57 protein-coding genes and 1 tRNA gene (2 of these 58 only partly in view) are annotated in these 55,256 nt (G+C 57.8%); 29 read left to right on the forward strand and 29 right to left on the reverse strand.

Annotated features, from left to right (window positions below; all coding sequences use genetic code 11):
• From ABUK73_RS16755 to ABUK73_RS16765, 3 genes are all read left to right on the forward strand, one after another.
• On the forward strand, positions 1-949 hold the 3' portion of the coding sequence (locus ABUK73_RS16755) for an ABC transporter ATP-binding protein (RefSeq protein WP_353578263.1). The gene continues 701 nt to the left of window position 1, outside the view; the window shows 949 of its 1,650 coding nt (coding positions 702-1,650); its start codon lies off the left edge, out of view; it ends in the stop codon at positions 947-949.
• A 194-nt stretch (positions 950-1,143) separates the two neighbouring features.
• Entirely contained in the window at positions 1,144-2,505 is a 1,362-nt protein-coding gene (locus ABUK73_RS16760) for a glutamine synthetase family protein (RefSeq protein ID WP_162727661.1), read from the forward strand.
• A 1-nt stretch (position 2,506) separates the two neighbouring features.
• Positions 2,507-3,808, forward strand: coding sequence for an NAD(P)/FAD-dependent oxidoreductase (locus ABUK73_RS16765; RefSeq protein WP_353578264.1), 1,302 nt, complete (start codon positions 2,507-2,509; stop codon positions 3,806-3,808).
• Here the strand turns inward: ABUK73_RS16765 and ABUK73_RS16770 are convergent.
• From ABUK73_RS16770 to rirA, 7 genes are all read right to left on the reverse strand, one after another.
• Positions 3,805-4,287 carry a gluconokinase gene (locus ABUK73_RS16770; RefSeq protein ID WP_353578310.1) on the reverse strand — a complete coding sequence of 161 codons (483 nt, stop codon included), beginning with the start codon at positions 4,285-4,287 and terminating at the stop codon, positions 3,805-3,807. The two genes, ABUK73_RS16765 and ABUK73_RS16770, sit on opposite strands and share 4 nt — an antisense overlap.
• Positions 4,288-4,389: 102 nt before the next feature.
• Positions 4,390-5,130, reverse strand: a complete 741-nt coding sequence (locus ABUK73_RS16775; protein ID WP_111840080.1) for an ABC transporter permease — start codon at positions 5,128-5,130, stop codon at positions 4,390-4,392.
• Complete coding sequence (locus ABUK73_RS16780; RefSeq protein WP_353578265.1) at positions 5,127-6,065, reverse strand: ABC transporter ATP-binding protein; 939 nt, start codon at positions 6,063-6,065, stop codon at positions 5,127-5,129. Before ABUK73_RS16780 ends, ABUK73_RS16775 begins: the two co-directional genes overlap by 4 nt.
• Complete coding sequence (locus ABUK73_RS16785; RefSeq protein WP_353578311.1) at positions 6,062-7,222, reverse strand: ABC transporter permease; 1,161 nt, start codon at positions 7,220-7,222, stop codon at positions 6,062-6,064. The genes ABUK73_RS16780 and ABUK73_RS16785 overlap by 4 nt, the downstream gene beginning before the upstream one ends.
• A 39-nt stretch (positions 7,223-7,261) precedes the next feature.
• Positions 7,262-8,173, reverse strand: a complete 912-nt coding sequence (gene osmF / locus ABUK73_RS16790; RefSeq protein ID WP_353578266.1) for a glycine betaine ABC transporter substrate-binding protein OsmF — start codon at positions 8,171-8,173, stop codon at positions 7,262-7,264.
• Between the two features lie 148 nt (positions 8,174-8,321).
• Entirely contained in the window at positions 8,322-9,359 is a 1,038-nt protein-coding gene (locus tag ABUK73_RS16795; RefSeq protein WP_353578267.1) for an AbrB family transcriptional regulator, read from the reverse strand.
• Between the two features lie 141 nt (positions 9,360-9,500).
• Entirely contained in the window at positions 9,501-9,986 is a 486-nt protein-coding gene (gene rirA / locus ABUK73_RS16800; RefSeq protein WP_113086304.1) for an iron-responsive transcriptional regulator RirA, read from the reverse strand.
• Positions 9,987-10,161: 175 nt separating this feature from the next.
• On the opposite strand from rirA, the gene ABUK73_RS16805 reads away from it, so the two are divergent.
• Positions 10,162-11,211, forward strand: a complete 1,050-nt coding sequence (locus tag ABUK73_RS16805; RefSeq protein WP_353578268.1) for a Fe(3+) ABC transporter substrate-binding protein — start codon at positions 10,162-10,164, stop codon at positions 11,209-11,211.
• A gap of 60 nt (positions 11,212-11,271) precedes the next feature.
• On the opposite strand, the gene irrA is transcribed toward ABUK73_RS16805, so the two are convergent.
• Complete coding sequence (gene irrA, locus ABUK73_RS16810) at positions 11,272-11,691, reverse strand: iron response transcriptional regulator IrrA (protein ID WP_353578269.1); 420 nt, start codon at positions 11,689-11,691, stop codon at positions 11,272-11,274.
• A gap of 304 nt (positions 11,692-11,995) precedes the next feature.
• On the opposite strand from irrA, the gene fabA reads away from it, so the two are divergent.
• The 3 genes from fabA to fabI all read left to right on the forward strand — a co-directional run bounded on the left by fabA (position 11,996) and on the right by fabI (position 14,623).
• On the forward strand, positions 11,996-12,511 hold the full coding sequence (gene fabA, locus ABUK73_RS16815; RefSeq protein WP_113086307.1) for a 3-hydroxyacyl-[acyl-carrier-protein] dehydratase FabA: 516 nt from the start codon (positions 11,996-11,998) through the stop codon (positions 12,509-12,511).
• 75 nt (positions 12,512-12,586) lie between these two features.
• Positions 12,587-13,810 (forward strand): beta-ketoacyl-ACP synthase I, encoded by a 1,224-nt coding sequence (fabB, locus tag ABUK73_RS16820; RefSeq protein WP_353578270.1) that lies wholly within the window; start codon positions 12,587-12,589, stop codon positions 13,808-13,810.
• A 6-nt stretch (positions 13,811-13,816) separates the two neighbouring features.
• A complete protein-coding gene (gene fabI / locus ABUK73_RS16825; protein ID WP_062451527.1) occupies positions 13,817-14,623 on the forward strand; it encodes an enoyl-ACP reductase FabI in 807 nt (268 codons plus the stop codon).
• Positions 14,624-14,687: 64 nt separating this feature from the next.
• Here the strand turns inward: fabI and ABUK73_RS16830 are convergent, their stop codons facing one another.
• Both ABUK73_RS16830 and ABUK73_RS16835 read right to left on the reverse strand, forming a co-directional pair.
• Positions 14,688-15,554, reverse strand: coding sequence for an amidohydrolase family protein (locus ABUK73_RS16830; protein ID WP_353578271.1), 867 nt, complete (start codon positions 15,552-15,554; stop codon positions 14,688-14,690).
• A 92-nt stretch (positions 15,555-15,646) separates the two neighbouring features.
• Entirely contained in the window at positions 15,647-16,408 is a 762-nt protein-coding gene (locus tag ABUK73_RS16835) for a FadR/GntR family transcriptional regulator (protein ID WP_353578272.1), read from the reverse strand.
• A 284-nt stretch (positions 16,409-16,692) separates the two neighbouring features.
• Here ABUK73_RS16835 and ABUK73_RS16840 point away from each other — a divergent pair, with 284 nt between their 5' ends.
• Positions 16,693-17,277, forward strand: coding sequence for a TadE/TadG family type IV pilus assembly protein (locus tag ABUK73_RS16840; RefSeq protein WP_353578273.1), 585 nt, complete (start codon positions 16,693-16,695; stop codon positions 17,275-17,277).
• Positions 17,278-17,285: 8 nt separating this feature from the next.
• The gene (locus ABUK73_RS16845) at positions 17,286-17,867 is read left to right on the forward strand and encodes a TadE/TadG family type IV pilus assembly protein (RefSeq protein ID WP_353578274.1); all 582 of its coding nucleotides are present in this window, start codon (positions 17,286-17,288) and stop codon (positions 17,865-17,867) included.
• Between the two features lie 75 nt (positions 17,868-17,942).
• Here ABUK73_RS16845 and ABUK73_RS16850 read toward each other — a convergent pair whose 3' ends face one another.
• Positions 17,943-19,268 carry an MFS transporter gene (locus ABUK73_RS16850; RefSeq protein ID WP_353578275.1) on the reverse strand — a complete coding sequence of 442 codons (1,326 nt, stop codon included), beginning with the start codon at positions 19,266-19,268 and terminating at the stop codon, positions 17,943-17,945.
• Between the two features lie 315 nt (positions 19,269-19,583).
• Here ABUK73_RS16850 and cyoA point away from each other — a divergent pair, with 315 nt between their 5' ends.
• The 8 genes from cyoA to upp all read left to right on the forward strand — a co-directional run bounded on the left by cyoA (position 19,584) and on the right by upp (position 27,801).
• Entirely contained in the window at positions 19,584-20,672 is a 1,089-nt protein-coding gene (gene cyoA / locus ABUK73_RS16855) for a ubiquinol oxidase subunit II (protein ID WP_353578276.1), read from the forward strand.
• A 141-nt stretch (positions 20,673-20,813) separates the two neighbouring features.
• Positions 20,814-22,817: a cytochrome o ubiquinol oxidase subunit I gene (cyoB, locus tag ABUK73_RS16860; RefSeq protein WP_353578277.1), complete on the forward strand. Its 2,004-nt coding sequence runs from the start codon at positions 20,814-20,816 to the stop codon at positions 22,815-22,817.
• Positions 22,818-22,821: 4 nt separating this feature from the next.
• Complete coding sequence (cyoC, locus tag ABUK73_RS16865) at positions 22,822-23,448, forward strand: cytochrome o ubiquinol oxidase subunit III (protein ID WP_353578278.1); 627 nt, start codon at positions 22,822-22,824, stop codon at positions 23,446-23,448.
• Complete coding sequence (cyoD, locus tag ABUK73_RS16870) at positions 23,448-23,864, forward strand: cytochrome o ubiquinol oxidase subunit IV (RefSeq protein WP_353578279.1); 417 nt, start codon at positions 23,448-23,450, stop codon at positions 23,862-23,864. Before cyoC ends, cyoD begins: the two co-directional genes overlap by 1 nt.
• Positions 23,865-23,987: 123 nt before the next feature.
• Positions 23,988-24,779 (forward strand): SURF1 family protein, encoded by a 792-nt coding sequence (locus ABUK73_RS16875; RefSeq protein ID WP_353578280.1) that lies wholly within the window; start codon positions 23,988-23,990, stop codon positions 24,777-24,779.
• Between the two features lie 84 nt (positions 24,780-24,863).
• On the forward strand, positions 24,864-26,084 hold the full coding sequence (locus tag ABUK73_RS16880) for a phosphopentomutase (RefSeq protein ID WP_353578281.1): 1,221 nt from the start codon (positions 24,864-24,866) through the stop codon (positions 26,082-26,084).
• Entirely contained in the window at positions 26,081-27,070 is a 990-nt protein-coding gene (locus ABUK73_RS16885; RefSeq protein ID WP_353578282.1) for an adenosine deaminase, read from the forward strand. Before ABUK73_RS16880 ends, ABUK73_RS16885 begins: the two co-directional genes overlap by 4 nt.
• Before the next feature lie 101 nt (positions 27,071-27,171).
• On the forward strand, positions 27,172-27,801 hold the full coding sequence (gene upp, locus ABUK73_RS16890) for a uracil phosphoribosyltransferase (RefSeq protein ID WP_077102204.1): 630 nt from the start codon (positions 27,172-27,174) through the stop codon (positions 27,799-27,801).
• Between the two features lie 58 nt (positions 27,802-27,859).
• Here the strand turns inward: upp and ABUK73_RS16895 are convergent, their stop codons facing one another.
• Positions 27,860-29,356, reverse strand: a complete 1,497-nt coding sequence (locus ABUK73_RS16895) for a CoA-acylating methylmalonate-semialdehyde dehydrogenase (protein WP_353578283.1) — start codon at positions 29,354-29,356, stop codon at positions 27,860-27,862.
• A gap of 129 nt (positions 29,357-29,485) precedes the next feature.
• Here ABUK73_RS16895 and ABUK73_RS16900 point away from each other — a divergent pair, with 129 nt between their 5' ends.
• The 3 genes from ABUK73_RS16900 (at position 29,486) to ABUK73_RS16910 (ending at position 31,767) form a co-directional block, all read left to right on the forward strand.
• Entirely contained in the window at positions 29,486-29,800 is a 315-nt protein-coding gene (locus tag ABUK73_RS16900) for a putative quinol monooxygenase (protein ID WP_353578284.1), read from the forward strand.
• The gene (locus tag ABUK73_RS16905) at positions 29,797-30,678 is read left to right on the forward strand and encodes a LysR family transcriptional regulator (protein ID WP_353578285.1); all 882 of its coding nucleotides are present in this window, start codon (positions 29,797-29,799) and stop codon (positions 30,676-30,678) included. Before ABUK73_RS16900 ends, ABUK73_RS16905 begins: the two co-directional genes overlap by 4 nt.
• 159 nt (positions 30,679-30,837) lie before the next feature.
• On the forward strand, positions 30,838-31,767 hold the full coding sequence (locus tag ABUK73_RS16910) for a DMT family transporter (protein WP_353578286.1): 930 nt from the start codon (positions 30,838-30,840) through the stop codon (positions 31,765-31,767).
• A gap of 9 nt (positions 31,768-31,776) precedes the next feature.
• On the opposite strand, the gene kduD is transcribed toward ABUK73_RS16910, so the two are convergent.
• Positions 31,777-32,535 (reverse strand): 2-dehydro-3-deoxy-D-gluconate 5-dehydrogenase KduD, encoded by a 759-nt coding sequence (gene kduD, locus ABUK73_RS16915; protein ID WP_353578287.1) that lies wholly within the window; start codon positions 32,533-32,535, stop codon positions 31,777-31,779.
• A gap of 96 nt (positions 32,536-32,631) precedes the next feature.
• On the opposite strand from kduD, the gene ABUK73_RS16920 reads away from it, so the two are divergent.
• Positions 32,632-32,790 carry a hypothetical protein gene (locus ABUK73_RS16920; protein WP_353578288.1) on the forward strand — a complete coding sequence of 53 codons (159 nt, stop codon included), beginning with the start codon at positions 32,632-32,634 and terminating at the stop codon, positions 32,788-32,790.
• 181 nt (positions 32,791-32,971) lie between these two features.
• Positions 32,972-34,078 (forward strand): DUF475 domain-containing protein, encoded by a 1,107-nt coding sequence (locus ABUK73_RS16925; protein ID WP_113086326.1) that lies wholly within the window; start codon positions 32,972-32,974, stop codon positions 34,076-34,078.
• Positions 34,079-34,140: 62 nt separating this feature from the next.
• On the opposite strand, the gene ABUK73_RS16930 is transcribed toward ABUK73_RS16925, so the two are convergent.
• Complete coding sequence (locus ABUK73_RS16930; RefSeq protein WP_353578289.1) at positions 34,141-34,401, reverse strand: hypothetical protein; 261 nt, start codon at positions 34,399-34,401, stop codon at positions 34,141-34,143.
• A gap of 18 nt (positions 34,402-34,419) precedes the next feature.
• Between ABUK73_RS16930 and ABUK73_RS16935 the strand changes: the two genes are divergently transcribed.
• The 4 genes from ABUK73_RS16935 (at position 34,420) to pncB (ending at position 37,607) form a co-directional block, all read left to right on the forward strand.
• Positions 34,420-34,764: a MarR family transcriptional regulator gene (locus ABUK73_RS16935; protein ID WP_113086413.1), complete on the forward strand. Its 345-nt coding sequence runs from the start codon at positions 34,420-34,422 to the stop codon at positions 34,762-34,764.
• 68 nt (positions 34,765-34,832) lie between these two features.
• Positions 34,833-35,693, forward strand: coding sequence for a C40 family peptidase (locus tag ABUK73_RS16940; RefSeq protein WP_353578290.1), 861 nt, complete (start codon positions 34,833-34,835; stop codon positions 35,691-35,693).
• Between the two features lie 90 nt (positions 35,694-35,783).
• Positions 35,784-36,143, forward strand: a complete 360-nt coding sequence (locus ABUK73_RS16945; RefSeq protein WP_353578291.1) for a hypothetical protein — start codon at positions 35,784-35,786, stop codon at positions 36,141-36,143.
• 159 nt (positions 36,144-36,302) lie between these two features.
• Complete coding sequence (pncB, locus tag ABUK73_RS16950) at positions 36,303-37,607, forward strand: nicotinate phosphoribosyltransferase (RefSeq protein WP_353578292.1); 1,305 nt, start codon at positions 36,303-36,305, stop codon at positions 37,605-37,607.
• Positions 37,608-37,623: 16 nt separating this feature from the next.
• Here pncB and ABUK73_RS16955 read toward each other — a convergent pair whose 3' ends face one another.
• Together ABUK73_RS16955 and ABUK73_RS16960 are read right to left on the reverse strand one after the other, a co-directional pair.
• Positions 37,624-38,820: a TCR/Tet family MFS transporter gene (locus tag ABUK73_RS16955; protein ID WP_353578293.1), complete on the reverse strand. Its 1,197-nt coding sequence runs from the start codon at positions 38,818-38,820 to the stop codon at positions 37,624-37,626.
• Between the two features lie 335 nt (positions 38,821-39,155).
• The gene (locus ABUK73_RS16960) at positions 39,156-40,553 is read right to left on the reverse strand and encodes a leucyl aminopeptidase family protein (RefSeq protein WP_113086331.1); all 1,398 of its coding nucleotides are present in this window, start codon (positions 40,551-40,553) and stop codon (positions 39,156-39,158) included.
• Between the two features lie 141 nt (positions 40,554-40,694).
• Between ABUK73_RS16960 and ABUK73_RS16965 the strand changes: the two genes are divergently transcribed.
• Positions 40,695-41,519, forward strand: a complete 825-nt coding sequence (locus ABUK73_RS16965; protein WP_353578294.1) for a tetratricopeptide repeat protein — start codon at positions 40,695-40,697, stop codon at positions 41,517-41,519.
• Between the two features lie 67 nt (positions 41,520-41,586).
• Here the strand turns inward: ABUK73_RS16965 and ABUK73_RS16970 are convergent, their stop codons facing one another.
• The 9 genes from ABUK73_RS16970 to ABUK73_RS17010 all read right to left on the reverse strand — a co-directional run bounded on the left by ABUK73_RS16970 (position 41,587) and on the right by ABUK73_RS17010 (position 50,483).
• Positions 41,587-42,573, reverse strand: a complete 987-nt coding sequence (locus tag ABUK73_RS16970) for a type II secretion system F family protein (protein ID WP_353578295.1) — start codon at positions 42,571-42,573, stop codon at positions 41,587-41,589.
• Between the two features lie 12 nt (positions 42,574-42,585).
• Complete coding sequence (locus ABUK73_RS16975; RefSeq protein ID WP_353578296.1) at positions 42,586-43,590, reverse strand: type II secretion system F family protein; 1,005 nt, start codon at positions 43,588-43,590, stop codon at positions 42,586-42,588.
• A 59-nt stretch (positions 43,591-43,649) separates the two neighbouring features.
• A complete protein-coding gene (locus ABUK73_RS16980; protein WP_353578297.1) occupies positions 43,650-45,116 on the reverse strand; it encodes a CpaF family protein in 1,467 nt (488 codons plus the stop codon).
• Positions 45,117-45,155: 39 nt separating this feature from the next.
• The gene (locus tag ABUK73_RS16985) at positions 45,156-46,445 is read right to left on the reverse strand and encodes an AAA family ATPase (RefSeq protein ID WP_353578298.1); all 1,290 of its coding nucleotides are present in this window, start codon (positions 46,443-46,445) and stop codon (positions 45,156-45,158) included.
• A gap of 37 nt (positions 46,446-46,482) precedes the next feature.
• Positions 46,483-47,163, reverse strand: a complete 681-nt coding sequence (locus ABUK73_RS16990; protein ID WP_353578299.1) for a CpaD family pilus assembly protein — start codon at positions 47,161-47,163, stop codon at positions 46,483-46,485.
• Positions 47,164-47,177: 14 nt separating this feature from the next.
• Positions 47,178-48,770 carry a type II and III secretion system protein family protein gene (locus tag ABUK73_RS16995; RefSeq protein WP_353578300.1) on the reverse strand — a complete coding sequence of 531 codons (1,593 nt, stop codon included), beginning with the start codon at positions 48,768-48,770 and terminating at the stop codon, positions 47,178-47,180.
• Positions 48,767-49,573 carry a Flp pilus assembly protein CpaB gene (cpaB, locus tag ABUK73_RS17000; protein ID WP_353578301.1) on the reverse strand — a complete coding sequence of 269 codons (807 nt, stop codon included), beginning with the start codon at positions 49,571-49,573 and terminating at the stop codon, positions 48,767-48,769. The genes ABUK73_RS16995 and cpaB overlap by 4 nt, the downstream gene beginning before the upstream one ends.
• 128 nt (positions 49,574-49,701) lie before the next feature.
• Complete coding sequence (locus ABUK73_RS17005) at positions 49,702-50,238, reverse strand: A24 family peptidase (RefSeq protein ID WP_454892384.1); 537 nt, start codon at positions 50,236-50,238, stop codon at positions 49,702-49,704.
• Positions 50,239-50,294: 56 nt separating this feature from the next.
• Positions 50,295-50,483: a Flp family type IVb pilin gene (locus tag ABUK73_RS17010; RefSeq protein WP_353578302.1), complete on the reverse strand. Its 189-nt coding sequence runs from the start codon at positions 50,481-50,483 to the stop codon at positions 50,295-50,297.
• 430 nt (positions 50,484-50,913) lie between these two features.
• Between ABUK73_RS17010 and ABUK73_RS17015 the strand changes: the two genes are divergently transcribed.
• Positions 50,914-51,309, forward strand: a complete 396-nt coding sequence (locus ABUK73_RS17015) for a pilus assembly protein N-terminal domain-containing protein (RefSeq protein WP_353578313.1) — start codon at positions 50,914-50,916, stop codon at positions 51,307-51,309.
• A gap of 185 nt (positions 51,310-51,494) precedes the next feature.
• Here the strand turns inward: ABUK73_RS17015 and ABUK73_RS17020 are convergent.
• The 4 genes from ABUK73_RS17020 to ABUK73_RS17035 all read right to left on the reverse strand — a co-directional run bounded on the left by ABUK73_RS17020 (position 51,495) and on the right by ABUK73_RS17035 (position 53,265).
• A tRNA-Leu gene (locus ABUK73_RS17020) sits at positions 51,495-51,581 on the reverse strand.
• A gap of 168 nt (positions 51,582-51,749) precedes the next feature.
• On the reverse strand, positions 51,750-52,061 hold the full coding sequence (locus tag ABUK73_RS17025; RefSeq protein WP_353578303.1) for a SelT/SelW/SelH family protein: 312 nt from the start codon (positions 52,059-52,061) through the stop codon (positions 51,750-51,752).
• Positions 52,062-52,150: 89 nt separating this feature from the next.
• A complete protein-coding gene (locus tag ABUK73_RS17030; RefSeq protein ID WP_353578304.1) occupies positions 52,151-52,669 on the reverse strand; it encodes a GNAT family N-acetyltransferase in 519 nt (172 codons plus the stop codon).
• A gap of 17 nt (positions 52,670-52,686) precedes the next feature.
• Complete coding sequence (locus ABUK73_RS17035) at positions 52,687-53,265, reverse strand: helix-turn-helix domain-containing protein (protein ID WP_353578305.1); 579 nt, start codon at positions 53,263-53,265, stop codon at positions 52,687-52,689.
• Between the two features lie 218 nt (positions 53,266-53,483).
• On the opposite strand from ABUK73_RS17035, the gene lepA reads away from it, so the two are divergent.
• Positions 53,484-55,256, forward strand: partial view of a translation elongation factor 4 gene (gene lepA, locus ABUK73_RS17040; RefSeq protein ID WP_353578314.1) — the 5' portion only. It continues 66 nt past the right edge of the window; only the first 1,773 of its 1,839 coding nucleotides appear in the window; its start codon is at positions 53,484-53,486; its stop codon lies beyond the right edge, outside the window.

Below are 55,256 nucleotides of genomic sequence, written 5' to 3' on the forward strand. Positions count from 1 at the left end.
GTGCGTCATGACCAAGGGCAAGATCGTGGAGACCGGCACGGTGGAGCAGGTCTTCAACGACCCGCAGCACGCCTATACCCGCCACCTTCTGGCTGCCGAACCGAAGGGCGAGCCGCCGCTTTCCGATAGCAGCAAGCCAGTGGTCATGCAGGGAGACGAGATCAAGGTCTGGTTCCCGATCAAGGCCGGGCTGATGCGCAAGGTTGTGGATCACGTCAAGGCGGTGGATGGCATCGATATCACGCTGCGCGCCGGGCAGACGGTGGGCGTCGTGGGTGAATCCGGGTCCGGCAAGACGACGCTGGGCCTTGCGCTTTCGAGGCTGATATCCTCCAAGGGGCGCATCAGCTTCATCGGCCAATCCATCGATGGCTATTCCTATTCCATGATGAAGCCGCTTAGAAACCGTCTTCAGGTGGTGTTTCAGGACCCCTATGGATCGCTCAGCCCCCGCATGTCGGTGGGTGAGATCATTGCCGAAGGTCTGCGGGTGCATGAAAAATCCCTGTCTGCGGATGAGCGGGACCGGCGCGTGGCGCAGGCGCTGGATGAGGTGGGGCTCGACCCCGCCACGCGCTGGCGTTACCCGCATGAATTCTCCGGTGGCCAGAGACAGCGCATCGCCATTGCCCGCGCCATGGTGCTGAAACCCCGTTTCGTGATGCTGGATGAGCCGACATCGGCGCTGGATATGAGCGTGCAGGCGCAGGTGGTCGATCTGTTGCGGGATTTGCAGGCCAAGCATGATCTCGCCTATCTCTTCATCAGCCATGACCTCAAGGTTGTGAAAGCGCTTGCCAATGATGTCATCGTCATGCGCCACGGCAAGGTGGTGGAAAGCGGACCGGCAAAGTCCATATTCGAGGCACCGAAAGAAGACTACACACGCGCGCTGATGGCGGCTGCCTTCAACATCGAGGCAGTCAAGACGGCGGCGGTGAGCGAGTAGGCGCGCTCAAGCGCCTGCTTTCGCTGAAAAACACGCTAGCCTTATGCGTCTTGCCCACGTAACATGGGTGGGGACATTGGGAACTGCGGGGCATGATGTCATCATGACAGCGCGATATCTGATCTATCAGCAGCAGGATGCTTTTCGTTAGCAGCACTTGTGCCGCACCCAAAAACGAAACAACTTTCTGGTGAATGATGGCCGATATTGAATACGCAAAAACCTTTTTCGAACAAAACCCCGATATTGAAATTCTTGAAGCCTTTGTCATCGATGTGAATGGCGTGCCGCGCGGCAAATGGATACCGCGCGAACGGGCCATCGATGTGCTGGAAAAAGGCATGGCTCTGCCTCGCTCCGTCTATGCGCTGGACATCTGGGGCCGCGACGTCAATGCTGCTGGCCTTGCAGAAGGCACGGGCGATCCGGATGGCCTATGTTTCCCGGTGCCGGGCACGCTCTCGCGCGTCACGTGGCTGGGGCGCCCCACCGCGCAGGTGCTGCTGGCCATGCAGGACCCTGACGGCAGCGGTTTTTATGGCGATCCGCGCAATGTTCTGGCGCGGGTCATGAATGGCTTTACCAAGCGCGGCCTGACACCTGTTGTGGCCACGGAGCTGGAATTCTATCTGATCGACCCCGTGCGCTCGGCGCTTGATCCGGTGCGCCCGCCGCGCAGCCGTGAAGGGCGCTGGCACACCGGCCAGACGCAGGTTCTGTCGATTTCCGAATTGCAGGATTTCGAAGAGGTTTTCCACGATATCGCCACCGCCTGCCGCGCGCAGGATGTGGGGGCTGATACGACCCTTCGCGAAAACGGCCCCGGCCAGTACGAAATCAACCTCAACCATGTGCCGGATGCGCTCAAAGCTGCGGATTTTGCGGTGTTTTTGAAGCGCATCGTCAAGGGCGTGGCGCGCAAGCACGATCTCGATGCCACCTTCATGGCCAAGCCCTATGGGATGCAGGCGGGCAATGGCATGCATGTCCATTTTTCCATGCTGGATAGGGACGGCAACAATATCTATGCGGGCGAAAACGGCGCATCCGAAGCGCTGATGCACTCCGTTGGTGGTCTGTTGGAAAACATGGGGGAGAGCATGGCGGTGTTTGCGCCCCACGCAAACTCCTATCGTCGCCTGCGCCCCAGCGAACACGCCCCAACCTATGCCTCGTGGGGCATCGATAACCGGTCGGCTGCCGTGCGCGTCATCACCGCCAGCAAGCCCGCAACCCGCATCGAACACCGCGTGGCAGGTGCCGATACCAACCCCTATCTTGTCCTGGCCATGATCCTCAGTGCCGCCCTTGCCGGCATGAAGGAAAAGCGCCAGCCGGGTGGGGCTATCTCGGGCGACAGCCACGCCATCAACCACGAACCGCTGCCGACCAACTGGGATTATGCGCTGCAGCGTTTCACGCGCTCCAGCTTTGCCTATGCGACCTTCGGGCAGAAATATCGTACGCTCTATTCCGCCTGCAAACAGCAGGAGCTTTCCGAGTTTTCGCTTCGCGTGACCGACGTCGAATATGACGCATATATCAGGACGGTGTGAGATGGCTAAAGTAACCGCTACCCCCAATCCCGGCCATACGACCTCATGGTACGCGGCGTCTGCGAACAACAAGACGGTGCGCACAACGCTGCAAGGCGATCAGGATGCGGATATCTGCATCATCGGCGCGGGCTTTACCGGTCTTTCGGCTGCGCTGGAACTGGCGGAAAAGGGCTTTTCCGTCATCGTTCTGGAAGGCGAGCGGATCGGCTTTGGCGCATCCGGACGCAATGGTGGCCAGATCGTCAATGGCTACAGCCGCGACCTCGAAACCATCTCCGGGCGTTATGGCCGGGAAAAGGCAACACAGCTGGGTGCGATGTCGCTGGAAGGCGGGCAGATCATTCGTGACCGGGTCGCGAAATACACTATCGATTGCGATCTGGTCGATGGCGGTTTCTTTGCAGCCTTTACGCCCAAGCAGATCAAGGAAATGGCTGAGAACAAGGCCAATTGGGAAAAGCACGGCCATACCGGACTGGAGATGGTCTCCAAGGCTGAGGTCGGCAAATATGTGAAGTCGGACCGTTATGCGGGCGGTATGATCGACCGTTTCGGCGGGCATATCCATCCGCTGAATTATGTTTTAGGCGAAGCAGCGGCGATTGAAAGCCTCGGCGGGCGCATCTTCGAAAACTCGCGCGTCATTGCCGTCGAGCAGGGCTCAAACCCTGTGGTGCGGACGGCGCAGGGCAAAGTGGCAGCCAAATATGTGCTGGTCTGCGGCAATGCCTATCTCGGCGGTTTGCTGCCGGAAATCGGCGAGCGGATGATGCCGGTGTCCAGCCAGGTCATGGCGACGGAGGTGCTGGATGCGGCGCTGATCGAAGAGCTTTTACCGGCCAATTATTGCGTCGAAGATGCCAATTATATCCTGGATTACTACCGCCGTACCTCCGACAACCGCCTGCTTTATGGCGGCGGCATCGGTTATGGCGGCAGCGATCCTGCGGACCTGACCAGCGTCATCCGACCCAATATGCTGAAGACATTCCCGCAATTGCAAAACACCAAGATAGATTTTGCCTGGAGCGGCAATTTCGCCCTGACGCTAACGCGCATCCCGCATATCGGACGCCTGTCACCCAACGTCTATTTCTCCCATGGCGATAGCGGCCATGGCGTGACGACCACGCAGCTTCTGGGCAAAATCTTGGGTGAGGCGGTCGCAGGCCATGCGGAACGCTTCGATGTCTGGTCGTCGCTGCCGAACTATCCCTTCCCGGGCGGCAAGACGTTCCGTGTGCCGCTCACCATGCTCGGCGCGTGGTGGTATGGCCTGCGCGACAGGCTGGGTGTTTAGAGAGCCGACAGACCCTTCAGGGCATTCTCGGTGATTTCGTCTGGCGTGGCGTCGATGCTGACAGTGACGACGCCGGGCTCGCCGGTTGGGACTTCCAGCGTGGCGAGCTGTGTCTTCAAGAGCGAGAGTGGCATGAAGTGACCGGTGCGTGCACCCATGCGCTTGGTTAGCAGCGCTTCGCTGCCTTCCAGATAGACGAAGGCCAATGGGCCGCCGCAGGCTTTGCGCAGTCGATCACGATAGGTCTTCTTCAGTGCGGAGCAGGAAATGACGATGCCGCCCGCCTCATAGCCTTTGCGCAGTTCCGCGCCGACGAGATCGAGCCATGGCCAGCGGTCGTCATCGTTGAGCGGTGTACCCGCAGCCATTTTCTCCACATTGGAAGCCGGGTGCAGCTTGTCGCCTTCCATGAAGGGAATGCCGAGCTTTTCCGCCAGTTCTTCGCCCACGGTGGATTTGCCGCAGCCGCTGACGCCCATGACGATGATTGCCTGTTTCACGAAAACCTCTGCATCTTCTCATTCGATCTTCATCCGCCTACAGCATGACGCTACCGGGCGGACATCTTTTCTGCGCGCAATTCAGTAGCCCGCACGCCGGGCTGCTTTTGCTTCCAGCATGGATAGCCCGCTATGGATCAGCACGGCAAGGGCTGCGACGATAAGACCGCCCTGAAGAATGAAAGCGAGATTGTTGGATTGTAGCCCGGCAATGATGACTTCGCCCAGCGTGCGCGCTGCTACGGTCGAGCCGATGGTGGCGGTGGACAAGCTGATGACGGCAGACAGCCGTATACCCGCAAGAATGGCGGGCAGCGCAAGCGGCAGTTCGATGCGCCACAGACGCTGGAAGCCAGTCATGCCAGACCCGCGCGCCGCTTCGACAATAGCAGGAGGAAGGGTAGTGAGGCCGGTGATGGTGTTTTCAAAGATCGGCAGCAGCGCATAGAGAAACAGCGCCATCAGTGTCGGTTTCTCACCAAAACCCATGATCGGCACGGCAAGCGCCAGCACCGCGACGGGCGGGAAAGTCTGGCCGATATTGACGATGCTGCGCGACAGCGGCAGGAATTCCCGCCCGAATGGCCGGGTGACGAGAATGGCCAACGTCCCGGCAATGACGATGGCAGCGCCCGTGGCAATCGCGACCGTCGCCAGATGAGACAGGGTCAGCGACAGAAGATTGGCCTGTATGTAGATGGCCGGGGCGTTGGTCTGAACGAGAGGCTTGAACACGGGTTCGAACAGCTCTGGCTTCACGAGGAAGGTGATGAGCAGGAGGCTGAGTGCGGCCAGCAGAAAAGGACCGAGCCGCTTCGTCATGCAGACCCCGCTGCATTGTGTAGCAAGACCTCACGGCGAATGCGTCCTGCCGCCTGTCCATCCGGCCCGGTCACGGGCAATGTGTCGCGCCCGGTCCAGAGCATGGCGGAGAGAGCATCGCGCTGGCTGGTCGCGGCGGGCAAAGGTTCGCCCTCGGCCTCTCCCGGCTCCACAATCTCGCCGACGGTTGCGACGGAGAGCAGCCGGAGCGGTCTTTCCCGCTCACCGATCATGGTGCGCACGAAATCCGTTGCCGGTTTGCGCACCAGTTCGGCGGGTTTGCCGTATTGAACGATTTTGCCCTTGTCCATCACGGCGATACGGTGTGCCAGATGGAAGGCCTCATCCATGTCGTGGGTGACGAGGACGATGGTGACGCCGAGTTTTTTCTGGATCGCCAGCAAATCTTCCTGAGCCTTGGCGCGGATGATCGGGTCCAGCGCACCGAAGGGTTCGTCCATCAGGAGAATATTCGGCTCCGCCGCCAGCGCGCGGGCCACGCCGACACGCTGCTGCTGGCCGCCCGAGAGTTCGTTGGGAAAACGGTTTGCATAAAGGGTGGGGTCGAGCTGAAAAAGCTCCAGAAGCTCGGTCACTTTGGCGTCGATTCGGGAGCGGTCCCAGCCGATCAGTTCGGGCACAGTCGCAATGTTCTGCGCCACGGTGCGGTGAGGAAAAAGCCCGTGGCCCTGAATGGCATAGCCGATACTGCGACGAAGCTGGTAGCCGGGCATATCCAGAATATTCTGTCCGTCGATGCGGATGATGCCGGATGTCGGTTCGACCAGACGGTTGATCATGCGCAAAAGCGTCGTCTTGCCGGAGCCCGAGGTGCCGACGATGACGGTGATGCTGCGGGCTTCCATCGTCAGCGATACATTGTCGACGACGGTCGCGCCGTCATAGTCCTTGGTCAGATTTTCGACCTCGATCATGCGTTGCTCCCGCGCTTGAAAAGATTGCTGTCGATCAGCGCATCCAAAAGAATGGCAGCTGTAAATCCTAGAACGACGGTCGGGATCGTGCCCAGCAGAACGAGATCCATTGCCGTCTGGCCGATGCCCTGAAAGACGAAGACACCAAACCCGCCGCCGCCGATGAGGGCCGCGATGGTGGCAAGGCCGATATTCTGGACGAGAACGATGCGAATGCCGGTGAGGATGATGGGCAGCGCCAGCGGGAAATCCACTTTGATCAACCGCTGCCAGCCTGTCATGCCGAGGCCGCGTGCCGCCTCCCGCACCGAGTTCGAAACGCCGTCCAGCCCGACGACCGTGTTGGAAACGACTGGCAGCAGCGAGTAAAGAAACAGGGCGACGAAGGCCGGGGCCATGCCAATGCCGCGAATGCCGAGATCCGATGCACCGGGAACATTGGCGGCAATCCATCCCAGCGGGGCAATCAGCAGACCAAACAGCGCGATGGAGGGAATGGTCTGAACGATGTTGAGACTGTTCAGCACGCCAGCACGCAACTTCTGCACCTTGTAGCAGAGAACGCCGAGCGGAATGCCAACCAGAACGGCTGAAAACAGCGATCCGATGGCGAGCTGCACGTGCCGAAAGGCTTCCGTCCAGAAAATATCGGCGCGGCTTTGATATTCCTTCAACAGGGAAAGATCATCCCATTGCCCGGAGGCAAGCATGGTGCCGACAAGGGCGAGCGCCACGACAAGCAGCAGCACGCGAATGGCGGGTTTGGGATCGAGCCGCGCAATCGCATCCGTCGCCATCACGATCAAACCCGCCATCAACAGCCAGAAGCCGCTGGCCGGGGAAACGCGGGCATAGGTGTTTTCAGCGGGGGTGAGATGGGAGGCCGAAAGGCCAATCATGAAGGCAAGAACGGCAAGGCCGATAAGTGCCGAAACAAGCCGGAGCTTCGTTTCGCTGCGAAAAAACGCCACCGCCGCTGCGGCGATGACGATTGCGATGAGGCTATATCCTGCAAGAGGCGGCAGGGCATCGAGGATGCCGCGCGTCTCGCCCTGGATGATGCGGTTGGCGCGGAACGTCGCGAAGGGCAAAGCAGCGAGGGCATAGACCAGCAAGGCAGCAATCAGTGCGCCCACCTTATCGGGCATAAACGTCAGACGTTGAGGGGCAGAGAGGGCGCGCTGCAAAGTCGCCTCTTATTGTATGAGGCCGTTCTTCGTCAGAAAGTCCAGCGCCACGTTTTTCGCCTGTTCGCCACCCACCTGTACGCGACCGTTCAGCTCCTGAAGGGTCTTGAGATCGAGTTTTTCGAAGACGGGCTTCAGCAGCTGCTCGATATTGGGATGTTCCTTCAGAACCGCCTCGCGAATGATCGGTGCAGGCTGGTAGACCGGCTGCACATTCTTGTCGTCTTCCAGCACCACGAGACCGGACGGGGCAATGCCGCCATCCGTGCCGTAAACCATCGCTGCATTGGCATTATTGGTCTGGTTGGCAGCGGCAGCGATTGTTGCTGCGGTATCACCGCCCGAGAGGGTGATGAGCTGATCGGACTTCAGAGTGAAGCCATAGGTTTTCTGGAAGGCGGGAAGGGCGGCTGCGGAATTGACGAATTCCGACGATGCGGCAAGAACCATCTGGCCACCACCGGAAACGTATTTGCCGAGATCGCTGAGCGTCTTCAGATTGTTCTTGTCGGCAATATCCTTGCGGATAGCGATGCCCCAGGTATTGTTGGCAGGCGAAGGTGTTAGCCAGACAATCTTGTTGGCATCGTAATCCAGCGTCTTGGCCTCTTCATAGGCTTTGGACGCATCCTTCCAGAGCGGGTCGTCGGCCTTTTCGAAGAAGAAGGCAGCGTTGCCGGTATATTCAGGGTAGATATCGATCTCACCCGCCGTAATGGCCTTGCGTACGACCGGCGTAGCGCCCAGCTGGATGCGGTCGGTCGTCTCGATATTGTTCTTGTTGAGAACGGTCAGAATGATGTTGCCGAGGACGCTGCCTTCGGTGTCGATCTTGGACGACACAACCACCTGCGCCTGCGCAATCGATGCATAAAGAGCGAGCGCCAATCCTGCGCCGGTCAGCTTCATCAAACGCTTCATCAACAATCTCCATGGGAACGGGTGCGGGCCAGAGGGAACGCGTGATGTCGATGAAATCGATGGTTCCCCGATTCAGTAGGCGGTAACGAAACCGAGAGCCAAATGGTTGCATCCGAATTTGAATTTATACGCAGCGACTAAAATGAACTCAGTCGGCTTTACGGCGCGCATCCTTGCCCATGACAAGCGGCATCAGCACGGAGAGGAAAAGCAGGCGTAAGACGTGGTGGGAACCGACATAGGCAGTGTCTGCGTGCATCATCACGGCCATGGCCGCCATGGTTTCCAGCCCGCCCGGTGAAAACGCGATCATGACGGCGTTGAGCGGCACGCCGGTCAATCTGGAGACGAACACGGCAATGACGGAGGCGAGCACCATGACGACGACCGTCACTACACCGCCGGCAAGAAAGGCCTTTCGCATGTCCCGCAACGATGCGCGGGAAAAGCGGGTGCCGATAAGGCTGCCGAGAACGATATAGGTGGGTTGGCTGAGCCAACTGGGCACGCCGCCGCTGGTGAGGCCGGTGATGTGAATGCCAATCGATACGGCCACGCCACCCAGCAGAAGTGCTGCGGGAAAGCGCCAGCGCATGAACAGCCAGCCGACAACCAGCGACGCCAGAATGGTTAAGCCGAGTACGACCGAATGCATGGGCAGAGGCAGGATCGGCGGCTCGATGCTGATCAGGTCGAGATATTCGACAATGAACGGCACGGCGAGCGTTAGCGCCAGCACACGCACGCTCTGGATGACGCTAACGGTTGCCAGATCGCTCTTCGTTTCCGCCGTCAGGCTGATGATATAGCTGAGATGGCCTGGCGAGGCGCCCAGCATGGCCGTGGTGCGATCATAACCGAAGCCACGCAAAATCCAGTAGGCGACATAAAGAAGAATGACGACGGTGACGAGAACGGCGAGGAAGCTCAGCGGCCATGTCTTCGCAGCGCCGATCACCTCCGGCGTCACGCTGGTTCCCATGGAAATGCCGACGATGACGAATGTGGCATTGCGCAGCAGATTGGGAACCGAAAGCCGCAGACCGGCAAGCCCGGCAAGCGTGACGGCAAGGGCCGGGCCGCAGAGAAAGGGTGCCGGGAAGTCGAGCATAAATGCAACCAGAGCGCCGATGCTGCCAATGATGGCAGTGAGAATGAAACTCTGGAGGTCTGGCTTGATGATCATTGCGAATACTAAGGGGAATCGAAGAGGCGGATTTCGGTTTCCAGTTGCGCCCTTTCAGCCGCCGCCGTCAACCATGAAGCCTTTAAAAAAACAAAACCCGCGAACGAGGTCCGCGGGTTAAAAATCGTCATGCGGTCATATTCAGGCGGCAGGTGCGGCCACGGCTGCAACAGGGCGGCGCTTTGCCATCGTGTCTTCCAGACCCAGCAGAAAGCTGATCTGCGGGCGCGCCTTGACGAGGTCGTCGATGGAATATTGCGTCAGCACGTCGAAGAACGCGTTGAGCGCCTTGCGAAGGGCGGAGTTGAGGCCGCAGCTATCGACCAGTGGACACTCCACAGCACCGTCTTCAAAGCATTCCGCCATGGCGAAGCTGTCTTCGGTGACCTTGACCACGTCGAACAGGCTGATCTTGTCCGCAGGCTTGCCGAGCTTCACGCCGCCATTGCGACCGCGCACGGTTTCCACCAGGCCAGCCTTGTTCAGCGGCTGGAGAATTTTGAACAGGAACAGTTCCGAAACGCCGTAGGCTTTTGCGATTTCTGGAATTCGGCTGAGGTGGCCGTCGTTGGCAGCACAATACATCAACATGCGGACGGCATAGTTGGTCTGTTTGGTCAAACGCATGCTGATCTCCTAACTCCGGTAATTGTGGAGTTATATAGTTGCTTTTTCAGTTTAGAACAATTCCAGAAATGAAAAATTCTTTAACGGATTTTTCCATCTCACATTTGCCCTGTTGACCGCTCATTCGATTCATGAACAAACAACTCAAGAATCCAACTTATCGGAGGCATTTCCCATGGCAAGCATGAAATCCGTGATTTGTGCGATTGCGGCTGCGACATCGGTTGCCAGTGGCGGAATGTCCACAGCTTTTGCGGGTGGTGAGGTCAATGTCTACTCCTACCGTCAGCCGGAACTGATCCAGCCATTGCTGGACGCCTTCACCAAGGAGACCGGCATAGAGACCAATGTGCTGTTTCTGGACAAGGGTCTGGTGGAGCGCATTCAGGCCGAAGGCGTCAATTCCCCTGCCGATATTCTGCTGACCGTCGATATTGCCCGGCTGGTCGAAGCCAAGGAAGGCAAGGTCACCCAGCCGGTCTTGAATGATCCGGTGATCGAAAAGGACATCCCGGCCAATTTGCGTGACCCAGAAGGCGAGTGGTTTGGTCTCACGACGCGCGGACGCGTGGTCTACGCGTCCAAGGATCGTGTCAGCCAGAAAGACATCACCTATGAGGAGCTTGCCGACCCGAAGTGGAAGGGCAAGATCTGCATTCGCGATGGCCAGCACTCCTATAATATAGCGCTGTTCGCCTCGATGATCGCCCATCATGGCGTGGATTACACCCGCACATGGCTGACTGCGCTGAAGAACAATCTGGCGCGCAAGCCCGATGGCACCGACCGCAGCCAGGCCAAATCCATCTATTCCGGCGAATGCGATATCGCGCTCGGCAACACCTATTATGTCGGCCTGATGCTGACCAATGAGCAGGAACCGGAAGAGAAGGTCTGGGGCGGTTCCGTGCGCGTCATCTTCCCCAATGCCGATGACCGTGGCACACACGTCAATATTTCCGGCGTGGCGATGACGAAATATGCGCCCAATAAGGATAACGCCCTGAAGCTCATGGAATTCCTGGCGTCCGGAGAGGCGCAGGAAATCTATGCCAAGCAGGTTTTCGAATATCCGGTTCTTCCCGGCGCGCAGCCCTCTGACGTGGTGAAGAATTTCGGGCCGATCAAGCCGGACACGCTGTCGCTGACGGAGATTGCGGCCCACCGCAGGCAAGCCTCCGAACTGGTTGACGAGGTCGGCTTCAACGACGGTCCGTCGAACTGATATCGGCTAAGCTGGAAGGACAATGTGAGTGCCGTCTTCGAAGCGGCACTCGGTGCGGGATCAGCCGCGCTTGCGGCGCAGGCGGATGACCACGTCCACGTGGGCAATTTCCATGCCCTCGGGTGGTTCCGGCAGGTTGTCGATCTGCAGGTTGTTGACCGGAATATCCAGAACCTCGTTCTCACCTTCGACAAAAAAGTGATGGTGATCCGACACGTTGGTGTCGAAATAGGTCTTGGCGCCTTCGACAGCCAGAACGCGGATCAGCCCGGCTTCGGTGAACTGGTGCAGCGTGTTGTAAACGGTTGCCAGCGAAATCGGCACGCCAGCGCTCACGGCTTCGTCATGCAGCTCTTCAACCGTCAGATGCCGGTCACCCTTGGCGAAAAGAAGGTCGCCCAGTGCCACGCGCTGACGTGTTGGCCGCAGGCCAAAGCGGCGCAACCGTGTTCCGATATCCAGTGTGGCGTCAAATGCCATGCTCATTCGGCCCCAAAAACCGGTGAAATAAACCCAATTTAGAAAGCATATAACTTTTACGAGCAGTGCTTTCAATAGTTTCCGCCAGCCAAGCGCGGCAATTGGCTGCAAAGCGGCGGTTTTTGCAAATTTCCTCTGGTTCCGGCCTTTCGCTTCCTGTATGCGGGCGCCATGTTTAGACGAGGCCTCTGAAAAGAGCGAGACGTGGCCGGATATGCAAGCTGCCCTTGTGGCGCTTCATTTTGAACCTAACTTGCTCTACAGAAGTCGTTCAACAACTGGTCAACGGGGAAACGGAAGCAATATGGCAACGAGGCAATCGAGCTACAATTACGAGGAAATTCTGGCATGTGGACGTGGCGAACTCTTCGGCCCCGGCAATGCGCAGCTTCCTCTGCCTCCTATGCTCATGGTTCACCGCATCACTGAAATTTCCGAAACGGGCGGCGCCCACGACAAGGGTTTCATTCGCGCGGAATATGATGTGTCTCCGGACGACTGGTATTTCCCATGCCATTTTCAGGGCAACCCCATCATGCCCGGCTGCCTCGGTCTCGACGGCATGTGGCAGCTCACCGGCTTTTTCCTCGGCTGGCTGGGTGAGCCCGGTCGTGGCATGGCGCTCTCTACGGGCGAAGTCAAATTCAAGGGCATGGTTCGCCCGGAAACAAAGCTTCTTCAATACGGCATCGATTTCAAGCGCGTCATGCGCGGTCGCCTGGTTCTCGGCACCGCCGACGGCTGGCTGAAGGCCGATGGCGAAACCATTTATCAAGCGTCGGACCTGCGTGTCGGCCTGTCGAAAGAAAAGACCGCCTGACCCCTGACGTTTGTGCGTGGCGGTTTCCGCCCAGAACAGACACGTCAGTCGGCAAACAAAGAAAAGGTCAACTTTATGAGAAGAGTTGTAGTCACCGGCCTCGGTATTGTTTCATCGATCGGCAGCGATGCCGCAGAGGTTACGGCGTCCCTAAGAGATGCGAAGTCGGGAATCTCGTTCTCACCGGATTTTGCCGAACACGGCTTCAAATGCCAGGTCTGGGGCAAGCCATCGCTCGACCCGACCGATCTGGTCGATCGTCGCGCCATGCGGTTCCTGTCCCAGGGTGGCGCGTGGAACCACGTTGCCATGAAGCAGGCGATTGCCGATTCCGGTCTGGAAGAAAGCGTCATCAGCGGCAATGAGCGCACCGGCATCATCATGGGTTCGGGCGGTCCGTCCACCCGCACCATCGTTGAGGCATCGGATATCACGCTGAAGAACAACAGCCCCAAGCGCATTGGTCCGTTCGCCGTGCCGAAGGCCATGTCCTCGACCGCATCCGCCACGCTTGCCACCTGGTTCAAGATTCACGGCGTCAACTACTCCATCTCGTCTGCCTGCTCGACCTCTGCGCATTGCATCGGCAACGCAGCGGAAATGATCCAGTGGGGCAAGCAGGATGTGATGTTTGCGGGCGGCCATGAAGACCTCGACTGGTCCATGTCGAACCTGTTCGACGCCATGGGTGCCATGTCCTCCAAATATAACGACACGCCATCGGTCGCTTCGCGCGCCTATGACGCCAACCGTGACGGCTTCGTCATCGCTGGCGGTGCCGGCGTTCTGGTTCTGGAAGAGCTGGGACATGCCAAGGCACGCGGCGCCAAGATTTATGCCGAAATCGTCGGTTACGGCGCAACATCAGATGGTTACGACATGGTCGCGCCATCGGGTGAGGGCGCTATCCGCTGCATGCGTCAGGCCTTAGCGACCGTGAAGGGTGATGTCGATTACATCAATACCCACGGCACTTCCACACCTGTTGGCGACAGCAAGGAAATCGGCGCGATCCGCGAAGTGTTTGGCGCCAACATTCCGCATGTCCAGTCCACCAAGTCGCTGACGGGCCACTCGCTCGGCGCTGCCGGTGTGCAGGAATCCATCTATGGTCTGTTGATGATGCAGGAACGTTTCATTGGCGAGAGCGCCCATATCGAAACGCTCGATCCTGAATTCGAAGGCGTCAACATCGTTCGCAAGCGCATCGACAATGCCAAGATCGATACGGTTCTGTCCAACTCCTTCGGCTTCGGCGGCACCAACGCTACGCTCGTCTTCCAGCGCTACAACGGATAATTGCCCATGAATGGCATCATGCAGGGAAAACGCGGCCTCATCATGGGTGTCGCAAACAACCACTCCATCGCCTGGGGCATTTCCAAGGCGCTGGCCGCCCAGGGCGCGGAGCTTGCCTTTACCTATCAGGGTGAGGCTCTGGGCAAGCGTGTGAAGCCGCTGGCCGCAGAACTCGGCTCCGACTTCATCGTTCCCTGCGACGTCGAGGATATCGCCTCGGTGGATGCCCTGTTTGATGCCGTGCGTGAGCGCTGGGGTTCGCTGGATTTCGTCGTCCACGCCATCGGCTTTTCCGACAAGAACGAGTTGAAGGGTCTTTACGCAGATACGACGCGGGCAAACTTCAGCCGCACCATGGTCATTTCCTGCTTCTCCTTTACGGAAATCGCCAAGCGGGCTGCCGAGCTGATGACCAATGGCGGCTCCATGCTGACGCTGACCTATAATGGCTCCCAGCGCGTCATCCCTAACTACAATGTCATGGGCGTGGCCAAGGCGGCTCTCGAAGCCTCCGTGCGCTACCTCGCTGCGGATTACGGCCCGAAGGGTATTCGCGTCAACGCCATTTCAGCCGGTCCGGTTCGCACGCTGGCTGGCGCTGGCATCTCGGATGCGCGCGCGATTTTCTCCTGGAACCAGAAGAATGCACCGATGCGCCGCACGCCTGACATCGAGGATATCGGTGGCTCCGCGCTCTACCTTCTGTCCAACCTGTCGCGTGGCGTGACCGGCGAATGTCATTACGTTGATGGCGGCTTCAACATCACGTCGATCCCGACGCTGGAAGTGCTTTACAACGCAGACAGCGAATAAGGCGAAGCACTCATACAATGAAAAAAGCCCGGTCATGCCGGGCTTTTTGTTATCTGCTTTCCACTCAGACCGGGTCGAAACCGAAGAGTTCTTCCGGGTTCGTCACCAACGCCTTGTGGCGGGCTTCCTCCGATGGCAACCATGACAAGACCGTGTCCAGCAGGTCGGCATCGTCAGGATATTCCGCGGTGGTCTTTGCATTGTTGTGTGGCCAGTTGGTGCCCCAGATGATGCGATCAGGGGCGTATTCGGCAATCACGCGGGCGATGGCGGCGATGTCTTCGAAATCGGGTCCGCCGGAACGGCTGGATTCGTAGCAGCCTGCAAATTTGAACCAGCAATTGCCCTTGTCGATCAACCGCTTCAGTGCTGCGATCTGCGGGCTATCCGGTGTCACGCCTGCGAAGAACTTGCCGTGGTGGTCGAAAATCCAGCGGCTCTTGATGGCCGACAGGCGTTCCTCGTGATCGAGAATGTGGGAGCCGTCGAACTGGACGGCAATGCACCAGCCGAGTTCCTGGGCAATGCTGTCGACCTCTTCCAGATGGGTTAGATCGACTGCGCCGCCGGGCAGGTCCATGATGCGTGCGCCGACGACGCCGACCTCGATCAGTTCCTGCAATTCATCCAGCGGCGTCTCGCGGGTGACGACTGCGACACCCTTGGCGACGTTGCCCATGGCGCGCAGGCAGGCGATGAGATTGCCATTGTCGCGCTGGTGTGCATTGCCCTGCGTGATGACGACGCGGTCGATGCCGATCCATGTCATTAGGCGACGATATTCATCCGGTCCCGGCGTGCCCTCGGGCACGGGCGGTCCACCGGCAAGCCCCGGAAATTCGGGCAGATACATGTGCATTTGCGTGTCGATGGCGCCTTTGGGCATGGCGATGCGCGGCTGTCTGCCCTCGAATGTTCGTGTCAGTGTCATGAGGTTCCTCCGGGCATCATGGCCCTGCTTGATACGGAAAGCGCCATGCGTCCTCCTGCGACGCATGGACGTGCTTTCGCGGGTATAAGGCCTTAGCGTTCCACCTGACGCAGCATGGCGCGGTAACGCTGCTGGCTTCCCTTCAGATGCTGGCGCATGGCTTCGCGGGCGGCAGCGGCATCGCCGTCTGAAATGGCATGGGCAATGGCGTCATGCTCTTTTTGAAGCTGCTGCAGATAAGAGGCCGCGGCTTTTTCGGATTGCGACGAGCGAAGGGCTGCGCGCGGAATGACATTCTGGCCCATCACTTCCAGAAACTCACGGAAACGCGGATTGTTGGTCGCATCGGCAATGGCAAGGTGAAGCTTGAAATCGGCTTCGGCGGTCGGCTTGCCGTTCTCGATGCAGTCCTGAACGGCGGACAGGCAACGGATGATCGCCTCTTCCTGTGCCGGAGACCTGCGCACGGCGGCAAGTTCCGCTGCCTCGGTTTCCACGGCAGCACGCAGTTCCAGAAGTTCGATGATGGACGAGATACGGTCGTGGTCCACATCCTGAAACGGCTGTGGCTGCTGTGTGGGCAGGGTCAGCACGAAGATACCGGCACCATGGCGTGCTTCGACCAGCTTGTCGGCACGCAAGGCGGCGACTGCCTCGCGCACAACAGTGCGGCTGACCTTGTAAAGCTCTGTCAGGCCCGCTTCGCTGGGCAGCTTGTCGCCGGGCTTGTAGACGCCGGATAGGATGGCCTGACGCAGGGCATCTGCCGTCTGGCTGACAAGCGAGCCGCCAGCGCGTCCGATAGAGGAACTTTCTTTCGCGCCGCCTTCGACGGTTTCATTGAAGCTGGCCAATATTCACTCCAGGCAATTTGAGACATCGCTGATGCGGGCTGTCTTCGTTATCGTTTATATTCTGCAAATATCCAGTAATTCAGCAAAATAGGCAATATTTATATTATTTCCGGCATTCACTGATATGATCTCCGGTAATTTGGCCGGGAATGCAAGGAATCGTTCCAATACAGGAAATGCGATATTTTCACGAAAGAAAATGTAAACGAAGCCGCCATATAATTGTATCGCATAAAAGCTTTCGGGCAGACATGCTTTCCCGTCATGAAGATTGAAAAAGCTCGATGCGATCACTGGTTTCCAAATTCCCACTGGCCCGGCGGTTTGCGCGCTCGCGTGATGGCACGGCAGCCATCGAATTCGCCATTCTGGCCATTCCCTATTTCGTCGTCGTTTTCGCCATCATAGAAACCTTTCTGGCAATGATGGCCGAGCAGCTGGTGACGAATGCGACAGACACCATGGCGCGCAAGCTGCGCACGGGGCAAATCGCCAGCACGATCACGCAGGAAGAGTTCAGAAAGCAGTTCTGTGCCGAGGTCTCTATCCTGATCACCTGCTCGGCAGAAGAGATCAAGACGCCCAAACAGCTCTATATCGATCTTCGGCAATTCGGCACCTTCGCTGCCATTCCCAAAACCATACCGCTGGTGCCGAACGGAGAATATTACGATCTGGATTCCTCGGCCTTCGGATTTTCACCGGGCGGTCCCATCTCCATCAATATGCTGCGGGTCTATTATCGCTGGCCGGTCATCACCGATCTGGTCCGTCCATACCTCACCAAAATCCGTCCAAGGGATGGTTCCATGCCATCCCATTTTCTGATCGTTGCGACGGATGCCTTCCGCAATGAGGCCTATCAGTGAGCGTGCCGATGATGACACAGTCAAAACGCGCTTTGCGCGCATTGGTGCAGACCTTCAAACGGCTGAAGCAGGACAAGCAGGGCGTTGGCGCGGTAGAGTTCGCCATCATCTTTCCACTACTGCTGGCGCTTTACATCACCGCTTTCGAGCTGACGATCGGTTTTAGCGTCTATAAGCGCGCGACCCGTGCAGCGGGCGCCATCGCCGATCTGGCCTCGCAGCCGCAGACCGTCAACAAGGCCTTTCTCAACACGATGGAAGATGTTGCCGCCGGGATTTTCGTGCCCTATGCCACCACCGGCCTGACATTGAAGATCAGCGGCATTCAGGTGGATGCTAACAAGATCGCGAAGATCAGCTGGTCCTGGGATCAGGATGACAAGCGGCCTTATGCGGTCAATTCCATCGTCAACATTCCCGATAATCTGCGCCAGCCCAACGCGTTTCTGGTGCATGCGGAGCTGACGATACCGCACACGCTTTTGATGTTCATGTCATCGGTATCAACATCGATCAGGCCGATCACCATCGGTCGCGACTATTACTTCGCCAAGCGTGAAGCCGACCCAATCACCTGCGGCGATTGCTGAGCCGCTACGGACATCGAGACATGAAAACGCCGCGGGATCGATCTGATCCCGCGGCGTTTTTGGTTTCGACGTGTCTTATTCGGACGGCATATCCAGCGTCCGGCTGAAATACAGCGCGACGATGGTGCAGAGTGCGCCGGAGAGAAGATAAATCCCCACCGCAAACAGGCCGAATTTCGACGAGAAGCCGAGCGCGACCAGCGGCGCAAAACCCGCACCGATCAGCCACGAGATATCCGACGTCAAAGACGCACCGGTATAGCGATATTCACGGCTGAAGCGGGACGCGAGCGCACCACCGGACTGGCCGAAGGAAAGGCCGAGCAGCGCAAAGCCGATCAGGACGAAGAGGTATCGACCGATATCGCCCGATGCCAGAAGAATCGGGGCAATGAAGCTGAAGATCGCGATGAGGGCGGCGGCAATGCCGATCAGCTTGCGACGACCGATCTTGTCCGACAGCACACCCGAAACGACGATCATGCCGCCAGCGATGATGGCGCTGACGAACTGCACGAACAGGAAGTCGGACACTCTCTGATTGGTGTTGAGCGAAACCCAGCTGAGCGGAAACACGGTGACGAGGTGGAAGAGCGCAAAGCTCGCCAGCGGCACGAAAGCACCGGTCACAACGACGCGGGACTGGTTGCGCAGCATCTGGAACATCGGCTTGGGTTCCAGCTCATGCTGTTGCAGCATGGTCTGGAATTCGGGTGTCACGATCATGCGCAGACGGGCAAAGAGCGCCAGAACGTTGAGTGCGAGCGCGACGAAGAATGGGAAGCGCCAGCCCCATGCCAGGAATTCCGGGTTGGACAGCTGTGTGGTGAAGATGATGAAGAAGGCGCTGGCCAGACCAAAGCCCATGGCGGCGCCCAGCTGCGGCATCATCGCGTACCAGCCGCGCTGTCTCTCCGGCGCATTCATGGCCAGAAGCGAAACGAGACCATCCCATGCACCGCCAAGGCCGACGCCCTGCCCAATGCGGAAGACGGCAAGCAGGATCGGCGCGAGCATGCCTGCGTCGTCATAGGACGGCAGGAAGCTGATCGCCATGGTCGATCCACAGAGCGTGAACAGCGCTGCGGTCAATTTGACGGCGCGTCCGAACTTGCGGTCGATCTGCAAAAACAGGAGAGAGCCAATCGGACGGGCGATGAAGGCGAGCGAGAAAACTGCGAAGGAATAGAGCGTTGCCGTAAGAGGATCGACAAACGAGAAGAAGACGTGAGGGAAGACCAGCGCCGATGCGATGGCATAAACGAAGAAGTCGAAAAATTCCGTCATTCTGGCCAGGATGACCGCGATCGTAATGCGATCGGGATCGACAGCGACAGGCGTCGTCGGCTGGCCGTTCGTTCCGTTATGGTCTTTATAAGAGGCCGTGTCCGTGTAGCTCATAAAATTCCCTCCTGCATATGGGCAAGCCATGTGTGTAACGCTCACGGCTCCTCATCCGTTCACATCACATGCGGCGGATTGTCACACAGGGGTTCAAGGCCGTCAAATGAAGATTGCTTGTAAGGGGTTGCCCATGCGGCATCCTATGAGATAATGCGTCACTTTCTACATTCAGATGTCTTTTCATGCGCCGCAATGATTGCGGTCTGAAAGTTATGTTGCACCGCGACAAACTACCTCATGTCATTTATGACGTTTGATAAGTATACGCCACAATACCCAAAACAGTACGAGTCCCAAAACGTGCGCACGCTTATGAAAATACCCTCCGCCCTCCTGGCCATTTCGTCGCTGCTGCTTTTGAGCGGCTGTGACCTCGTCGTGATGAATCCTTCGGGTGACATCGCCGTCCAGCAGCGCGATCTCATCATCACCTCCACGGTCTTGATGCTCCTCATCATCGTTCCGGTTCTGGCTCTCACGCTGTTCTTTGCGTGGAAGTACAGAGAATCCGCCAAGGCGGAGGATTACGATCCTGAATGGCACCATTCCACGCGCCTCGAAATGGTCATCTGGTCCGCGCCTGTTGCCATCATCCTGATGCTCGGCACCGTGACATGGATTTCGACGCACCGTCTGGACCCATACCGTCCAATCGAGCGCATCGACGAAGAGCGTCAGGTCACTGCCGACATGAAGCCGATCACCGTTGAAGTGGTGGCCATGGACTGGAAGTGGCTGTTCTTCTACCCGGAACTGGGCATTGGCAGCGTCAATGAATTTGCAGCACCGGTCGATGTGCCGATCAACTTCAAGATCACCGGCACCACGGCCATGAACTCGTTCTTCGTGCCTGCGCTGGCCGGCCAGATCTACGCCATGGGCGGCATGCAGACCAAGCTGCACGCGGTCATCAACAAGGAAGGCGTCTATGACGGCTTCTCGGCCAACTTCTCCGGCCCTGGCTTCTCGCATATGCGCTTCAAGTTCCATGGCATGAGCCAGCAAGGCTTCGACCAGTGGGTTGCCAAGGCCAAGGATGGCGGCAAGGGCTTCGGCCGCATGGAATATCTCGAATTCGCAAAGCCGAGCGAACGCGAGCCTGTGCAGTATTTCGCCAATGTCGATCCGGAGCTTTACGACGCGATCCTCAACCGTTGCGTCGAGCCCAACAAGCTTTGCATGCGTGACATGATGCATATCGACGCCAATGGCGGCGGCGGCAAGGAAGGCATCGATATCGCCAAGGCTCTGAACTCCGTGGTCTGCACGCCGCTTTCGCCTTACGGCGTAGCGTCCGGCCCGCAGTCTGTGCCAGCGGTCATCGAAGGCCAGACATTCGAGCCGGCAGCTCTGCCAGATACGAAGGCTGCCGTGTCGTCCGCTGGCAAGAGTGCTGGCTGAAGAAATGAATTGCATGTGGGCCGCGCGAGGTTCGCGCCGCTCTGAGCGTGCCGGTCCGTCAGGTACGTAGATTCAATTACGTGGGGTGTTTCTGTTCGTCCAAATGGACGAACGGCGCTCCAAAAATCGCAAGAGGCTAAAATGGTCGTCAATACCGATCAAACGTCGTTCCTTTTCGGGAAGCTGACGTGGGAATCCATCCCCATTCATGAGCCAATTCTGATCGTGACCTTCGCGGTTGTGGCCCTTGGTGGCGCAGCCGTGCTTGGCGCGCTCACCTACTTCAGGCTCTGGGGTTATCTCTGGAAGGAATGGTTTACATCTATCGATCACAAGAAGATCGGTATCATGTATATCATTCTGGCCCTCGTCATGCTGCTGCGCGGCTTTGCCGACGCCATCATGATGCGCCTCCAGCAGGCTATTTCCTCGGGCGGTTCTGAAGGGTATCTCAACCCGCACCATTACGACCAGATTTTCACCGCCCACGGCGTGATCATGATCTTCTTCATGGCAATGCCGATGATCACCGGTCTGATGAACTACATCATTCCGCTGCAGATCGGCGCGCGTGACGTGTCCTTCCCGTTCCTCAACAACTTCTCCTTCTGGATGACCACCGCTGGCGCCGTTATCACCATGATTTCGCTGTTCATCGGTGAATATGCCCAGACCGGCTGGCTGGCCTATCCGCCGCTGTCAGGCATTCAGGGAAGTCCGAGTGTCGGTGTCGATTATTATATCTGGGGTCTGCAGATCGCCGGTGTGGGAACGACGCTGTCGGGTATCAACCTGATCGTCACCATCATCAAGATGCGCGCACCTGGCATGACCATGATGCGCCTGCCGATCTTCGTCTGGACGTCGCTGTGTTCCAACATCCTGATCGTGGCCTCGTTCCCGATCCTGACCGGCACACTCGCGCTTCTTACGCTTGACCGTTACGTTGGTACCAACTTCTTCACCAACGATCTCGGCGGCAACCCGATGATGTATGTCAACCTCATCTGGATCTGGGGTCACCCTGAAGTTTACATTCTCGTGCTGCCTGCTTTCGGTATCTTCTCCGAAATCGTATCGACCTTCTCCAACAAGCGCCTCTTCGGTTACGCTTCGATGGTCTATGCGACGGTGGTCATCACCATTCTCGCTTACGTCGTGTGGCTGCACCACTTCTTCACCATGGGCTCTGGTGCCAGCGTCAATGCCTTCTTCGGCATCACGACCATGATCATCTCGATCCCGACGGGTGCGAAGATCTTCAACTGGCTCTTCACCATGTATAAGGGCCGCATCAAGTTCGACGTCCCCATGCTGTGGGCCATCGGCTTCATGATCACCTTCGTCATCGGCGGTATGACGGGCGTTCTGCTCGCCGTTCCTCCGGCTGACTTCGTGCTGCACAACTCGCTGTTCCTGATCGCCCACTTCCACAACACGATCATCGGTGGCGTGGTCTTCGGTGTTCTGGCCGGTATCGCCTACTGGTTCCCGAAAGCCTTCGGCTATCGTCTCGATCCGTTCTGGGGCAAGCTGTCCTTCTGGTTCTGGTTCATCGGCTTCTATTTCGCCTTCATGCCGCTCTATATTCTCGGCCTGATGGGTGTGACCCGCCGTCTCAGCCAGTTCGAAGACACCTCGCTTCAAATCTGGTTCATCGTTGCGGCCTTCGGTGCATTCCTCATCGCACTCGGCATTGCCTCCTTCATCATCCAGCTCGTCGTCAGCTTCCTGCGACGCGAAGAGCTGCGCGATGTCACCGGCGATCCCTATGGCGGTCGTACACTGGAATGGTCCACCTCTTCTCCGCCGCCTGCCTACAACTTCGCTTTCACGCCGGTCGTGCATGAAATCGATGCCTGGGCGCATATGAAGAAGCACAATGCAGAACGTCCGGTCGATGGTTTCATCCCCATCCACATGCCGAAGAATACCGGCACGGGCGTCATCATCAGTGCGATCAGCGTCGTCCTTGGCTTTGCACTGGTGTGGCACATCTGGTGGCTGGCAATCGTCTCGATGGTTGCGATCATCGCGGTCTCCATCGCCCACACCTTCAACTACAATCGCGACTATTACATCCCGGTTTCGGATGTGACGGAAGTCGAAGCAGAACGTACGAAGCTGCTGGCAAATCAGGCGTAAAAGAATGTCTCAAGCACCTGCCCAGAGCGCCAACGGCGCAGAAAAGCCGGTCTTCTACCTGAAGGAAGACCACCACCCGGAAAACGGTACATCCATCGGTTTCTGGCTGTATCTGATGAGCGACTGCCTTATCTTCGCAACGCTCTTTGCAACCTATGCCGTCGTCGGCCGCAGCTATGCGGCCGGTCCTTCCGGCGCGGATCTGTTCGATCTGAAGCTGGTGGCGATCAACACCGCCTTCCTGCTGTTCTCCTCCATCACCTATGGCTTTGCCATGCTGGAGGCTGCCAAGAAGAACGTGAACACGACGCTGGTCTGGCTCGCCATCACCGGCCTGTTCGGCCTCGCCTTCCTCGGGCTGGAACTATACGAATTCCATCACCTGATCGAAGAAGGCGCGACACCGCAGCGTTCGGCCTTCCTCTCGGCCTTCTTTGCGCTGGTCGGCACCCACGGTCTGCACGTCACCTTCGGCGTGATCTGGCTGGTGACGCTCATGGTGCAGGTCAAGAAGTTCGGCCTGCATGCTGAAAACATGCGCCGCCTGACGTGCCTCTCCATGTTCTGGCACTTCCTCGACGTGATCTGGATCGGCGTCTTTTCCTTTGTCTATCTGGTTGGAGTTCTGTGATGAGTGCAAACACACACGACCATAGCCACGATCACGCTCATGCACATGACCATGGTCACGATCACCACCACGATAGCGGCGAAGATCACGGCTCCTTCAAGAGCTACATGATCGGCTTCATCCTCTCGGTCATCCTGACGGCTATTCCGTTCTGGCTGGTCATGGGCGATGTCATCGACAACCGCACCACCACCGTCATCGTCATCATGATCTTCGGTGTGATCCAGGTTTTCGTGCACATGATCTACTTCCTGCACATGAACACCAAGTCGCAGGGCGGCTGGACCTTCATGTCGCTGCTGTTCACGCTGGTCGTGGTCATGATCACGCTCGTCGGTTCGCTCTGGGTCATGTACAACATGAACAAGAACATGATGCCGACCATGACCATGGAGCAGATGCGCAACATGCCGTAACCGGCGTCGTTGCAACGATATAGCTGCCCGCGCAATAAGCGGGCCGCTCCTCTCCGAGAGACACAAAACCCCATGAATCGGAGAGCGGATTCATGGGGTTTTCTGTTGAGCGGGAAAGCTCTGATGACCATTCAAAATGAAACCAAGCCACGCAAGGGCATCCGCCCTGCGGCCATCGTCGTCATTTTCATGACCATTGTCCTGACCGGCTGTCTGCTGGCGCTCGGCACATGGCAGGTGAACCGTCTGGCATGGAAGCGCGAACTGATTGCCAATGTCGAAGAGCGCGCCCACGCCGCTCCCGTGGAAGCGCCAGTCGCCAGCGATTGGCCCAAGCTGACCGAGCCATCGCAATACGAATATCGCCGCGTCCACCTGTCCGGCACCTTTCGCCATCAGGATGAGGTTCAGGTTTACACCGTCTCCGATCTCGGACCAGGCTACTGGGTGCTGACGCCGCTGCAACGGGATGACGGCTCCTCCGTCGTCGTCAATCGCGGCTTCGTCCCCACCGACAAGCGCGAGCCTTCCACACGTCCGCAAGGTGAGGTCGAAGGGCGTATCGATGTCGTGGGCCTGATGCGTGCACCGGAGACCGGCGGGCTTTTCCTGCGCACCAACGATCCGCAAAATAATCGCTGGTATTCGCGCAATATTGCCCAGATCGCCGAAACCAAGCAGATCGCGAATGCCGCGCCCTTCTACGTGGATGCAGACGCAACGCCCAATCCGGGCGGCCTCCCCATCGGCGGCAAGACCATGCTGACCTTCCCCAACAATCACCTGTCCTATGCCGTTACATGGTACATTCTGGCGGGCATGGTGGTGGCTGCGGGCTGGTATGTCACGCGCAACCTCAATGCGCCGAAGGCAGCCAGCAAGGACGACCCCACAGGCGTTCAAGAGAGTGCTTAAAGAAAGCGTTTCACCTTTTCTCTCACGGTGATTATATCACTCGTTTGTTATCGCGGCCTCTGCGCCGCGCTTTTTGGGTGACGCATGGCACGGGCCTTTCTTCTCGTTCTGGATTCCTTCGGTGTCGGTGGCGCGCCGGATGCCGAGCAATATGGCGATCTCGGCTCCAACACGCTTGGCCATATTGCCGAATTCTGCGCTGCCGGTGCTGCGGATCGCTTGGGGCTACGCTCCGGCCCGCTGAAACTGCCGAACATGTCGGCGCTTGGCCTTTTGAACATCGCCAAGCTTTCCAGCGGCGTGGCGCCAGCGGGCATGGAGCCACCGGAACGCATCTATGGCATCCACGGCTGCGCCAATGAGGTGTCGAAGGGCAAGGACACACCTTCAGGCCATTGGGAAATTGCTGGCACGCCGGTCCGGTTCGATTGGGGCTATTTCCCGACCGAGGGCGATGCTTTCTCTCCTGAACTGGTCGAAGCCATTTGCGAGCAGGGCGAGGTGCCCGGCATTCTCGGCAATTGCCACGCATCCGGCACCGAGATAATTGCCCGCTTCGGTGCGGAGCACATCCGCACCGGCAAACCCATCTGCTATACGTCCTCGGATTCGGTGTTCCAGATCGCGGCGCATGAGACGCATTTCGGACTGGAGCGGCTGATCGCCTTTTGCCAGACGGTGCGCAAGCTGGTCGATCCGCTCAACATCGGTCGTGTCATCGCACGGCCCTTCATCGGCGAAACCGTCGCCACATTCGAGAGAACCGGCAATCGTCGCGATTTTTCCGTTTTGCCGCCAGAGCCGACTTTGCTTGATCGTCTGGTGGAGATGGACCGTAAGGTGCTGGCCATCGGCAAGATCGGCGATATCTATGCGCATCAGGGCATTTCCCGTGTCATCAAGGCCAATGGCAATGACGCGCTGATGGACGCGACATTGCAGGCGATGGAAGAGGCAGAAAACGGCGATCTCGTCTTCACCAATTTTGTCGATTTCGACATGATTTACGGCCATCGCCGTGATGTGGCCGGTTATGCCGCAGCACTCGAAGCCTTTGATGCCCGCCTGCCGGAAATTCACCGCAAGATGCAGCCGGGCGATATCGCCATTCTGACCGCCGACCATGGTTGCGACCCGACATGGCGCGGCACGGACCACACCCGCGAGCGCGTGCCGATCATGGCCTTCGGCCCCGGTATTCGTGAACGCAATATCGGCATTCGCTCATCCTATGCCGATATCGGCGAGAGCATCGCTTCCCATCTCAGCATACCAATCGGCAGCCACGGCAGGAGTTTCATTTGACGTCGCATTTGTTGAAAGCAGAAATCCACTGCCATCTGGAAGGTGCCGCCCCGCCTGCATTGGTGGCACAGCAGGCCCTGAAATACGGCATAGACAGCAGCAGCTTCCTGCGTGATGGCGCTTACATCTGGACGGATTTTGCCGAGTTCATTCGTTGTTATGATGCTGTGGCGCAGGTCTTCAAGACCGAGGAAGATTACGCGCTTCTGGCCGAGACATATCTGACCGAACTGGCTGGCGAAAGCACCATCTACAGCGAACTCATCATTTCGCCCGATCACGGTGACCGTATCGGCTTGGGCGCAGATACCTATCTCTCTGGCATTGCTGCAGGCATTGCGGCGGCCAAGGAGAAGACCGGCATCGAAGCGCGCATCATCGTTACCGGCGAGCGTCATTTCGGCCCCGAAAGCGTGATTGCCGCTGCGGAATATGCAGCACGCGTCAAACACCCGCTGATCACGGGCTTCAACATGGCAGGTGAAGAGCGCATGGGCCGCGTGGCCGATTATGCCCGCGCTTTCGATATTGCCCGCGACGCCGGGCTGGGACTGACCATTCATGCGGGCGAAGTCTGTGGCGCGTTCAGCGTTGCGGACGCGCTCGATCTCGTCAAGCCACAGCGGATCGGTCACGGCGTGCGATCCATCGAAGACGATGCATTGGTCGCGCGGCTGGTGGAACTCGGCACGGTGCTGGAAGTCTGCCCCGGCTCCAACATTGCGCTCAACGTCTACCCGGATTTCGAAAGCCACCCCCTGAAACGTCTTCGTGACGCGGGCGTGCGCGTCTGCATCAGCTCGGATGATCCACCCTTCTTCCACACCTCACTGGCGCAGGAATACGAGATCGCCCATCATGCCTTCGGGTTTAGCGATGCGGAGATCAATGCCATGACCCGTGTTTCGCTGGAGGCCGCGTTTGTGGATGAGGACACACGGGCAAAGCTGCTTGCCAAGCTGGATGCGCATTCTGAAGTGGCATAAAACCGAAGGAGACGGAGGTGCAAAATGTGCTTCCGGTCTTGCGAAAGCCGCTCATTCGGTGAAATACAGAGACATCATAGATAAAAGAAAAGGCCAGCTTCATGGACGGCGTCACCGTTATCGCTCATCCCCTCGTGCAGCACAAACTCACCATCATGCGCAAGAAGGAAACCTCGACCGCCGGTTTCCGCCGTCTGCTGCGTGAAATCTCGACGCTGCTGTGTTACGAGGTCACGCGCGATCTGGAAATGACGATGGAAACCATCGAAACGCCGATGCAGACCATCGACGCGCCGGTTCTGGAAGGCAAGAAGCTGGTGTTCGCCTCCATCCTGCGTGCTGGCAACGGCCTGCTGGAAGGCATGCTAGAACTTGTGCCCTCCGCCCGCGTCTCGCATATCGGCGTCTACCGCGATCACGACACGCTTGAGGCCGTCGAATATTTCTTCAAGGCACCCGACAATCTCGATGCGCGCCTGATCATCGTGGTCGATCCGATGCTGGCCACCGGCAACTCCTCCATCGCTGCCGTCGACAAGTTGAAGGAACGGGGCGCAAAGAACATGCGCTTCCTCTGCCTGCTGGCCGCACCCGAGGGCATCAAGAATTTCCGCGAAGCGCATCCTGATGTGCCGATCTTCACCGCCTCTATCGACAGCCACCTGAACGAACAGGGCTACATCATGCCCGGTCTGGGCGACGCGGGCGACCGCATGTACGGCACCAAGTAACACGCATAAAAAATGCGCCCTCAGCGATGAGGGCGCATGATCATTGAGATAATCTCTCTTACTTCATCGTCGGCATGACGAATTCCGCACCGCTCTTGATGCCGGATGGCCAGCGAGCCGTGACCGTCTTGGTCTTCGTCCAGAACTTGATCGAATCCGTGCCATGCTGGTTGAGATCACCGAAGCTCGAAGCCTTCCAGCCGCCGAAGGAGTGGTAGGCCAGCGGAACCGGGATCGGAACGTTGATGCCGATCATGCCGATATTGATGCGGCTGGCGAAATCACGGGCGGCATCGCCATCGCGGGTGAAGATCGCAACGCCATTACCATATTCATGTTTCATCGGCAGTTCTAGCGCATCCTCATAGTTCTTGGCGCGCACGACGGACAGAACCGGTCCGAAGATTTCCTGTTTGTAGATGTCCATATCGGTCGTGACATGGTCGAACAGGCAGCCGCCGACGAAATAACCGTCTTCATAACCCTGAAGCTTGAAATTGCGGCCATCGACCAGAAGCTTCGCGCCCTGTTCCACACCGCTGTCGATCAGTCCCGTAACGCGGGTCTGGGCTTCCTTGGTGACCAGCGGGCCCATATCGGCCTTGTCATCAGTGTAGGGGCCGATCTTCAGCGCTTCGATCTGCGGAATGAGCTTTTCGATCAGGCGGTTTGCCGTCTCTTCACCCACGGGAACGGCAACCGAAACGGCCATGCAGCGTTCGCCAGCCGACCCATAACCCGCACCCATCAAGGCGCTGACGGCTTGGTCGAGATCGGCATCCGGCATGATGATCATGTGGTTCTTGGCGCCGCCGAAGCACTGCGCGCGCTTGCCGTTTGCGGCGGCTGTTGCGTAAACATAGCGTGCGATGGGTGTAGAGCCGACAAACGAGATCGCACCGATGTCCGGGTTGGTCAGAATGCCGTCAACTGCGCTCTTGTCACCATTGATGACGTTGAGGATACCCGCCGGCAGACCGGCTTCGATCATCAGTTCGGCCAGACGGATCGGTAGCGATGGATCGCGCTCGGACGGCTTGAGGATGAAGGCATTGCCGCAGGCAATGGCCGGGGCAAACATCCACATGGGGATCATGCCGGGGAAGTTGAACGGCGTGATACCGGCGCCAATGCCGACAGGCTGGCGAATGGAATACATGTCGATGGCCGGGCCAGCGCCTTCGGTAAACTCACCCTTGGCCAGATGCGGAATGCCGCAGACGAATTCACAGACTTCAAGACCGCGAATGATATCGCCCTTGGAATCTTCCACCGTCTTGCCGTGCTCGCTGGAGAGAAGAACCGCCAGCTCATCCATATTCTGGTTCAGCAAATCAACGAACTTGAAGAAAACGCGGGCGCGGCGCTGCGGGTTGGTCGCGGCCCATTTCGGCTGCGCTGCCTTGGCGCTCTCGACGGCGGCCAGAATTTCCGCATCGCTGGCCAGGGAAAGCGTCGCCTGCACTTCGCCGGTTGCCGGATTGTAGACATTGGATGTGCGACCGCTAGTGCCCGCAACGTGCTTGCCGTCGATGAAATGACCGATTTGCTTCATGAATGTTCCTCCTGATTTTTTCATAGCGAACCATCGCACTTCAATTTATACAAATCAATGAGCTGATATAAGAAGCGGTTGTGCGTAAATTGAAGTCCAAAACTGGACGGCCAAACAGTGAGAAAATCGATGGATCAAGACCTTGTCGTCAGAATGGCAGACATCGAAATCGATCCGGTTCATCTGGATGCCTACCGCCATTTGCTGGCCGAAGAGATCGAGGCTTCGGTCACTATGGAAGCGGGCGTGATCTCGTTGAATGCGGTGGCGATAAAGGATTGTCCGGAGAAAATTCGTATCCTTGAGATTTACGCCAACTCCGCGGCATATGAGTCCCATTTACAGACGCCGCATTTTCTCAAATACAAGGCAGCCACGGCGGCAATGGTGACTTCGCTCACGCTGATCGACGTTGAACCCGTGATTTTGCGTAGCAAGCCATGAACTGGGATGACGTTCGTATCTTCCTTGCTGTTGCACGCACGGGCCAAATCCTTGCGGCATCAAAACGTCTCGGCTTGAACCATGCCACATTGTCGCGACGGCTGACCTCCCTTGAAGAAGCGCTCAAGACCCGGCTTTTCACCCGCCGTACCAACGGCTGTGAGTTGACGGAAGATGGTGGCCGCTTTCTGATATCTGCCGAGCATATGGAAGCCGAAATGCTTTCGGTTCAGGCGAGTCTCGGACGCAGCGATGCCGCGATTAGCGGAACCGTTAGGATCGGTGCCCCCGACGGTTTTGGCGTTTCGTTTCTGGCGTCACGCCTTGGCGCATTGACGTCGCTACACCCGGAACTCAAGATCGAGCTCGTTCCGGTACCACGCTCTTTTTCGCTGTCGCAGCGCGAAGCAGATATTGCCATTACGATTGAAAGGCCGGAGCAGGGCAGGCTGGTTTTCTCCAAACTCACCGATTATTCGCTCGGCCTCTACGCCTCCAAATCCTACCTGAAGGAAAGCGGCGTGCCCGAGACCGTCGAGGCGCTGAAACTTCATCGCCGGATCGGTTATGTCGAAGATCTGATCTTCTCGCCATCGCTGAACTACACCGGCGAAATTCTGCGCGACTGGGATGCGAGTTTCGAAATATCCAGCGCCATCGGCCAGACGGAGGCCGTGCGCTCCGGTGCAGGCATCGGCATTCTGCATGATTATATCGCTCGCAGCCATGCCGAGCTCGTGCGGCTATTGCCTGAGGTTTCCATTCGCCGATCCTACTGGACAGCCTTTCACGAAAACGCCCGCCAACTGGCACGCGTCAGAACCGTGGCGCAGTTTCTTCAGGATATCGTGTCCAGCGAACGGCAGATGTTTCTATAGTGCTGAAACTGGACAGCATACGATCTTTGATGGGTTCAGAAATTTCTGACGGAATCTTTGCGGGTTAGGCATCGCGCATATACAGATCAAGGCGTCCTTGGGCTTGACTCGGAAAAGGACCTCGCGGAGTCATGGGCTTCTAGGGAGTTCAAAAACAAAATGCCCAATTTCATTCGCCAGCTTTCACCCACGGGTCTCGGGGTGGCTGTCATGCTGCTCGGCATGCTTCTCTTTGCGTTGAACGACGCCATGGGCAAATGGCTGGTGTCGACCTACAGCCTTGGGCAAGTGGTTCTGGTGCGCAGCGTTGCGGCCATTATCGTGCTGACGCCCATTCTGTGGAGCGCGGGCTTGAGCAACGTCGTGCGTGTCGAGCGTCCGGGCTTGCAGGCAGCCCGCGTGTTTTTCTCCACCTCAGAGCTTTTCTGTTTCTATTTCGCGGTCAAGGCGCTGCCCTTGGCGGATGTCATGACCTACTGGCTGGCGGCCCCCATCTATGTCGCGGCGCTGTCGCCGTTTCTGCTGGGTGAAAAGGTCGGCTGGCGGCGCTGGACCGCGATTGCCATTGGTTTTGTCGGCGTATTGATCGCGCTGAAACCCAGCTCGGCATCGCTGACGTCAGCGGCGCTGTTTTCCATTCTCGGCAGTGCGGCTTTTGCTTTCATGATGCTGTCCGGGCGTCAGCTGCGGAACACGCCCGATACGGTTCTGGCCTTCTGGCAGATCGTCGGGGCAGCGCTTGCCGGTATCGTCGCCATTGCCGTTACCCCTTCGGGCTGGGTGCCGCTGCAATCCAGCTTCGACCTGTCACTGCTGGCGTTGCTGGGCATTGTCGCCATGACGGCGCATGTGCTGGTCAACCGCGCGCTGAAGCTGGCCGATGCCGCAACGGTGGCGCCGTTGCAATATACGCTGCTGCTCTGGGCCGTGGTATTCGGATGGCTGATCTTCGGCGATGTGCCGCAGTCCAGCATCGTCATCGGTGCTGGCCTCATCGTGTTGGCGGGCCTCTATATCTTCTTTCGGGAAAATACGCTCAAGCGCAGGCAGGCGAAATCTGCCAATCCGCCGCTGGATGATCTCGTCTAAGCGTTCGGATCAACGCGCCAGCCAGCCGCCATCGACCGGTAGTACTGTGCCGTGAATATAATCGGCAGCGCTGGACGCAAGGAACACGGCTGCTCCGCCAAGCTCTTCCGGCTTGCCCCAATGGCCAGCGGGAATACGCGCCAGGATCGCCGCGTTGCGGTCCGGGTCGTTGCGTAGGGCTTCCGTATTGTTGGTGTCGAAATAGCCGGGCGCGATGGCGTTGACGTTGATGCCCTTGGCAGCCCATTCGCAGGCCAGGAGCCGGGTCAGACCGGCAAGGCCACTTTTGGATGCGGTGTAGGACGGAATGCGGATGCCGCCCTGAAACGACAGAAGCGAGGCGATGTTGATGATCTTGCCCGGCTTGTTTTCCGCAACGAGATGACGGGCAAAGGCCTGGCTGAGAAAGAAGACCGTCTTCAGGTTCACATCCATCACCGCATCCCAATCGGCTTCGGTGAAATCCAGCGAATCGGCGCGCTTGATGATGCCTGCATTGTTGACGAGAATATCGGCGCTGCCAGCAAGGCGCACTGTCTCGCTGATGACCTCTGCCACGGGCGCAATTGAGGAGAGATCGGCCTTGATGCTGTGGCTCTTGCCGCCAATGGCCGCAATTGCCTCCTCCGTCTCTGTCATGGAAGACCGCCCGACCAGCGCGACCGTTGCACCCGCACCCGCCAGCGCTGTGGCGATGCCCTGTCCAAGGCCGGTATTGGCACCCGTGACAATCGCTGTCTTGCCGGTCAGGTCGAAGGAAATCGTCATCGCGCTTCTCCATGCGTCGGAAACTCTTGTGCTTCCGTATCTATCGCAAGCGGATTGCAGGGGCAAGAAACAAATAGTATCTCTTTTGAAAATGATATGACAACACTGCGCCTCGCAACTTTTGTTTGCAAATCGAACGGGAAAGGCGCTGAAACGCCGGGATTACGCCGAAAAAACAACTTTGATCTTGACGAAATCACAAAGTTGCGAGACTACAAAGGCATTCCAGCCCCTGACATCGGGCTTGGAGATTGAACTTTGGTGCCGGGCCCCTCTGGCGAGAGTTTTACGGCGCTCTCGCGATGTCGGTACCGCCTGCTTATGACGCCGGCGGATTTAAACCCATGAAAAATCTGACCATGCATTCCATGCGTGCACTTTGCGCCATGCCTGCTCCACGTTTTCCCGTTCGCCCAACCCGCGCGGGAGCCCTGTGATGACACCGACAACAAAATCCTCACTCACCTATTTCAAATGGGCCTTCATCGTCACCGTCGTCGGCCTGCTGCTGGGCGGCTGGCTCGGCTGGGAAATGACGGGCACCATCAGCGGCACCGCGACGATCTTCTTCATCTGCGCGGTTCTCGCGGTTCTGGAAATCTCGCTGTCCTTCGATAATGCCATCGTCAATGCCAACAAGCTGAAAGACATGACGCCGGAATGGCAGCATCGCTTTTTGACCTGGGGCATTCTCATCGCCGTTTTCGGCATGCGTATCGTCTTCCCATTGCTCATCGTCGTCATCGCGGCCAATGTCGGCCCATGGACGGCCATGGTCATGGCGGCGACGGAACCAGAGCGTTATGCGCAGATCATGAAGGACGCGCATCTGCCGATTGCGGCCTTTGGTGGTACCTTCCTGATGATGGTCGGTCTCAGCTTCTTCTTCGATCATGAGAAGGACGTGCACTGGGTTCGCTGGTTCGAAGAGAAGATCGCGACCTATTCGTCGATCAAGGGCATCGAGATCGCTTTCGTGCTGATCGTCATGCTGGTCTTTTCGCGCATCATCGCCAATAGCGCTGATCCGGCGCTGGGTCCTGAAGCAGCCACTCTCTTCTTCAGTTCGGCAATCTGGGGCCTTCTGACCTTCCTTCTGGTCGAAGTTCTGGGCGGTATTCTGGACCGCAGCCAGCAGGTGCTGGAAGGTGCGGCAAAGGGCGGCTTCGGCGCGTTCCTTTACCTCGAAGTGCTGGATGCCAGCTTCTCCTTCGATGGCGTTATCGGTGCCTTCGCGCTGACATCCAACCTCTTCATCATCGCCATCGGCCTTGGCATCGGTGCCATGTATGTGCGTTCGATGACCATCATGCTGGTCGAAAAGGGAACGCTGGCGGAATACCGCTATCTTGAGCATGGCGCGTTCTATGCCATCCTCATCCTTTCGGTCATCATGTATGTCCAGAGCCTTGTCCACATTCCGGAAGTCATTACCGGTCTGGGCGGCGCGACGCTCATCGGCATCTCGCTGTGGTCCTCCATTCGCTACAACAGGCAGGAGAAGGCACGGGAAGTCGAAGGCGCGCAGGGCGCTGAGATTTAAAGCTTTTCAGGTTGTTCATCTCTAAGTGAACGGCGCGGAATTGTGCGATGCTACAATATCGCTTAAAATATAAGCTCCGGCGGCAACCCCGTCGGAGCTTTTTGTTTGCCTGAGGCGGGTTTGCGGGCTTTTCCGCTGGAATTCGCAACTGGCACGCTTGATGCATGTGTCTCTTCAAGTCCAGAGGGGACGCAAAGCTCGAAAACGAGCGCAAGAACCGCCGCCACATCGATGCGCACCAAGGTGCAGACATCATGGGCGGCGGTTTTGTTTTGTTCATTGATTTGCGCCAAAATCACCCGGATGACCTTTATGGATTGCAAACGAACGGAGCCGGGAACGTGTCTGTCGAACTGTCGCCAAGCCAGGCGCTGAACCTCTGGCACCGCGTGGTGCTGGCGCAGGTCGAGGAAGATGCGCCGGATCTGACGGCCCGGCAGATGGCAATTCTGCTCCACATCTATCTTGTGCCGCCACCGCATACCGTTAGAGGACTAGCCTCCGTGCTGGGTGTCACCAAACCCGTCATCACACGGGCGCTTGATAGCATGGGCACGCTGGGGCTGGTGGACCGGGAGCGCGATGAGCGTGACCGCCGCAATGTCATCATCAAACGCACGGTGGCCGGTGCGCTTTATCTGGAAAAATTCGGCGATCTGATCATCGAGCACGCCCGCAGGGCTTAGCCTCCCGCCTCAAAAAGGTGTATGCCGGTCATCGAATGAAGAAATGAAGGCGAGCAGGACGAAGCAATATGACAACCACGGACACCACACTCGACCGCCGCCTCAACATTTTTCGCGCCGATCTCGCCGATGAGACACTCAAGGGCAAGGTCGAAGCCGAACGTTTCGTCAAGGGAACAGCGGCACAGGTCACGGTGCCGGTCATCGGACTGCGTCCAAAGCCGGATTTGACCGCCGGGATTGATACGGAGTTGCTACTGGGCGAAACGATCAGGGTGTTTGAAAAGGCCAGTGGCTGGGCCTGGGTGCAGGCGGATGCGGATGGCTATGCCGGATATCTGCCCGAGACGGCATTCGGTGAGACCGTAGCACCCACCCACCGCATCATTGCACCCCGCACCTTTCTCTATCCTGCCGCCGAACTGAGAAAGCCGCCGGTTGCGGCGCTGTCCATGGGCAGCCGGATGCGTTTTGTCGGTGAAGCTGAGACGCGCGGCACACGGTATCTGATGACCGAAAACGGCGAGGGCGTTATCGCCGCCCATTGCCTCAGCGTGGAGCAGAAGTCTGCGGAAGACTATGTTTCCATCGCCCTTCGCTTTCTGGAAACGCCCTATCTCTGGGGCGGCCGGTCTGGTTTCGGCATCGATTGCTCCGGTCTGGTCCAGCTTTCCATGGCGATGGCGGGCAGGTCGGTTTTGCGGGATACGGATATGCAGGTCCGCTCCCTCGGCACCGAGATCACCCGCGAAGAATTGCGCCGTGGCGATCTGGTGTTCTGGAAGGGCCATGTTGGTATCATGGAAGACGAAGAAACGCTTCTCCATGCCAATGGCCACACGATGAACGTCTCACGGGAAAATCTCGATGAGGCAATCAAGCGCATCGGCTGGCTCTACGAGATGCCGACAGCCTACCGCCGCCCTTGAGTTTTCACGAAAACGTTTGCATCGATCCGCTGTTTTGGCGCGATTGTCGTTCTATATAACAGGGATAGAACATTCGGCAGGACCACCCCAATGGCACGACCAGCAATCAGCATCGCGGCTTTCTTTTTCGCCAGTCTATCTTGTGCTGCGACCGGTCAGGCACAGACCGTTTATGAAAACGGTTACATGCCTGCCCCCGATGCCTATGCCAATCTTCCGGGCGTGAAAGACCCCAAAACGTTGCAGCCAAAAGAACGTTACACCTGCCATTCGGCCCCGGTGATTTCGAGCTACCCGGATGGTCCTTACCGCGACGTTTTTGGCAGTCGCGGGCTGGCCGTGCAGGGCTATCGCTGCACCGGGTCTGCCGGTGTGACGGCGACCGGCACGCGGGTACCGACCTCGAAGGACTGGTATCCCGGCATCAACCCGCCTGCGGTGGATTTCTAACCGCCAGCCAGAACCGTCTTTGCTGAAACCGGTCTGGACTTGCCGCTGTTTTATCAGATAAGTCTTTGTCTCCGGAGCAGATCAGGCTCCTGAAGGCTCAACGCCTTTCGAAATGCGCGGCGACACCGGTTTTGTCCGGTGCGGGGGATAGCAGCAGCAATGACGAAGACAGACATAGCGACCCGTGTTCACAACCACACCTGGAAGCTCGACCCCATCGTCCGCAGCCTTATCGACACGGACTTCTACAAGCTGCTGATGTTGCAGATGATCTGGAAGCTGTATCCAGAGGTGAATGCGACCTTCTCGCTGATCAACCGCACCAAGACCGTCAAGCTTGCCGATGAAATCGACGAGATGGAGCTGCGCGAACAACTGGATCACGCCCGCAGCCTGCGCCTTTCCAAAAAGGAAAGCATCTGGCTGGCGGGTAATACCTTCTATGGCCGTTCGCAGATTTTCGAGCCTGAGTTCCTGTCGTGGCTGGATAGCTATCAGCTGCCGGAATATGAGCTGTTCAAGCGTGACGGGCAGTATGAGCTGAATTTCCACGGGCGCTGGATGGATACCACGCTATGGGAAATCCCAGCCCTTGCCATCATCAATGAGCTTCGTTCGCGCAGCGCCATGCGATCGCTCGGTTACTTCACGCTGGATGTTCTCTATGCCCGCGCAAAGGCCAAGATGTGGGAAAAGGTGGAGCGCCTGCGCGAATTGCCGGGCCTGCGCATTTCCGATTTCGGCACCCGCCGCCGCCACAGTTTCCTCTGGCAGCGCTGGTGCGTGGAAGCGCTGAAAGAAGGCATCGGCCCGGCCTTTACCGGCACCAGCAATGTATTGCTGGCTATGGATTCCGATCTGGAAGCCGTGGGTACCAATGCGCATGAGCTGCCGATGGTGGTTGCGGCACTCGCCCAGAACGACGAGGAACTGGCTGCAGCACCCTATCAGGTGATGAAGGACTGGAACCGGCTTTACGGCGGCAACCTGCTGATCGTGCTGCCGGACGCTTTCGGCACTGCGGCTTTCCTGCGCAACGCGCCCGAATGGGTGGCGGACTGGACCGGCTTCCGTCCCGACAGCGCTCCGCCTATCGAAGGTGGCGAAAAGATCATCGACTGGTGGCAGAAGATGAACCGCGACCCGAAGAAGAAGCTGCTGATTTTCTCCGACGGTCTGGATGTGGATGCCATCATCGACACCTACAAACACTTCGAAGGCCGCGTGCGCATGAGCTTCGGCTGGGGCACGAACCTGACGAACGACTTCGCAGGCTGCGCGCCCAAAACCATCGAAAGCCTCAAGCCCATCTCTGTGGTGTGCAAGGTCATCGATGCCAACGGCCGCCCGGCCGTCAAGCTTTCCGACAATCCGCAAAAGGCCACCGGCGAGCCGCAAGAAGTGCAACGATACCTGAAATTCTTCGGTCAAGAAGACCGCAAGGAACAGGACGTCGTCGTTTAAAGATGCGACGTGCGTTTCACACGGACGCCGCCTCAGCCTGCTGTGATCTGAATTTCAGGCTCAGCACCAGCGGTATGCTGATGGCGTAAATGGTGACGACCGACAGCCAGATCGCACCCGGCCATTGCTCCCTGACCACGAAATAGAAGCTGGAAAAGAACAGCGGTGCCACGATGGAAGCCAGACTGACGATAGATGCCAGTACGCCCTGAAATTGTCCCTGCTGGCTGGCGTCCACCTGACGGGTGGCGAGAGATTGCAATGCCGGCACGCCGATGCCAGCAAGTGCAAATATGGGCATGATCGCAAAGATGACCCATCCCTGCGTGGCAAAGGCCATGACGATCAACGAAACGCAGGCGCAGGTGATGCCGGTCAGAATGGCATTGCGCTCACCCAGCAGTTTGACCGCAGGACCCGGAAGAAACGCCTGCGAAAGCGCCTGGCAGACCCCGAACGTGCCGAGCGACAGGCCGATGGAAAGCCCGTTCCACTGGAAGGTGTCGGCACCCCACAGCGCCCATGATGTGCCATAGGCTTCACCGGCGGCGCTGAAGATAAAAAACACGAAGACGATGGGCAGAACGCGTCTCAGCGAAAACACCCAGCGCAATGGACGAAGCGGATTGAGTGCGGCAAGGTCGATCGCCTCACGGCTTGGTTTGCGCGATTCCGGCAGCACGAAGAATGCCAGCAGCAGATTGAACCCGTTCAGCACCGCGGCGGCGATGAAGGGTAGTCGCACCCAGTACTCACCAAGCGCGCCGCCCAGTATGGGACCGATGATGAAGCCAATGCCGAACATGGCGTTGAGAAGGCCGAACCGGGTGGCGCGTGTGTCTTCAGGCGAGATATCGGTGATGTAGGCACTCGCCACAGACACATTGGCGCTGGTCAACCCAGCGATGGCGCGACCGAGCAGCAGCATCCACAGACTTGGGGCAAAGGCGAGGAAAAGATAGTTGATGGCGGCACCCGCCAGCGAGATCAGGAGGACCGGGCGACGGCCCAGCCGGTCGCTCAGCGAGCCGAGCACAGGGGCGAAAACGAACTGCATGGCCGCATAAAGTGCCGCCATCACGCCGATATAGGCAGCCACGTTTTCGGCATGGGTCACGCTTTGCAAGAGTGTTGGAAGAATTGGAAAGATGAGACCGATGCCAACGGCATCGAGGACGATGGCAGCGAAGATGACAATAAGGGATTTGCTCATGACGAGTTCCAGTCAACGCAAGCACGCGAAGGCGCTCGGCCTGATGGCTTGCGATTGGGTTGATATGCTGTGTTTGGAACCGCTGGCCGACAGTGGTCTTGAACGACCAAAGTGGCGTGTGCTTGACCGCCTGGACGACAATTCGTCCACCTGTTTACTCCGCTACTGAGCGGATCAAGGGAAGCAGCCGCTTTTCGCGACGGCTGCAAAATAAGACGAAATGCCGTGTGTGGCAAGCATGTTTGATGGACATGGAAAATGACAGGATTTGCAGATGCCCAGAGGCTTGTCTGGGCATCTCGAAAGCACCTGTCAGGCTTGCAGTGACCGCCCTGTTACTTCTTGGCGAAGCTGCGCGAGATGTAATGGAACAGGGCGCGGATGGCCTGTGCCTCGCCGCCGACCGACGAGTGTGAGCGGTCGCTGAGAGACCAGCCGTAAATATCGAAATGCACCCATTTCTTCGTGCTTGTTACGAAACGCTTGAGGAAGAGGGCCGCTGTAATCGATCCGGCCATGCCGCCCGCTGGCGCATTGGTAATGTCGGCTGCGCGGGAGCGGATATCCTTGTCGTAGCCCATGTAAAGCGGCAGGCGCCACAAGGGATCATCCACATCCATGCTGGCATCGGCAATGCTGTGGGCCAGGTCTTCGTCATCGGTGAAGAAGGGCGGTACGTCAGGGCCGAGTGCGACGCGGGCTGCACCCGTCAATGTCGCCATGTCGATCATCAGATCAGGCGCATCTTCATCCGCATAAGCAAGCGCATCGGCCAGAATGAGGCGGCCTTCGGCATCGGTATTGTCGATCTGGACCGTCAGCCCCTTGCGGCTCTGGTAGATATCGCCCGGGCGGAAAGCGTTTGCAGAGATGGAGTTTTCCACCGCAGGCACGATGACGCGCAGGTCGACAGGTAGGCGGGCATCCATGATCATCAGGGCCAGGCCCAGCACATTGGCCGCGCCGCCCATGTCCTTCTTCATCAGGGCCATGGAGGAGGAGGGCTTGATGTCGAGGCCACCGGTATCGAAGCACACGCCCTTGCCGACCAGTGTCAGGCGCGGATTGCCCTTCTTGCCCCATGTCATTTCCAGAAGGCGCGGCGCGCTTTCGCTGGCGCGACCGACCGCATGAACAAGCGGGAAGTTTTCCTTCAGCAGGTCATCGCCGGCAACCACGGAAACCTGCGCCTTGTAATGGGCGGCAAGGCTGCGGAAGGCGATTTCCAGCTGATCTGGCCCCATGTCGTTTGCGGGCACGTTGATGAGGTCGCGGGCCAGATAGACGCCGGCCAGAATGCGCTTGATTTCCGCATCTTCCGCATCGCGCGGGATCAGAAGCTTCGCGCCATTGCTCTTCACTGTGCGGTATTTGTCGAAGTGATAGGCGCCGAGACCAAAGCCCAGCATCAGGCGATTGACCGTCAGCGGTGCCGTTTCGATGTGCCAGTCGCCCTCCGGCAATTCTCTCGCCAGTTTACCGCTGATGAAAGGCAGTTCGGATGGGTTGGTGCCGAGACCCATAAGCGCGCCACCGAGGGCACCTTCTGCAGACGGGATCAAAAGAATTGCACCCGCATCTGCCTTGAAGCCTGCCTTGCGTGCCCAATCCAGCGCAATCGGATCAATCGCACCCTGTTCGATATGGGCGGGCGTCACGGCAAAAACCGGCAGCGTCTTGCCTGCTTTGGAACTGAAAGGCGTGGTGCGTTCGATAAATTGATAGGGAGGCATTAGGCTGCTTTCGTAAAGGTCTGGAATCGGCAAATTAACACTCTGTTAGGGTTAACAGATTATTGCTGGAGCGAGGGTTGCGTCGCATTTCATTATGCCATGCCGCCCATTTCGATCCAAACCGAAAGCCGGGGCAATGTCATGATTGCTGTTTCTAACATTTCAGCCCGCCACAAAACGCTGCTTCGCGGTGTCTGCGCGGCCGTGCTTGCCCTTTCGCTTGCAGGATGTTCCACCAACAAGCCGGATCGCATGTCGACGGGATCGATTGCCCCTGTCTCCCATTCCTATGATCAGATGAACATGGAGCAGTTGCGACAGGCAGAGGCCACCACGGGCAAAGCCTATGAGCGCAACCCTAAGGATCGCAACACCGGGCTCAACTACGCCAATCTTCTGATGATGACCGGCAAGAACACACAGGCTCTCGCCGTGATGCAGCAGGTCGCCATTGCCTATCCAGCCGACCGTGAGGTTCTCGCCTCCTATGGCAAGGCGCAGGCCGCTGCCGGACAGCTGGAGCAGGCACTCGGCACCATCGGCCGTGCACAGACGCCCGATCGCCCCGATTGGCGTCTTTATTCTGCCGAAGGTGCGGTGCTGGACCAGCTTGGCCGCTCCAACGAAGCACGGGCCAAGTATCGCCAAGCCTTGGATCTGAAGCCCAACGACCCGAGCATTCTGTCCAATCTCGGCATGTCCTACGTGCTTCAGAGCGATCCGCGCACCGCAGAAACCTACATGCGATCCGCCGCCTCCCAGCCGGGAGCAGACAGCCGCATCAGACAGAATCTGGCGCTCGTCGTTGGTTTGCAGGGCCGGTTCGAAGAAGCCGAGCGCATCGCCATGCAGGAACTTTCCGCCCAGCAGGCACAGGCCAATCTCACCTATCTCCGTGGCATGCTGTCTCAGCAGAACGCCTGGTCGCAACTGTCCGACAAAAACAAGAAGACGGCGACCAACTGATAATCGTAAGATTTATAGCTAAAAAAGCGGCCTTGAAGGTCGCTTTTTTTTCGTTTGTCCGTCGTCATCAGAACGTATCGGAAATCCGAATGCCCGCAGGGCCGAGAATGACGGCAACGAGGACGGGCAGGAAGAACAGGATCATCGGCACGGTGAGCTTTGGGGGCAGGGCGGAGGCCTTCTTTTCCGCTTCGTTCATGCGCTCGTCACGGCCTTCCTGGGCCAGAACGCGCAGCGCCTGCGCCAAGGGTGTGCCGTAGCGTTCCGCCTGGATCAGCGCCTGCACCACGCTTTTTACGCCATCCAGCTGGGTGCGAATGCCGAGGTTCTCAAGCGCTGTTCGCCGGTCCTGAAGGAAGGACAGCTCCGCCGTCGTCAGCACCATTTCCTCGGCGAGTTCTGGCGACTGGTCGGCCATTTCCTCGGCCACGCGGCGCATGGCCGCTTCCATCGATACGCCTGACTCCACGCAGATCAGCATCAGATCGAGCGCATCCGGCCAAGCGCGCTTGATGGATTTCTGGCGCTTGGACATCTGGTTGGAGATGAAAATATTGGGTGCATAGAAGCCGAGATAGCCGAAACCCAGCACGGCCATGAGACGCAGGCCAAACGGCCTTGTGATCAAGTTTCCGGCGACGAAGACCCATAGGAAAGCGAGGATCAGAAAAACGAAGGGCAGGATGAAACGGGCTGCCAGAAAGGTGTTGAGCGCGTTCTGGGATCGATAACCGGCAGCGCGCAGCTTGTTGACCGTATTAGCATCCACCAGCGCTTCGCGCAGGTTGAAGCGCTCCACGATGCGCCGTGCCGACTTGTTGTTGTTGGCGCGCAGCGACGCCTTGCCACCCTTTGCGGCCTCGCTCATACGGTCGCGTTCGCGGCTTCTGATCTGGTCGCGCTCGGTGGAGACGGCCTTCATGCGCTTGTTGAGGTCGCCCTTTTCGAAATAGGGGATGGCCAGCGTATAGAAGGTGGCAAACACGGCCACAGACACCAGAATGGCGATGATGAGGTGCGGGTTGGTGAGGCTAGCTGCAAGTTGTTCTGACATAGTGCTACCGCCTCAAATATCGAAGTTGATCATCTGGCGCATGATGACGATGCCGATGGACATCCAGATCGCCGATGCGCCCAGAATGAGATGCCCACGCGGATCGGTAAACAGAACCATGATGTAGTCTGGTGAGGTGAGGTAAACGAGCGTCGCCACGATGAAGGGCAGAGCGCCGATGATGACGGCAGACGCCTTGGCTTCCATGGAAAGTGCAGCGACCTTGGCCTTCATTTTGCGCCGCTCACGCAGCACCTTGGAAAGATTGGCGAGCGCTTCGGAAAGGTTACCGCCCGCCTGCGCCTGAATGGTGATGACGGTGCCGAAGAAGTTCACTTCCGGCAGTGGCATGGTCAGCATCATGCGGTTGATGCCTTCGGGAATGCTCATGCCCACCTGCTGCGCTTCCACGACGCGCTGGAACTCGGTCTTGACCGGCTCCTGCCCATCGGACGCAATCAGCCGAACGGAATCGTTCAACGGCAGACCGGATTTGATGGAGCGGTACATGACGTCAAGCGCGTTTGGAAACTCTTCCAGAAACTTGTTCTGCCGCCGCTTGACCAGAAAGCCCAACACCCAGCGTGGCAGGCCGAGCGCGCCGACAATGCCCCCGCCCAGCGCCAGCAGCAGTGGCGCCGCGTAGAGCAAGGCGACGAGAAAGACGGAGAGCCCAAGCCCCGCGCTCATGAAATAGAATTTCTGAATGGAGATCGAGAGACCGGCCTGAGCGAGCCTGCCGCGCAGACTTGTGTCCTTCCGGTCTTTGGACTTCTCGTTCTGCTTCTTCTCCAAATCCTTCAGCGTATCCTGAACGGATTTTCGACGCTTGCTCATTTCCTGAACGCGGTCGCGGGCTGCCTTGATCTTGGTGTGGTCGGTTTCCGCGGATTTGACGCGGTTCACGCGGTTTGCGGTCTTCTTCTCGACTTCGATTTGCGGGAACAGAAAGACATAGGCCATCGCGCCTGCCGAAACGGCGACGAGGATCACAAGCAGCATCACCGTCATGTTCATTTACTGTCCGCCTTGGCCTTGAGCCTGCCGTTCGTCCCCTGACGCTGGCACGCTTTAATTTATTGAGACTTGCTTTCCATTTCATCGAGAGCCGCCGCAAGGCGCTTTTCCTCGTTGAAATAACGGGCGCGATCCCAGAAATGCGGCTTGCTGATGCCGGTGGAAACATGGCGGCCCAGCAACTTGCCGCCCGCATCTTCGCCGTCGATTTCGTAGCGCATCAAATCCTGGGTGATGATGACATCCCCTTCCATGCCCAGCACTTCGGTGATCTGGGTGATGCGGCGCGAGCCATCGCGAAGACGGGCAGCCTGAATGACGATATCGACCGAGCCGGAAATGATCTCGCGCACGGTCTTGGCGGGAAGGCTGAAGCCTCCCATGGCGATCATCGATTCCATACGGCTGAGACACTCACGCGGGGTGTTGGCGTGGATCGTGCCCATGGAGCCGTCGTGACCGGTGTTCATGGCCTGCAACAGATCGAAGACTTCAGGTCCACGCACTTCGCCGACGATGATTCGTTCAGGGCGCATACGCAGGCAGTTCTTGACGAGATCACGCATGGTGATTTCGCCTTCGCCTTCAATGTTCGGCGGGCGGGTTTCCAGACGCACCACATGCGGCTGTTGAAGCTGCAGTTCGGCGGTGTCTTCGCAGGTGATGACGCGTTCGGTCTTGTCGATATAGCTCGTCAGGCAGTTCAGAAGCGTCGTCTTGCCCGAACCGGTGCCGCCTGAAATGACGACATTGCAGCGAACGCGCCCAATGATTTGCAGCAGAACCGCACCTTCCGGTGTGATGGCACCGAAGCGCACCAGCTGATCGAGCGTCAGCTTGTCCTTCTTGAACTTACGGATCGTCAGCGCCGGACCATCGATGGCAAGCGGCGGGGCAATGACGTTGACGCGCGAACCATCCGGCAGACGGGCGTCGCAGATCGGGCTCGATTCATCCACACGGCGGCCAACCTGGCTGACGATGCGCTGGCAGATCGACAGAAGCTGGGCATTGTCGCGAAACCGGATATCGGATTCAATAGTCTTGCCGCCGACTTCGATGAAGGTCTGGCCGGAGCCATTGACCATGATATCGGCAATGTCGTCCCGGGCCAGAAGCGGCTCCAGCGGACCATAGCCCAGAACGTCGTTACAGATGTCTTCCAGCAGTTCTTCCTGCTCGGAAATCGACATCGCGAAGTTCTTGATGGTGATGATATCATTGACGATATCGCGGATTTCTTCGCGCGCGCTCTCGGTATCGAGCTTGGCCAGCTGCGACAGATCGATGGTGTCGATCAGGGCGGAAAAGACCTGCGCTTTTGTCTGATAATAGTCGTCGGTGCGCACACGCTTTCGCGCCTGCGCAGGGGCCGCGTGGGTCGGTGGGGCAGGCGGCGCAAGCACCATGGTCTCGGCGGGCTCGGCCCGTGGCGTGGCGACGACCGTAGACGGGGCAGGGGCGGAGGCCGCCTGCCCTGTGGGTGTGGCTCTGGAGAAGCCTTCGTTGCCACGTTTTCCGAACATATGTTTCTTCCGGCATGTCGCTGCACAGGCAGCGCTGCATTATTTGCGTTTTATGAGGTCCATGATTTTGCCAATGCCTGCGCGCTTTGCCTTGCGCGCGGAAGATCGGCCCGTCACGACATGGGAAATCTGCGAGAAAGTTTCGGCAATCGGGGATTTTGCGTCGATTTCGCTGATCATGCGCCCGCTATTGGCCGCATTGCCAAACAGCTGCACATCGAAGGGGATGATCGCGATCGGTTCGATTTCCAGCGGCTCGAAGAAATCCGCAGGCGCGATTTCCGGGCGTTTGACCATGCCGACCTGGTTGAGCACGAGATGCGGAACCTTGTCGTTCGGTCGCAGCTTTTTGAGCGCATCCAAGAGGTTCTTGGTGTTGCGAAGATTGGCGAGATCAGGCACCGCGGTGATCACCACCTCGTCGGCCTCCGCCAGCACCGTCTGTGTCCATTCCGACCAGATGTGCGGAACGTCCAGAACGGCTATGGGCGTGCTGCGCTGAAGAAGCTCCAGCAAGGGCTGAAAGGTCAGCCGCTCAAAATCGTAAGACCTGTCCAAAAGTGAAGGGGCTGCGAGAAGGGACAGATGTTCGGAGCATTTGGTCAGCAGGCGATCAAGGAAAACCTCGTCCAGCCGTTCAGGCGCATAGACCGCTTCGGCAATGCCCTGCGCAGGGTCCTGGTCGAAGTCGATATTGGCCGTGCCGAACGGAAGATCCAGATCGGCGAGAATGGTTTCGGTCGAAAACAGGCTCGATATACCGAAGGCGCAGTTGTGGGCGATGGTGGATGAACCGACACCACCCTTCGCGCCGATGAAAGCGATATTGCGGCCCAGCGGCTCAGCCTCGGGGTCCACGAAAATGGCCGAGATGGAGGCCAGCAGATCCGGCATCTTGATGGGCGCGACCAGGTATTCCGAAATGCCGTTGCGGATGAGGTCGCGATAGAGCGAAATGTCATTGTAACGCCCAACGATGATGACGCGGGTCGTTGGGTCGCAGACTTCCGCCAGCGGCGCCAGATCGCTCAGCAGGTTAGAGGGCTCACGCGCCGTTTCGAGAATGATGAGGTTCGGCGTCGGGCTGGAGGAAAACATCGTCGCAGCCGCTTCGATTTCGCCATTCGTCACACGCAAGCTGACCTTGGTCATGCGCCTGTCGTTGGAAAGGCGTTCCATCAGCCGCTGCATGGCCTCGCTTTCGCAAAAGGCATGGATGGAGATGCGGGGCAGAGGCCGCAAACCATCCATGTCGCCTGCGCGCAATGGCTCGTCGGCGCTTGGCTCTTCGGGATGTCCGCGCTGAATATCGTAATCTACCGAGCTCATTGTTTTTCCCGTTGCCGCATGCGTTCTCTGTCAGACATCATTCCGTTGTTGCCGTCGTCTTGCCTGCACGATAATTGCCGATGACGACAGAGCGGCGCTCTGCATCGATCGGGCTCATGCCGCGCGGGCCGACAAGGTCCATCGGGTTGGCCACCTGGGCCGCCAGATTGTTCTGGGAGGCGCAGCCGAAATTGTACCAGTTCTTGTTGGAATAGGTGTTGTTGGAGAGGTCGTCCGGCCATTGTCCGCACTGCCCGGTCATGGCCGTCATGGCAATGAAACTCAGTCGAATGGGAGCGGCGTCGCCCGTTGGAGCAGCGCCATAATGCGTCTCGACGATCTTGCCAGCGGGGATTCCCGAAGAGTTCAGCACCGAGCGGATCTGACGCTTGAGGATCGAGGCGGCTGCCGAATTCGCAGAGCCCGTCGGCACCTGGATTTGCACGACACCGGAGGACGTCGCCGTATAGCTCTGCGCAAAGCCCTTGATATTGTCGGCCATGCCCACCGTCAGGCGGTTGTCGCCGGACGAGACCGGAATATCCAGCGAGTGCTGCGCTTCCGAAAGCGTAATGGGGTGACGGGTGCGGTAGTCGTCTGGAATAGCACCCGTTGACATCGGGTCGCGCGCGCAGCCTTGCGCCAGCGCTGCCGTCGTCAGCAAGGTTAGAACGAGGCCAGCCCGGCGGATGGTGTGGCGGTGTGCGAAAGGCTTCATCTGAAATATCTTTGTCATTTGTAGATAAACCCTACCGAGCCCTGATAGGGCTGTGTGTGAGCCTGCTGCCTGTTGCCGTAAACCTTGTTCACCCGGTTCATGAAATACATGGCCGCATCGTTTTCCGGGTTGAAGTTGTCGTCAGGCCGGGCGATCTCGTTGCGCGACACCGGTCGCACCAGATAAGGCGTGGCGATGATGACGAGTTCGGTTTCGTTACGAATGAAGTCCTTGCTACGGAACAGCGTGCCGAGCACCGGCACCTTGGAAACGCCGGGAATGCCGGACATCGCCTGGCGCACATTGTCCTGGACGAGACCTGCGATGACGATGGAACCGCCGGAGGGAAGTTCCACGCTGGTCGAGGCCTCGCGCTTGCGGATCGACAGATACGTGCTGCCGGGAACCCTTGTGCTGCTGCCGTTGCCAGTCGTGACGCTGCCTTCATAGGTCGGCTCGGAAACGTTGGTCTCGATTTTCAGGCTTATGCGTCCGGGCGACAAGACAACGGGTCGGAAGTTCAGCTCGATACCGTAATTCACCGTATCCGTTGAGCGCGTGACGGTCGGTTGACCTGTGGTGCTGTCGAAAGCCACTTCCTGTTCGGCAGCCAGACGGAATTCTCCGCCGACATAGAATTTGGCCTGTTCACCGGAAATCGCCGTAAGGCTGGGTTCTGCCAATGTGCGCATGACCCCCGCCTGTTCCATTGCATTGAAATAGCTGCCGAGCGCCAGCTTGCCGATTGTGCCGGTTATATTGCCAGTACCCGCGAGGCCGATCGCGTTGCCGAGGTTCGACGGATTCGAGAACGCGATGCCACCCGAGGGGTTAGTACCGGAACTGCTGATCGAACCATTGAAGCCCAACTGCTTCAGAACCTGACGGCTAACTTCCGCAACCGTTACCTTCAACGTCACCTGATCTTCACCCTCGATCGTCAGCATATTGACGATGGAGGATTGCTGGCGATCTTCAGCGAAGATGGCGACGGCGCCATCGCCATTGCTCTGGCTTGTCTCGGTAATGTTACGCGTGGTCGCCTCACCGCCTTTGAGGAAGGCGGAGGCGAGCTGGACGGCGCGAGCGGAATCCTGCGGCGTGCGCACACTTCCCGAAAGCACGATATTGTCCGATACGATCTCGACGCGAATATCCGATTCCGGAATGAAACGCCGCAGATTGGCCTGAAGCCCGGAAATATCGCGTTCGACTTCGAGATCAAGGCTGACGATTTCCTGACCCTGATCTCCGAAAATGAAGATATTGGTCTGACCGACGGCCTTGCCGAACAGATAGATACGCCGCGAACTGCGGGTCACGGCATCAGCCATGCTGGGATCGGCCACGAGAATATCATGCGCATCCTGCGGCAGATCGATGACCAGTGCCTTGTTCAGGCCCAGCTTCAAGCGCTTGCGAACGCCCTGGCCACTCTCACTGATGCGCACGATGCTGGCGCTTTGTGCAAGTGCTTCATGTGTCGAAAGCCCGAAAGGCGCATTCATGCCGGGGAAGCCCGAAAACGCGATACAAAACGCCAGTCCGCCCGTGACGGAAGAGCGCATGGCCTGTTTCAGGCGCAAAAATCCGTGAGATGCGATCATTGTGACGACCCTCCCTGTCCTTCCCGGACGATAGAGCCGGATTTGATCACTTGAATTGCCGGTTGTCCCGAGCCACCGCTCAAGAGATAGTCGGCGGCTTTCGTATCGCTGTCCTGAGCATCGGCAATCGAGCGCAGGGATAGCGTCAAACGATCCGCCATCTGTTGCGCGACGGTCATGATTTTCGCCTGCTCCGGCGTCAGTTCCAAGGTCGCGGTTGCGCCGACGACCGCAGTCGTGCCGCCTTCACCTTCCTTGATCTGCTGGTCGATGGCCAGAACGCGAACATTGTTGAGAACGTTTTCCGTGATGAATGTGCCCGCGTCGCCCTTGCGCACCATGATGACGTCGACACGGTCATTCGGCAGCACGAAGCCACCTGCACCTGTCGCGACGGAGATTTCCGTGGCGACGGCGCGTTTGCCCGCAGGCAGCAGCGAGGACATGATGCTGGTGCTGGAATCCACCAGCTTTTCAGAGCGCAATGGCTCGCCTTCAAACAGCGGCAGCCGCACGATGGAGCCAGTCAGTTCAGTAATGGCGTCCGGTCTTTTGGTCTCTGTAATGAGGCTGTCGTTGATGCTTCCCTGTGGCCAAGGTGCCCAGCGCACGGAATCCGGGCTCAACCGGCTGCCGACGGGAAGATTGACGGAGGACACCAGAACATTGACCGTCGGCTCTTTCTGGATAATCGCTTCCGCTTTTTCAACCACCTGAGGGGTCGCAAGCTGCATGGCCAGCAAACCGGCAAGACCGGCAGCGAGGACAGCGACAGAAAGAATGATGACACGCGACGGCTTCATGCTGGGACCTTGAAAGAGTCAGAATCTCTGCCCTCACCATGGCCCGCCATTGGTGTAATTATAGTTAATAAAATCTGTCGGCTTGTGGTTAATGAGAAATAAACGGCGTGGTTTTCGCCGGATCGGCGTTACAGCATGTGCTGCATTGCAAGCTGTACGATTGGCGCTTCGGGGTAGGTCAGCAAGCCAGCGGCTGCGATGGCGATCCCATATGGCACTTTTTTAGCGAAAATTAACGAGTCGGGAATGGGCAAACCACTCGCCATGATTTCCTGTGACCGTGAACGCAGCATAATAATGCCGATAGTCAGAAAACCGCCAAATACGGCTACAGTCAGAATAAAGACTGCGAGGGGGAGACTCAAGCCAAACCACACGGAACAAGCGGTTAAGAGTTTGGCGTCACCACCACCCATTATATTAAAAGCAAACAATGAAAAACAAACTGAGAAAACCAGAATTGCAGCGACAGCACTCAGTGCGATATCATTCCAGCCCAGAGACGTGAAAGGGCTTACTGCAAAGAAAGAAATAAGAAGAATTGCCGATACTCTGTTAGGTATCGTCATGCTGATGAGATCAGTCAATGCAGCAAAAGCTAAGCAAAGAGGCAAAATCGAGAAGATCGCAAAATTTAGCAAATCTTTTCTCCTGATGATTCGCATGCTTAGAGCAACAGCGACGCCGCTCAGCAAGCGGCGCCACTAGGTCATACTGTATTTTACTGGTTAGAACGGGTCGCCGCTGTCGTCATGCGTGTACCAAGGTTGGTAAAGAGAATGCCGATCTGTGTGCCAACTACGCCAGCACCAGCGATAATAGCAACGGAAATCAGCGCTGCGATCAGGCCGTATTCAATGGCGGTCGCGCCGGACTCGTCTTTCATGAAGCGAGCGAAAATCTGTGTCATGCGGGTTCTCCTAAACTCTGTTTTGTTGTTCAGCACGCCGACAACTGTTTTCCGTTGTTCGGTTGTCCCTAAATTACAGAAGGTCGATTTCCAACCGCTTAAAAAATCTCGTTAAAAAACGGTAAATACGATGTCGAATTGAGCATAGTAAACAATACCGTAAAGCAGATTTTCAAATTTTACAGAAGGCTGAATGCGCTTGTTTCCAAGGGTTTCAGCGTGTTTTTTTGGACGCCGTGCGTCAAAACGTAACGCATGCTTTGTGCAATTATGGGTCATTGGGCGGGCGTAGCCGACGCAACCGGAAATTTGTGATCGATGCATATCATTATGGGATTCGCACTTAACGCTTCATTCACCAATCCCGCGCATGGTGTTTTTGATCAAGTTGCGTCAATCAAGGCTGCCCCTGTCCATGTCATCTGCTTTTATGGCTCGAATCGCTGTTACCCTGACGGTGCTTGTCGCAACGCCAGCAATGGTGATGTCTGCCGATGACGATATGCTGCGTGTCTCCATGAATCACGCCAGAGTGCTGAAGCTTGATCGTCCCGTCAGCAAGGTCATTATTGGCAATTCCAAGGTCGCAGATGCCACGGTTGCAGACGCCACCACCATCGTTCTGACAGGCCGCAGCTTCGGTACCACCAATCTCGTGCTGCTGGATGCCGAGGGCAATGCCATCGTCGACGAGCGCGTGCTTGTTTCTATCGATGAAGGCAACACGGTGCGCGTGTTCCGCCAGACCGCCCGCACGGTTCTGTCCTGCACGCCGAACTGCGAAGAGCATTCGCCGAACGAAGGCGCAGCCGCCGGCGGCCAGTAAGCCATAATCGTATTTTTTAGGGTGTTTTTGTCAGCCACGACGCGAAGCCGTTTTTGGTCGTTGAAAAATGAGTTTTCGCCTGGCGGTTTCCCAAACAAACAACACTCATCACCTCGCCCCGAGGGCGATTTTTTTCAGTGTCATTTTTCGGTAAGTGATTGATCTGGCTAAGATCAAAAATGGAATGGTGCCCAGAAGAGGACTCGAACCTCCACACCCTTTCGAGTACCAGCACCTGAAGCTGGCGCGTCTACCAATTCCGCCATCTGGGCGACGAGGAGCCATGTACGGGGGCAGCCGTCTGGTGTCAACAGAGATTTTGAAGTTTTGTGACGATCATTGATTTTTCAGCGAAAAAACTTGAGGAACCGTCGTGGATGCCTGTTGGCGACACATTGAGAGGCCCGCGACAGGCCTTCATGAAGCCGTCTGAAAAGGAATCAGCTATCCAGCCCTTCGTTCTTGGACCGGTCGAGGTGGCCGAGGTCGCGGTCGGGGTCGATGACATCGCGGACCCGTTGCTTGAGTTCCTTTGGTCCGGGGAAGCCGCCATCGCGCTTGCGTTCCCATAGGACGTTTCCATCCAGCAGGATTTCGAAGCGTCCGCCGGTTGCGGGCACGAGAGAGACTTCTGCGAGACTATCGGAGAATGTATGCAGCAATTCCTGCGCCATCCATGCCGAGCGCAGGAGCCAGTTGCATTGGGTGCAATAGATAATGGAAATGCGTGGCTTGGCCGCTGTGTCTGTCATTTGGGCCCTCATCAATGGTCCGGTTTCGAAACGATGAGGCCATGTTCTGCGGCCAAGCAGATGTTTGCAAGCGTCGATGCGGCGAAAATCTAGCCGATGTCTTTGTAGAACCACGTCGTATCGCAGTAACGACCATCGGGATGCATGGCGTAATTGGGAATGACGCCAACGCGCTGCCAGCCGTAGCGAGGGTATATCGCTTCGACCTTGCTGCCGGAGGCCGTATCCAGCACCAGAAGTGTACGGCCACGGCTGACGGCTTCGGCTTCCACCCGCTCCATGAGCAGGCGCGACAGCCCAAGCCCGCGGGCGGAGCGATGCACCAGAAGTTTCATCAGGTCACCACGGTGAGGCTGGTTGGGTTTGGAGGAGAGTCCCACCTGCACGGTGCCGACGATTTTGCCGTCCACCTCTGCCACCACATGGATCGTGTCGCCATTTTCCACCGACTTTGCCACGTTCTGCCAGAAGGCAGTCGCATCTGCGGGCGCAAAGGGCAGCATGAAGCCGACGGAGGCGCCGCCATTGACGCAGTCGGACAGGACTTCGCAAAGGTCCGGGAGTGCGGCCAGGGTTTCCTCGCCGTTCAGCATGCGGATAGTCGTCATTTAAAACTCCTGAAATGTCAGCGCTTTCGCTGGTCCAGCACCACGGCATAGCGGGCAGGGTGGTCGGACGGATTGTGAAATATGTGCCCTTCGCCCACGGGCATGAACAGGCAGTCGCCAGGCTCCATCAGGTAGACCTCGGCACCTGTCGTCATTTCGAGAGTTCCCTCCAGCAGCCAGACATATTGCGTCATGCCGCGGCTTGCGGTGTGTGGAGGAAAACTGACCCTTGCATGGGCCGGAAAATCGACCTCGACGATATCGATATCGGAGTCCATTCGAGGGGGAGAGATGACGCGGCGTACGTAACCGCTTTCCGGGTCCTTCCAGGTGGATTGATCCCGTTTGCGCATCAGCGGGGAAACGATCTCGTCATCCTCCGCAAAAAAGCCGGAGAGCGAAAGGCCCAATGCTGCACAAATCCGCGCCAGTAGCGCTGCCGTTGGGCTGGCTTCTCCGCGCTCGATCCGCGAGATCATGGCGCGGCTAACGCCGGAGGCGCTGGCGAGCTGATCGAGTGTGAGGCTGCCCTGCGTTCGCAGATATTTGATGCGATCCGCTATCGAGCGTTCGAAGGTGTCGGTTTCATTTTCCATTATGAGAGAATATAAATCTCAGATGATGGAGTCAATATCCATGATGATGGAATTATGGATCGCTAGGTGAGAAATCCGGCGTGCAGCTGTGCCATGCAGCATCTCAACTCGCCATATCGCTTGTCACATTTCTGCTAACGCTCGTCTGCCTGCTGAAAAAGCCCAACTTAAAAGGCTTTTAACCAAATTCCCGCTTTTCCAGCGCAAAGGCCCCTGCTATAGCGCGGGGCATGAGCACAAATTCGACCCGCACTCCGCTTGACCATATCCGCAACTTCTCCATCGTTGCCCATATCGACCATGGCAAATCGACCCTGGCAGACCGGTTGATCCAGTCTACTGGCGGCCTTGCCGAGCGCGATATGTCCGAGCAGGTGCTCGACAATATGGATATCGAGCGCGAACGCGGAATCACCATCAAGGCACAGACCGTGCGCCTGCATTACAAGGCGAATAACGGCGAAATCTATGTGCTGAACCTCATCGACACACCCGGCCACGTCGATTTTGCTTACGAAGTCTCGCGCTCGCTTTCGGCGTGCGAAGGCTCGCTTCTGGTGGTGGATGCGTCCCAGGGCGTGGAAGCGCAGACGCTGGCCAATGTCTATCAGGCCATCGACAACAATCATGAACTGGTGACGGTTCTGAACAAGATCGATTTGCCTGCTGCCGAGCCGGAGCGCATCAAGGAACAGATCGAAGAAGTCATCGGCATCGATGCATCTCAGGCCGTGCTGATTTCGGCCAAGACCGGTCTCGGCATTCCCGATGTTCTGGAAGCCATCGTTCACCAGTTGCCGCCGCCAAAGAGCGAGCTTGGCGAAAAGGGTCCGTTGAAGGCTCTGCTGGTCGATAGCTGGTATGACACCTATCTCGGCGTCATGGTTCTCGTGCGCGTTCTCGATGGCGTGCTGACCAAGGGCCAGACCATCCGCATGATGGGCACGGACGCGAAATATCAGGTGGAGCGCGTCGGCGTTCTGACGCCGAAGATGGTGGCTGTCGATAGCCTCGGTCCGGGCGAAATCGGTTTCATTACCGGTTCGATCAAGGAAGTGGCCGATACACGCGTCGGCGATACCATCACCGAAGACAAGCGCCCAACCGCGCAGGCTCTGCCGGGCTTCAAGCCTGCCCAGCCTGTGGTGTTCTGCGGCCTGTTCCCGGTTGATGCCGCCGACTTTGAAGATCTGCGCGCCGCCATGGGCAAGCTTCGCCTCAACGATGCGTCCTTCTCCTTCGAAATGGAATCGTCCGCCGCTCTCGGCTTCGGTTTCCGCTGCGGCTTCTTGGGCCTCTTGCATCTGGAAATCATTCAGGAACGCCTCGAGCGCGAATTCGATCTAGACCTCATCGCGACGGCTCCATCGGTGGTCTATCAGCTGACGATGACGGATGGTTCGGAGCGCGAGCTGCACAATCCGGCTGACATGCCCGATGTCGTCAAGATTTCCGAGATCCGCGAACCGTGGATCAAGGCGACCATCCTGACACCTGATGATTATCTCGGCGGTATTCTGAAGCTTTGTCAGGATCGCCGTGGTGTTCAGACCGAGCTGACCTATGTCGGAAAGCGCGCCATGATCACCTATGAACTGCCGCTCAACGAAGTCGTCTTCGATTTCTATGACCGCCTGAAATCTATCTCCAAGGGCTATGCCTCCTTCGATTACCATCTAGATGGTTACCGCGAAGGCAATCTCGTGAAGATGTCGATCATGGTCAATGGCGAGCCGGTGGATGCGCTCTCCATGCTGGTGCACCGTATGGCTGCCGAAAAGCGTGGCCGTGACATGTGCGAAAAGCTGAAAGACCTCATTCCGCGCCACATGTTCAAGATCCCGATCCAGGCCGCCATCGGCAGCAATGTGATCGCGCGCGAAACCATCTCGGCCATGCGCAAGGACGTGACCGCCAAGTGCTACGGTGGCGATGCCACCCGTAAGCGCAAACTTCTGGACAAGCAGAAGGAAGGCAAGAAGCGCATGCGC

The organism is Agrobacterium vacciniicorymbosi, assembly GCF_040427045.1.
Taxonomy (GTDB): domain Bacteria; phylum Pseudomonadota; class Alphaproteobacteria; order Rhizobiales; family Rhizobiaceae; genus Agrobacterium.

Excerpts from the sequence above, each read along its gene's own strand:
- ABUK73_RS16760 (WP_162727661.1), top strand. The coding sequence starts at position 1,144 with ATGATGGCCGATATTGAATACGCAAAAACCTTTTTCGAACAAAACCCC.
- ABUK73_RS16765 (WP_353578264.1), top strand. The coding sequence starts at position 2,507 with ATGGCTAAAGTAACCGCTACCCCCAATCCCGGCCATACGACCTCATGG.
- ABUK73_RS16770 (WP_353578310.1), bottom strand. The coding sequence starts at position 4,287 with ATGGGCGTCAGCGGCTGCGGCAAATCCACCGTGGGCGAAGAACTGGCG.
- ABUK73_RS16775 (WP_111840080.1), bottom strand. The coding sequence starts at position 5,130 with ATGACGAAGCGGCTCGGTCCTTTTCTGCTGGCCGCACTCAGCCTCCTG.
- ABUK73_RS16780 (WP_353578265.1), bottom strand. The coding sequence starts at position 6,065 with ATGATCGAGGTCGAAAATCTGACCAAGGACTATGACGGCGCGACCGTC.
- osmF (WP_353578266.1), bottom strand. The coding sequence starts at position 8,173 with ATGAAGCGTTTGATGAAGCTGACCGGCGCAGGATTGGCGCTCGCTCTT.
- ABUK73_RS16795 (WP_353578267.1), bottom strand. The coding sequence starts at position 9,359 with ATGATCATCAAGCCAGACCTCCAGAGTTTCATTCTCACTGCCATCATT.
- rirA (WP_113086304.1), bottom strand. The coding sequence starts at position 9,986 with ATGCGTTTGACCAAACAGACCAACTATGCCGTCCGCATGTTGATGTAT.
- ABUK73_RS16805 (WP_353578268.1), top strand. The coding sequence starts at position 10,162 with ATGGCAAGCATGAAATCCGTGATTTGTGCGATTGCGGCTGCGACATCG.
- irrA (WP_353578269.1), bottom strand. The coding sequence starts at position 11,691 with ATGGCATTTGACGCCACACTGGATATCGGAACACGGTTGCGCCGCTTT.
- fabA (WP_113086307.1), top strand. The coding sequence starts at position 11,996 with ATGGCAACGAGGCAATCGAGCTACAATTACGAGGAAATTCTGGCATGT.
- fabB (WP_353578270.1), top strand. The coding sequence starts at position 12,587 with ATGAGAAGAGTTGTAGTCACCGGCCTCGGTATTGTTTCATCGATCGGC.
- fabI (WP_062451527.1), top strand. The coding sequence starts at position 13,817 with ATGAATGGCATCATGCAGGGAAAACGCGGCCTCATCATGGGTGTCGCA.
- ABUK73_RS16830 (WP_353578271.1), bottom strand. The coding sequence starts at position 15,554 with ATGACACTGACACGAACATTCGAGGGCAGACAGCCGCGCATCGCCATG.
- ABUK73_RS16840 (WP_353578273.1), top strand. The coding sequence starts at position 16,693 with ATGCGATCACTGGTTTCCAAATTCCCACTGGCCCGGCGGTTTGCGCGC.
- ABUK73_RS16845 (WP_353578274.1), top strand. The coding sequence starts at position 17,286 with ATGATGACACAGTCAAAACGCGCTTTGCGCGCATTGGTGCAGACCTTC.
- ABUK73_RS16850 (WP_353578275.1), bottom strand. The coding sequence starts at position 19,268 with ATGAGCTACACGGACACGGCCTCTTATAAAGACCATAACGGAACGAAC.
- cyoA (WP_353578276.1), top strand. The coding sequence starts at position 19,584 with ATGAAAATACCCTCCGCCCTCCTGGCCATTTCGTCGCTGCTGCTTTTG.
- cyoB (WP_353578277.1), top strand. The coding sequence starts at position 20,814 with ATGGTCGTCAATACCGATCAAACGTCGTTCCTTTTCGGGAAGCTGACG.
- cyoC (WP_353578278.1), top strand. The coding sequence starts at position 22,822 with ATGTCTCAAGCACCTGCCCAGAGCGCCAACGGCGCAGAAAAGCCGGTC.
- cyoD (WP_353578279.1), top strand. The coding sequence starts at position 23,448 with ATGAGTGCAAACACACACGACCATAGCCACGATCACGCTCATGCACAT.
- ABUK73_RS16875 (WP_353578280.1), top strand. The coding sequence starts at position 23,988 with ATGACCATTCAAAATGAAACCAAGCCACGCAAGGGCATCCGCCCTGCG.
- ABUK73_RS16880 (WP_353578281.1), top strand. The coding sequence starts at position 24,864 with ATGGCACGGGCCTTTCTTCTCGTTCTGGATTCCTTCGGTGTCGGTGGC.
- upp (WP_077102204.1), top strand. The coding sequence starts at position 27,172 with ATGGACGGCGTCACCGTTATCGCTCATCCCCTCGTGCAGCACAAACTC.
- ABUK73_RS16895 (WP_353578283.1), bottom strand. The coding sequence starts at position 29,356 with ATGAAGCAAATCGGTCATTTCATCGACGGCAAGCACGTTGCGGGCACT.
- ABUK73_RS16900 (WP_353578284.1), top strand. The coding sequence starts at position 29,486 with ATGGATCAAGACCTTGTCGTCAGAATGGCAGACATCGAAATCGATCCG.
- ABUK73_RS16905 (WP_353578285.1), top strand. The coding sequence starts at position 29,797 with ATGAACTGGGATGACGTTCGTATCTTCCTTGCTGTTGCACGCACGGGC.
- ABUK73_RS16910 (WP_353578286.1), top strand. The coding sequence starts at position 30,838 with ATGCCCAATTTCATTCGCCAGCTTTCACCCACGGGTCTCGGGGTGGCT.
- kduD (WP_353578287.1), bottom strand. The coding sequence starts at position 32,535 with ATGACGATTTCCTTCGACCTGACCGGCAAGACAGCGATTGTCACGGGT.
- ABUK73_RS16920 (WP_353578288.1), top strand. The coding sequence starts at position 32,632 with ATGACAACACTGCGCCTCGCAACTTTTGTTTGCAAATCGAACGGGAAA.
- ABUK73_RS16925 (WP_113086326.1), top strand. The coding sequence starts at position 32,972 with ATGACACCGACAACAAAATCCTCACTCACCTATTTCAAATGGGCCTTC.
- ABUK73_RS16940 (WP_353578290.1), top strand. The coding sequence starts at position 34,833 with ATGACAACCACGGACACCACACTCGACCGCCGCCTCAACATTTTTCGC.
- ABUK73_RS16945 (WP_353578291.1), top strand. The coding sequence starts at position 35,784 with ATGGCACGACCAGCAATCAGCATCGCGGCTTTCTTTTTCGCCAGTCTA.
- pncB (WP_353578292.1), top strand. The coding sequence starts at position 36,303 with ATGACGAAGACAGACATAGCGACCCGTGTTCACAACCACACCTGGAAG.
- ABUK73_RS16955 (WP_353578293.1), bottom strand. The coding sequence starts at position 38,820 with ATGAGCAAATCCCTTATTGTCATCTTCGCTGCCATCGTCCTCGATGCC.
- ABUK73_RS16960 (WP_113086331.1), bottom strand. The coding sequence starts at position 40,553 with ATGCCTCCCTATCAATTTATCGAACGCACCACGCCTTTCAGTTCCAAA.
- ABUK73_RS16965 (WP_353578294.1), top strand. The coding sequence starts at position 40,695 with ATGATTGCTGTTTCTAACATTTCAGCCCGCCACAAAACGCTGCTTCGC.
- ABUK73_RS16970 (WP_353578295.1), bottom strand. The coding sequence starts at position 42,573 with ATGTCAGAACAACTTGCAGCTAGCCTCACCAACCCGCACCTCATCATC.
- ABUK73_RS16975 (WP_353578296.1), bottom strand. The coding sequence starts at position 43,590 with ATGAACATGACGGTGATGCTGCTTGTGATCCTCGTCGCCGTTTCGGCA.
- ABUK73_RS16980 (WP_353578297.1), bottom strand. The coding sequence starts at position 45,116 with ATGTTCGGAAAACGTGGCAACGAAGGCTTCTCCAGAGCCACACCCACA.
- ABUK73_RS16985 (WP_353578298.1), bottom strand. The coding sequence starts at position 46,445 with ATGAGCTCGGTAGATTACGATATTCAGCGCGGACATCCCGAAGAGCCA.
- ABUK73_RS16990 (WP_353578299.1), bottom strand. The coding sequence starts at position 47,163 with ATGAAGCCTTTCGCACACCGCCACACCATCCGCCGGGCTGGCCTCGTT.
- ABUK73_RS16995 (WP_353578300.1), bottom strand. The coding sequence starts at position 48,770 with ATGATCGCATCTCACGGATTTTTGCGCCTGAAACAGGCCATGCGCTCT.
- cpaB (WP_353578301.1), bottom strand. The coding sequence starts at position 49,573 with ATGAAGCCGTCGCGTGTCATCATTCTTTCTGTCGCTGTCCTCGCTGCC.
- ABUK73_RS17005 (WP_454892384.1), bottom strand. The coding sequence starts at position 50,238 with ATGCGAATCATCAGGAGAAAAGATTTGCTAAATTTTGCGATCTTCTCG.
- ABUK73_RS17010 (WP_353578302.1), bottom strand. The coding sequence starts at position 50,483 with ATGACACAGATTTTCGCTCGCTTCATGAAAGACGAGTCCGGCGCGACC.
- ABUK73_RS17015 (WP_353578313.1), top strand. The coding sequence starts at position 50,914 with ATGGCTCGAATCGCTGTTACCCTGACGGTGCTTGTCGCAACGCCAGCA.
- ABUK73_RS17025 (WP_353578303.1), bottom strand. The coding sequence starts at position 52,061 with ATGACAGACACAGCGGCCAAGCCACGCATTTCCATTATCTATTGCACC.
- ABUK73_RS17030 (WP_353578304.1), bottom strand. The coding sequence starts at position 52,669 with ATGACGACTATCCGCATGCTGAACGGCGAGGAAACCCTGGCCGCACTC.
- ABUK73_RS17035 (WP_353578305.1), bottom strand. The coding sequence starts at position 53,265 with ATGGAAAATGAAACCGACACCTTCGAACGCTCGATAGCGGATCGCATC.